The sequence below is a fragment of the Streptomyces sp. NPDC050161 genome (genome assembly GCF_044460025.1).
GTDB lineage: Bacteria > Actinomycetota > Actinomycetes > Streptomycetales > Streptomycetaceae > Streptomyces.
In genome coordinates, this window is record NZ_JBITJM010000016.1 from 57,899 (window position 1) to 115,569 (window position 57,671).

At 72.1% G+C, this 57,671-nt stretch carries 38 protein-coding genes (1 of these 38 cut by a window edge); 17 read left to right on the forward strand and 21 right to left on the reverse strand.

Annotation, left to right across the window (positions count from 1 at the left end):
• Nucleotides 1-329: 329 nt before the first annotated feature.
• Nucleotides 330-1,277: a hypothetical protein gene (locus ACIBK8_RS24520; RefSeq protein ID WP_399044098.1), complete on the forward strand. Its 948-nt coding sequence runs from the start codon at nucleotides 330-332 to the stop codon at nucleotides 1,275-1,277.
• 176 nt (nucleotides 1,278-1,453) lie between these two features.
• On the opposite strand, the gene ACIBK8_RS24525 is transcribed toward ACIBK8_RS24520, so the two are convergent.
• Nucleotides 1,454-1,954 (reverse strand): DUF779 domain-containing protein, encoded by a 501-nt coding sequence (locus ACIBK8_RS24525; RefSeq protein WP_399043993.1) that lies wholly within the window; start codon nucleotides 1,952-1,954, stop codon nucleotides 1,454-1,456.
• Nucleotides 1,955-2,257: 303 nt separating this feature from the next.
• Between ACIBK8_RS24525 and argF the strand changes: the two genes are divergently transcribed.
• From argF to ACIBK8_RS24580, 11 genes are all read left to right on the forward strand, one after another.
• Nucleotides 2,258-3,247: an ornithine carbamoyltransferase gene (gene argF / locus ACIBK8_RS24530; RefSeq protein ID WP_399043994.1), complete on the forward strand. Its 990-nt coding sequence runs from the start codon at nucleotides 2,258-2,260 to the stop codon at nucleotides 3,245-3,247.
• A 268-nt stretch (nucleotides 3,248-3,515) separates the two neighbouring features.
• Nucleotides 3,516-3,800: a phosphopantetheine-binding protein gene (locus ACIBK8_RS24535; protein ID WP_399043995.1), complete on the forward strand. Its 285-nt coding sequence runs from the start codon at nucleotides 3,516-3,518 to the stop codon at nucleotides 3,798-3,800.
• Nucleotides 3,797-7,057, forward strand: a complete 3,261-nt coding sequence (locus tag ACIBK8_RS24540) for an amino acid adenylation domain-containing protein (RefSeq protein WP_399043996.1) — start codon at nucleotides 3,797-3,799, stop codon at nucleotides 7,055-7,057. Before ACIBK8_RS24535 ends, ACIBK8_RS24540 begins: the two co-directional genes overlap by 4 nt.
• A gap of 6 nt (nucleotides 7,058-7,063) precedes the next feature.
• Nucleotides 7,064-9,781 carry a type I polyketide synthase gene (locus ACIBK8_RS24545; RefSeq protein ID WP_399043997.1) on the forward strand — a complete coding sequence of 906 codons (2,718 nt, stop codon included), beginning with the start codon at nucleotides 7,064-7,066 and terminating at the stop codon, nucleotides 9,779-9,781.
• Nucleotides 9,778-13,038 carry an amino acid adenylation domain-containing protein gene (locus tag ACIBK8_RS24550; protein ID WP_399043998.1) on the forward strand — a complete coding sequence of 1,087 codons (3,261 nt, stop codon included), beginning with the start codon at nucleotides 9,778-9,780 and terminating at the stop codon, nucleotides 13,036-13,038. The genes ACIBK8_RS24545 and ACIBK8_RS24550 overlap by 4 nt, the downstream gene beginning before the upstream one ends.
• Nucleotides 13,035-13,844 (forward strand): thioesterase II family protein, encoded by an 810-nt coding sequence (locus ACIBK8_RS24555; protein ID WP_399043999.1) that lies wholly within the window; start codon nucleotides 13,035-13,037, stop codon nucleotides 13,842-13,844. The genes ACIBK8_RS24550 and ACIBK8_RS24555 overlap by 4 nt, the downstream gene beginning before the upstream one ends.
• On the forward strand, nucleotides 13,834-14,022 hold the full coding sequence (locus ACIBK8_RS24560) for an MbtH family protein (RefSeq protein ID WP_399044000.1): 189 nt from the start codon (nucleotides 13,834-13,836) through the stop codon (nucleotides 14,020-14,022). Before ACIBK8_RS24555 ends, ACIBK8_RS24560 begins: the two co-directional genes overlap by 11 nt.
• A 60-nt stretch (nucleotides 14,023-14,082) precedes the next feature.
• On the forward strand, nucleotides 14,083-15,693 hold the full coding sequence (locus ACIBK8_RS24565) for an amino acid adenylation domain-containing protein (RefSeq protein ID WP_399044001.1): 1,611 nt from the start codon (nucleotides 14,083-14,085) through the stop codon (nucleotides 15,691-15,693).
• 48 nt (nucleotides 15,694-15,741) lie between these two features.
• On the forward strand, nucleotides 15,742-18,846 hold the full coding sequence (locus ACIBK8_RS24570; protein WP_399044002.1) for a condensation domain-containing protein: 3,105 nt from the start codon (nucleotides 15,742-15,744) through the stop codon (nucleotides 18,844-18,846).
• The gene (locus ACIBK8_RS24575; RefSeq protein WP_399044003.1) at nucleotides 18,846-19,733 is read left to right on the forward strand and encodes a TIGR03621 family F420-dependent LLM class oxidoreductase; all 888 of its coding nucleotides are present in this window, start codon (nucleotides 18,846-18,848) and stop codon (nucleotides 19,731-19,733) included. Before ACIBK8_RS24570 ends, ACIBK8_RS24575 begins: the two co-directional genes overlap by 1 nt.
• 371 nt (nucleotides 19,734-20,104) lie before the next feature.
• Nucleotides 20,105-20,683 carry a LuxR C-terminal-related transcriptional regulator gene (locus tag ACIBK8_RS24580; RefSeq protein ID WP_399044004.1) on the forward strand — a complete coding sequence of 193 codons (579 nt, stop codon included), beginning with the start codon at nucleotides 20,105-20,107 and terminating at the stop codon, nucleotides 20,681-20,683.
• A 56-nt stretch (nucleotides 20,684-20,739) separates the two neighbouring features.
• On the opposite strand, the gene ACIBK8_RS24585 is transcribed toward ACIBK8_RS24580, so the two are convergent.
• The 4 genes from ACIBK8_RS24585 to ACIBK8_RS24600 form a co-directional block, all read right to left on the reverse strand.
• Nucleotides 20,740-21,900, reverse strand: coding sequence for an XdhC family protein (locus ACIBK8_RS24585; RefSeq protein WP_399044005.1), 1,161 nt, complete (start codon nucleotides 21,898-21,900; stop codon nucleotides 20,740-20,742).
• 79 nt (nucleotides 21,901-21,979) lie between these two features.
• Entirely contained in the window at nucleotides 21,980-24,106 is a 2,127-nt protein-coding gene (locus ACIBK8_RS24590; RefSeq protein WP_399044006.1) for a xanthine dehydrogenase family protein molybdopterin-binding subunit, read from the reverse strand.
• Complete coding sequence (locus tag ACIBK8_RS24595; protein WP_399044007.1) at nucleotides 24,103-25,095, reverse strand: FAD binding domain-containing protein; 993 nt, start codon at nucleotides 25,093-25,095, stop codon at nucleotides 24,103-24,105. Before ACIBK8_RS24595 ends, ACIBK8_RS24590 begins: the two co-directional genes overlap by 4 nt.
• On the reverse strand, nucleotides 25,092-25,685 hold the full coding sequence (locus ACIBK8_RS24600) for a 2Fe-2S iron-sulfur cluster-binding protein (RefSeq protein ID WP_399044008.1): 594 nt from the start codon (nucleotides 25,683-25,685) through the stop codon (nucleotides 25,092-25,094). Before ACIBK8_RS24600 ends, ACIBK8_RS24595 begins: the two co-directional genes overlap by 4 nt.
• A 354-nt stretch (nucleotides 25,686-26,039) precedes the next feature.
• On the opposite strand from ACIBK8_RS24600, the gene ACIBK8_RS24605 reads away from it, so the two are divergent.
• Together ACIBK8_RS24605 and ACIBK8_RS24610 are read left to right on the forward strand one after the other, a co-directional pair.
• Entirely contained in the window at nucleotides 26,040-26,618 is a 579-nt protein-coding gene (locus tag ACIBK8_RS24605) for a TetR/AcrR family transcriptional regulator (RefSeq protein ID WP_399044009.1), read from the forward strand.
• 88 nt (nucleotides 26,619-26,706) lie between these two features.
• Nucleotides 26,707-27,327: an L-threonylcarbamoyladenylate synthase gene (locus ACIBK8_RS24610; RefSeq protein ID WP_393686811.1), complete on the forward strand. Its 621-nt coding sequence runs from the start codon at nucleotides 26,707-26,709 to the stop codon at nucleotides 27,325-27,327.
• Between the two features lie 58 nt (nucleotides 27,328-27,385).
• Here ACIBK8_RS24610 and ACIBK8_RS24615 read toward each other — a convergent pair whose 3' ends face one another.
• From ACIBK8_RS24615 to ACIBK8_RS24660, 10 genes are all read right to left on the reverse strand, one after another.
• On the reverse strand, nucleotides 27,386-28,588 hold the full coding sequence (locus ACIBK8_RS24615; protein ID WP_399044010.1) for a cytochrome P450: 1,203 nt from the start codon (nucleotides 28,586-28,588) through the stop codon (nucleotides 27,386-27,388).
• Nucleotides 28,589-28,677: 89 nt separating this feature from the next.
• On the reverse strand, nucleotides 28,678-29,733 hold the full coding sequence (locus ACIBK8_RS24620) for an MDR family NADP-dependent oxidoreductase (protein WP_399044011.1): 1,056 nt from the start codon (nucleotides 29,731-29,733) through the stop codon (nucleotides 28,678-28,680).
• Complete coding sequence (locus ACIBK8_RS24625) at nucleotides 29,730-31,430, reverse strand: phytoene desaturase family protein (RefSeq protein WP_399044099.1); 1,701 nt, start codon at nucleotides 31,428-31,430, stop codon at nucleotides 29,730-29,732. The genes ACIBK8_RS24620 and ACIBK8_RS24625 overlap by 4 nt, the downstream gene beginning before the upstream one ends.
• Before the next feature lie 50 nt (nucleotides 31,431-31,480).
• Nucleotides 31,481-33,157 (reverse strand): phytoene desaturase family protein, encoded by a 1,677-nt coding sequence (locus ACIBK8_RS24630; protein ID WP_399044012.1) that lies wholly within the window; start codon nucleotides 33,155-33,157, stop codon nucleotides 31,481-31,483.
• Nucleotides 33,147-42,587 (reverse strand): amino acid adenylation domain-containing protein, encoded by a 9,441-nt coding sequence (locus tag ACIBK8_RS24635; RefSeq protein ID WP_399044013.1) that lies wholly within the window; start codon nucleotides 42,585-42,587, stop codon nucleotides 33,147-33,149. Before ACIBK8_RS24635 ends, ACIBK8_RS24630 begins: the two co-directional genes overlap by 11 nt.
• 108 nt (nucleotides 42,588-42,695) lie before the next feature.
• Complete coding sequence (locus ACIBK8_RS24640) at nucleotides 42,696-43,622, reverse strand: sterol desaturase family protein (protein ID WP_399044014.1); 927 nt, start codon at nucleotides 43,620-43,622, stop codon at nucleotides 42,696-42,698.
• Nucleotides 43,623-44,080: 458 nt separating this feature from the next.
• Nucleotides 44,081-45,130: a Rieske 2Fe-2S domain-containing protein gene (locus ACIBK8_RS24645; RefSeq protein WP_399044015.1), complete on the reverse strand. Its 1,050-nt coding sequence runs from the start codon at nucleotides 45,128-45,130 to the stop codon at nucleotides 44,081-44,083.
• Nucleotides 45,131-45,391: 261 nt separating this feature from the next.
• Nucleotides 45,392-46,840: an FG-GAP and VCBS repeat-containing protein gene (locus ACIBK8_RS24650; protein ID WP_399044016.1), complete on the reverse strand. Its 1,449-nt coding sequence runs from the start codon at nucleotides 46,838-46,840 to the stop codon at nucleotides 45,392-45,394.
• 273 nt (nucleotides 46,841-47,113) lie between these two features.
• The gene (locus tag ACIBK8_RS24655) at nucleotides 47,114-47,527 is read right to left on the reverse strand and encodes a cupin domain-containing protein (protein ID WP_399044017.1); all 414 of its coding nucleotides are present in this window, start codon (nucleotides 47,525-47,527) and stop codon (nucleotides 47,114-47,116) included.
• 55 nt (nucleotides 47,528-47,582) lie between these two features.
• Nucleotides 47,583-48,785 carry an MFS transporter gene (locus tag ACIBK8_RS24660; RefSeq protein ID WP_399044018.1) on the reverse strand — a complete coding sequence of 401 codons (1,203 nt, stop codon included), beginning with the start codon at nucleotides 48,783-48,785 and terminating at the stop codon, nucleotides 47,583-47,585.
• A gap of 211 nt (nucleotides 48,786-48,996) precedes the next feature.
• On the opposite strand from ACIBK8_RS24660, the gene ACIBK8_RS24665 reads away from it, so the two are divergent.
• Nucleotides 48,997-49,884 carry a helix-turn-helix transcriptional regulator gene (locus ACIBK8_RS24665; RefSeq protein WP_399044019.1) on the forward strand — a complete coding sequence of 296 codons (888 nt, stop codon included), beginning with the start codon at nucleotides 48,997-48,999 and terminating at the stop codon, nucleotides 49,882-49,884.
• Nucleotides 49,885-49,891: 7 nt separating this feature from the next.
• Here the strand turns inward: ACIBK8_RS24665 and ACIBK8_RS24670 are convergent, their stop codons facing one another.
• Nucleotides 49,892-50,320 (reverse strand): VOC family protein, encoded by a 429-nt coding sequence (locus tag ACIBK8_RS24670; RefSeq protein WP_399044020.1) that lies wholly within the window; start codon nucleotides 50,318-50,320, stop codon nucleotides 49,892-49,894.
• Between the two features lie 245 nt (nucleotides 50,321-50,565).
• Here ACIBK8_RS24670 and ACIBK8_RS24675 point away from each other — a divergent pair, with 245 nt between their 5' ends.
• Entirely contained in the window at nucleotides 50,566-51,066 is a 501-nt protein-coding gene (locus ACIBK8_RS24675; protein ID WP_399044021.1) for a response regulator transcription factor, read from the forward strand.
• A 38-nt stretch (nucleotides 51,067-51,104) separates the two neighbouring features.
• Here the strand turns inward: ACIBK8_RS24675 and ACIBK8_RS24680 are convergent, their stop codons facing one another.
• The 5 genes from ACIBK8_RS24680 to ACIBK8_RS24700 all read right to left on the reverse strand — a co-directional run bounded on the left by ACIBK8_RS24680 (nucleotide 51,105) and on the right by ACIBK8_RS24700 (nucleotide 57,422).
• Entirely contained in the window at nucleotides 51,105-51,755 is a 651-nt protein-coding gene (locus ACIBK8_RS24680) for a GntR family transcriptional regulator (protein ID WP_399044022.1), read from the reverse strand.
• A gap of 89 nt (nucleotides 51,756-51,844) precedes the next feature.
• Nucleotides 51,845-52,753, reverse strand: coding sequence for a transcriptional regulator CynR (cynR, locus tag ACIBK8_RS24685; protein ID WP_399044023.1), 909 nt, complete (start codon nucleotides 52,751-52,753; stop codon nucleotides 51,845-51,847).
• A 117-nt stretch (nucleotides 52,754-52,870) separates the two neighbouring features.
• On the reverse strand, nucleotides 52,871-54,175 hold the full coding sequence (locus tag ACIBK8_RS24690) for an amidohydrolase (RefSeq protein ID WP_399044024.1): 1,305 nt from the start codon (nucleotides 54,173-54,175) through the stop codon (nucleotides 52,871-52,873).
• Between the two features lie 51 nt (nucleotides 54,176-54,226).
• On the reverse strand, nucleotides 54,227-55,498 hold the full coding sequence (locus ACIBK8_RS24695) for an amidohydrolase family protein (protein ID WP_399044025.1): 1,272 nt from the start codon (nucleotides 55,496-55,498) through the stop codon (nucleotides 54,227-54,229).
• Nucleotides 55,499-56,108: 610 nt separating this feature from the next.
• Nucleotides 56,109-57,422: a phytase gene (locus ACIBK8_RS24700; RefSeq protein WP_399044026.1), complete on the reverse strand. Its 1,314-nt coding sequence runs from the start codon at nucleotides 57,420-57,422 to the stop codon at nucleotides 56,109-56,111.
• Nucleotides 57,423-57,629: 207 nt separating this feature from the next.
• Here ACIBK8_RS24700 and ACIBK8_RS24705 point away from each other — a divergent pair, with 207 nt between their 5' ends.
• Nucleotides 57,630-57,671, forward strand: the 5' portion of a protein-coding gene (locus ACIBK8_RS24705; protein ID WP_399044027.1) for a hypothetical protein. 309 nt of this gene lie beyond the right edge of the window; only the first 42 of its 351 coding nucleotides appear in the window; its start codon is at nucleotides 57,630-57,632; its stop codon lies beyond the right edge, outside the window.

A 57,671-nucleotide genomic window follows, 5' to 3' on the forward strand; every position in this document is an offset into this window, starting at 1 on the left:
GGGGTGGTGGGCCGGGGCCGGGGGGGGCGGCCGGGGGGGGGGGGGGGGCGGGGCCGGGGGCGGGGGGGGGCGGCGCGGGGGGCGGGGGCCCCCCCCCCCACGTCCCGTGACCCCGCCGCCCCTCCGAACGGCGGGACGCGCGGCGGCCCGGCCCCCTCCGTCCCCGGAGCAGCCCCGTGTGCTCCGTCCCGCCCCGCCGCCCCGGTCCGGCCTCCGTGCCGGGGCGGCGGGGCGCGGTGCCGCCCGCCGGAGCGTGCCGGAACCGACCGGCGTACCCGATACGATCGGCCTTCGTGGCCGTCGTTCGTGGCCGTCGCCGGGAGGAAGAGATGGGCCTGTTCCGCCGAGGACCGAAGCGGGATCCACGCGCGCTCGCACGCGACGAGGAGTTCGCGTTCTTCTCCGACAGAGAAGGCGGCGTCTTCCGGTCCCAGGTGCGGCAGGCATTCGCCGAACGGGGCCTGGAGGTCACCGTGTACGCGGGCACGGTCACCGACTCCGGGGGCCGCCAGTTCGGCCTGGGCAACCTCGCGGCCGTCTGCCACCACGACCGGCGCGGCGAGCGCTGCTGGCCGGTCCTCATCCGCGACCACGTCGGCAAGGTCCTGCGCACGATGGACGGCCCGCAGCCCCTGGAAATCCTCTCCGAAGACGAGATCAGGGCCTGCCTCTACCCCCGCGTCGTCGCCGAGGACACCCTCCCCGCTTCGGACGCCTTCCGCTACGGCAGGGAACCCGCAACCGGGCTGCGCGAGGTGCTGGCCCTCGACCTGCCCGACGCGGTGCAGATGCTCAGCGAGGACTCCCTGCTGGACGTCGGCGACATCGCCGAACTGCGGATCCGGGCGATGAACAACCTGCGCGCGCTGCCCGTCGAAGGGCACGAGACGGTACGCCGCGGCGACGGCGCCGCCTTCGAGGTGCTGCTCGGCGACTCCTTCTTCACCGCCAGCCGGGTCCTGGTGCTCGACGAACTCGTCGAGCGGATCATGGGCACAGGACTGACCGGGAACGGAGCGCTGGTCGCCATGCCGTTCCGCCACCAGCTCGCCTTCCACCCCATCCACGACGCCCAGGTCATCCCGGCGCTCCAGGCCATGGCCCAGTTCGCCGCCGCCGGGCACGAGGACGCCGCCGGAGCCATCAGCCCCAACGTGTTCTGGTGGCGCCACGGCCGCCTGACGCCGCTGAGCGAGCCGGACGGCGGAGGGCTGCGGGTGGTCGTGAACGGCGACTTCCAGAACATGCTGGAGCGCCTGGTCGACGACGACGTCTGACCCCTGCGGCCCGGCGGGCGGGCCCGCGCCCCAGGGCTTGCCGTCCGGGCCGCGCACGCCTCGGACAAAAATTTCTCGCAGAATCTCCACGGAGGCGGAACCCCCGGGGGCTTTTGAGCGTTCTAGAGAGTGAGGCCCCGCGTCATCCCCCGTGCGTGGGGCCTCACCACGTCTTCTCAGCCCTCACGGCCGTCGCTCCGACCGCCGCGACCGGCCCCGCCCGGCTCATCGAGCCGGGCCCGCTCCGTCTCGCTCAGCAGCCGCGAGCGGATCAGGAACCGCACCCCTTCCGGCGCCTCCAGCGAGAATCCGCTGCCGCGTCCCGGGACGACGTCCACGGTCAGGTGCGTGTGCCGCCAGCGGGCGAACTGGTCGGCTGACATCCAGAAACCGATCGGCTCCGCCACCCCGTCCACGACGAGGCGCGCCAGCAGCACGTCCGACGCCCCGGTACGGAACTCGCCCTCCGGGAAGCACATCGGTGCGCTCCCGTCGCAGCAGCCTCCCGACTGGTGGAACATCAGCGGGCCGTGCAGCTCCCGCAGCGTGCGCAGCAGCGCGGCAGCCGCGTCGGTGAGCGCGATCCGGGAAGCGTCGTCCGGTCCGGGTGCCCCGCCGTCCGAGGCACCCGGACCGTCCCCCGCCGCCGCGGCGGCCGGGCCCTTCGCGCCGTCCATCAGAAGCGCCCCGGCTTCCGGAACGGGCGCTGCGTCTGCGGTCGGAACCTGCCGGACAGGTACACGCGTGCGTCCCTTCGTCGAGCGGCCACCGCGGACACCGGCGCCCGGCGGCCGGTGCAGGCCACCGCCGGGCCGCCGTCACGGCTCATGGCCCCAGTCAACGCCCCGCAAGGTTGCGCAAGGGTTGCACGGCACCGGATGCCGGCCGGTTCACCTGTCCGCGCCGCCCGGCGCGCCCCGGAGCCCGCCGGGCGGCACGCTGGCTTCGGACCGAAGAGCCGGCGAGCCAGGAGCGTGCCCATGACCCTGCCACGAACGGACGCCGTGGACCGGCCCGCCGACGCGGGCACCGCGGGCCGGCCCCCGGCGCATCTGCTGCGGGTCAGCGACTTCGACCCGATGGCGCTGGCCGCCGTCCTGGACCTCGCCGCCCGCATGAAGCGGGAGCCGCTGGCCTGGCAGCACAGTCTGCGCGGCGCGGCGGTGGGATGCAGCTTCGAGAAGCCGTCGACCCGTACCCGCGTCTCGCTCGCGGTGGCGGCCCACCGGCTGGGCATGACCACCGTCATGCTGAACAAGGAGGAGATGCAGCTGGGGCACGGCGAGACCTGGGGGGACACCGTGCGCGTCCTCTCCTCCTACCTCGACGCTCTCACGCTGCGCACCTTCGAGCACGGCACGGTCGAGCAACTGGCGGGCATCGCGACGGTTCCCGTCGTCAACACCCTGTCCAATGACCACCATCCGTGCCAGTCACTGGCCGATCTGCTGGCGCTGACCGAGCACTTCGGGACGCCGGTCGGCCTCCGGGCCGCGTTCATCGGGGACGGCCGGAGCAATACCTGCAACTCGTTCCTGGAAGCCTGCGCGGGGGTGGGCATGCACCTCACCATCGCCGCGCCGCCCGGCTACGAAACCGACCGTGACCTGGTCGCCGCGGCCCGCAGGACGATGCAGCGGACCGGCGGTTCCGTGGAGTTCACCACCGATCCGGTGGCGGCGGTCCGGCAGGCCGACGCCGTCTACGCGGAGGTCTGGGTGCCGATGGACCGGCCGCAGGAGCGGGCGGAACGCGTCCGCCGCTTCGCGGACTACCGGGTCGACGGCGCACTCCTGGCCGAGGCGGGCCCGGACACCGTCGTCCTGCACTGCCTGCCCGCCGTACGCGGCGAGGAAATCACGTCGGACGTGCTCGACGGCCCGCAGTCGCTGGTCTGGCGCCAGGCGGCGAACCGGCTGCCCACGGCCCAGGCCGTCCTGCACACCCTGATCGCGGGAGGGGCCGGCTGACCGCCGGGACACCGCGCTCCGCAGAACACGACGAAGCCCCCGCCGAACCGATTCGGCGGGGGCTTCGTCGTGTTCCGGACCGGCGGGGGAAGGAGGAGGGCGCAGGCGGACGGGGTGGGCTGCCCGACAGTGCAGAGATCGTTTCCCCTTTGGGCGCGGCAGTTGGAGCTTGCCAGGCCGCCGTACATCGTGTGGTCAGGGCAGAGGTTTCGCGCGGTACGCCGGGAAACCCCCCATATCCTCCAGAGCCGGAAGGGGGCTTGTGGCCATGGTTTCCCAGGCCGAGCCAACGCAGCAGATCTCACGCGAGAGTGTGCGGACCGCGATCAGCCAGATCTGGCAAGAGGTCCTCCGCATCGACGTGCTGAGCGGCGACGACAACTTCTTCGAGCTGGGCGGCCATTCGCTGACGGCCTCGCAGGTCATCGCCCGTATCACCAGGACACTCCAGGTCGAGGTCCCGATGGCGGACTTCTTCGAAGGGCCCACCGTCGACGAACTGGCCGAGCTCGTGGTGCGGCGGCGCGGCCCCGAGGGGGGTACGCCGGAATGAGCGACGACGCGGTATCCCCGCTGTCGTCGGCCCAGCAACGCCTCTGGTTCCTGTGGCAGTTGAGGCCCGACGGCAATGAGTACAACGTGCCCAGGGCCACCCGCCTGCGCGGACCGCTCGACACGGACGCACTCCAGCGGGCCATCGACCGGCTGGTGGCCAGGCACGACGCGCTGCGCGCCACCTTCCCGACGGTGGACGGCACCCCCGTCCAGCGGATCGCCCCCAAGACAGCGGTGCCGCTCCGCCTGACCGACCTCGCCGGATCACCCGAGGCGACGCGCGAGACGGAACTGGCCGCAGCGGTGCACCGCGCCGCCCTGGCACCGTTCGACCTGGCCGAAGGCCCGGTGTTCCGCGCCGACTTGATACGTCTCGCCGACGACGACCACGCGCTGGTCCTCACCTTCCACCACATCGTGGTCGACGGCTGGTCCATGGGCATCATCGACCAGGAACTGTCCCTCCAGTACGAGGCCCTGCGCACCGGCGGCCCCGATCCGCTGCCCGAACCGGCCCACTCGTACCGGGAGTACGTCGCCGCCGAACGCCGGCTGCTGGCCGGACCGCGGCGCCGCGAGGCGCTGGACCACTGGCGGGCCGAACTCGCCGGCGCCCCGCTGCGCCTGCCGCTGCCGACCGACCGGCCGCACCCCCCGACGCAGTGCTTCGACGGCGACAGCCACCCCGTCACCTTCCCGCCGCAGCTCGGGGCGCAGCTCGACACCGTCGCCTCCCGCTACCGCGTCACCCGCTTCATCACCCTCCTCGGCGCCTACGCGGTGCTGCTCTCCCGGATGTCGGCCGCACCCGACCTGGTCATCGGCGTACCGGTCAGCGGCCGTACGACGCTGGAGGTCGAGGGCACCGTCGGGCTGTTCGTGAACATGCTGCCGCTGCGCATCCGTTGCGCGCCGGACGCCACCTTCGCCACCCTCCTGCACCAGGTCCGCGACGCCTTCCTCGCCGGGCACGAATACCAGGACCTGCCCTTCCAACTCCTGGTCGAGGAGGTGCAACCGGACCGCTCGACCGCGCGCCACCCGCTCTTCCAGACCGTGGTCACCTACGAGGACCTGCCCGCCCCGGGCGCCGCACTCCTCCCCGGCCTGGAATGCTCGCCCCTGCCGCTGCCCACCACCACCGCCAAGTACGAACTGGCCCTGCACCTGGCAGGCAACCGGCAGGGCACCGAGGGCTGGGTGGGCTACCAGACGGGCCTCTTCGACGGCCGGACCGCCGGGCTCATCGGCGACCGCTACACCCGCCTGCTGTCCGCCGCACTCGCCGCTCCCGACACCCCGGTGGGCGACCTGCCCGTGCTCGGCGTCGACGAGGAACAGGCACTGCACGACTGGTCAGGTACGTCAGGGCGTCCGGCCGTACCGGAACCCGAGCGCATCGACCGGCTCTTCGCACGCCGGGCCCACGACCGGCCGGACGCCCCCGCGGTGCGGACCGGCGAAGGCAGCCTGACGTACGCGGCACTCGACCGCGCGGCCGACCGGCTCGCGGCGGGACTGCGCGCGGCGGGCGCGGGGCCAGGCACGCTCGTGGCGACCTGCCTGCCCCGCGGCGCTGACCTGGTGACCGCGCAGCTCGGCGTGCTCAAGAGCGGCGCCGCCTACGTCTCCCTCGACCCCGCGCACCCCGCGTCCCGGCTGAACGCCATCATCGCCGAGGCGCGCCCGCTGCTGGTCGTCACCGGCCAGGAACCCGCCGCGGGGCTCGCGGCGGACCGCGTGCACACCGTCGGCGCCCTCCAGGACCTGGGGGACCGGGAGGCGGACGGGAAGCCGGGCACCGTGCCGGACGCCGGGCCCGACGACCTCGCCTACGTCATGTACACCTCCGGGTCCACCGGCACACCCAAGGGCGTCATGGTCGAACACCACGCGCTCGCCAACCTGGTGGCCTGGCACCGCACCGCGTTCGGCCTGGAACCCGGCGACCGCAGCACCCTGATCGCGGCACCCGGATTCGACGCGTCCGTCTGGGAGATCTGGTCGGCGCTGACCGCCGGCGCCTGCCTGGAAGTACCCGACGCCGAAACCGTCCTGTCGCCGTCCGAACTCCGCGCCTGGCTGACCGAACGGCAGGTCACCACCGCATTCCTGCCCACCCCCCTCCTGGAGCGGATGACCGCCACGCCGTGGCCCGCCGGCTCCGTGCTGCGGTCCGTGCTGACCGGCGGCGACCGGCTGCACGGCACCGGCGGACACCCGCTGCCCTTCCGCCTGGTCAACAACTACGGCCCGACCGAGAACACGGTCGTCGCCACCTCGGGAGAGGTCACCGCGCAGGACGCGGCGGACCAGGCGCTGCCCGGCATCGGCCGCCCCATCGCGGGCACCGAGGCGTACGTACTCGACGCGGAGCTGCGGCAGGTCCCGGTGGGCGTGCCGGGCGAGCTGTACCTGGGCGGGGCCGGTCTGGCCCGCGGCTACCTGGGCCAACCCACCCTGACCGCCGACCGGTTCGTCCCGCACCCCTACGCCACGTCACCCGGCGCGCGGCTCTACCGCACGGGCGACCTCGTACGCTGGCGGGCCGACGGCAGCCTGGACTTCCTCGGCCGCAACGACCACCAGGTCAAGGTCCGCGGCATCCGCATCGAGCCGGGCGAGATCGAGAACGTGCTGCGCGCCCACCCCGGCATACGGGAAGCGGTCGTGGTGGCCACCGGCGACGGCGGCGCGGGAACCGAACTCGCCGCCTACCTGGTGCCCGCCGACGGATCCACCCCCGACCTCGCCGGGCTCCACGACCACACCGCCAGGCACCTGCCGCGCCACATGCACCCGCGCCGCTACCTCCTGCTGACGTCGGTGCCGCTGACCGCCAACGGCAAGGTCGACCGCACCGCGCTGCCCGCCGACGCCCCGGAAATCGCCGCGCCGCCCGAAGCCGCCCGCCGGTCGGCGAAGGCGCCACTGGAGCGCCTGATCAGCGGTGTCTGGGCGCAGGCGCTCGGCCACGACTCCTTCGGGACCGACGACAACTTCTTCGACGTGGGCGGCCATTCGCTGCTCCTGGCGTCGGTCCGCGACCGGCTCGCCGGCGAACTGGGCACCCCCGTACGGATCGCCGACCTCTACGCGTACCCGACCATCGCCACCCTCGCCCGGCAGCTGACCGGCGCCGAAGGCCACACCCCCGGCCGCACCGGCGTCGATGACGGCGCCGTCGAGCGCCGCCGCCGCGGCGCGGCCCGGCTGACGGCGATGCGGACGCGTACCCACTCACGGAAGGGCTGAACGACAGTGACCGCCGAGCACAGCAACGAGAACCCCCACTCCTACGACGACGGCCTCGCGTACGGCGACGAGGACGAGGACACCCACCTCGCCGTCGTCGGCATGGCCTGCCGCTTCCCCGGCGCCACCACCCCGGAGGAGTTCTGGGACAACGTGGTGTCGGGCACCGACGGCGTACGGACCCTGACCGCCGATGAACTGCGGGAGTGGGGCGACGACCCGGAGCGGCTCACGGACCCGCGCTACGTACGCCGCCACGGCGTCGTGGAGAACATCGGGGACTTCGACCCCGCGTTCTTCGGCGTCTCGGGACGTGACGCGGAGCTGCTCAACCCGCAGCACCGGATCTTCCTGGAGTGCGCCTGGGAAGCGCTGGAGCGGGCCGGATACGACCCGCGCGCCGTCCCGGGCACCACGGGCCTGTACGCGGGCGCGGGCCGCAACGGCTACGCCACGGTGATACGGAACAGGACCGACCGCTTCTCCGGTGTGGACGACCTCACCCTCAGCCTCGCCAACGACCCCGAGCACCTGTGCACCCGGGTCTCGTACACGCTGGGCCTGACCGGACCCAGCGTCGCCGTCATGACCGCCTGCTCGACCTCCCTGGTCGCGGTCCACGAAGCGAGCCGTGCCCTGCTCGCGGGCGAGTGCGACACCGCGCTGGCCGGCGGCGTCACCCTGCGCGCGCCGCTGTCCGGCTACTGGCACCGCGAGGGCGGCACCATGTCGGCCGACGGGTACTGCCGCACCTTCTCCCAGGACGCCCGCGGCATCGTCGCAGGTGACGGCGCCGGAGTCGTCGTGCTGCGCCGCCTGCGCGACGCGCTCGACGACGGCGACCACATCCACGCCGTGATCCGCGGCTCGGCCGTGAACAACGACGGACACGACCGCGCGGGCTACACCGCCCCCGGCGTGCGCGGCCAGTCCGAAGTCATCCGCCGCGCCCACCTCGCCGCCGGAGTCTCGCCCGACGACATCTCCTACATCGAGGCGCACGGCACCGGCACACCCGTCGGCGACCCCATCGAAGTCACCGCGCTGACCGAGGCGTTCGGCGGCGCCGCGCACGGCGGCGAGGGCACCGTCGCACTGGGCTCGGTGAAGACGAACATCGGCCACACCGACACCGCGGCCGGCATCGCGGGCCTCATCAAGACCGTGCTCGCCCTGGAGGACGGCACGCTCCCCGCCACCTTGCACTTCACCGGACCCAACCCCCGCATCGACTTCGCGGCCACCCCCTTCCAGGTCGTCACCCAGGCCCGCAAATGGGAGACAGGACGGCTCCCGCGCCGGGCCGGCGTCAGCTCCTTCGGCATCGGCGGCACCAACGCGCACGTCGTCCTGGAAGAGGCGCCGCTGCCCGCCCCCGCCGCGGCCACGCCCGCCCCCGCCGAGCAGCTGCTCGTCCTGTCGGCCCGCACCCCCACGGCCCTGGACGCCATGGCCGAGCGGCTGTCGCAGCACCTGAGCCGGCACCCGGAACTGCCGCTTGACGCCGTCGCCAGGACCCTCCAACTGGGACGCCACACCTTCGCCCACCGCCGCCACGTCGTCTGCGCCGACCACGCCCAGGCACGCGCGGCGCTCGCGGCACCGGCCGCGGCGGCGCACACCGGCGAACGCCCCGTCACCTTCTCCCTCCCGGGCCGCGGCGCCCGGCACGCCGCGGCCGTCGGCTCCCTGTACGCGACCGTCCCGGCCTTCCGCACCGCGGTCGACGCCTGCCTCCAGGCCCTGCCCGCCGCCACCGCCCGCGACATCAGCGGGCTGCTCGGCACGGACGACACCGGGCGGCCCGGCACCGCACCGGACGCCGCGCCCGCTCCGGTGGCCGCGGCGGTGCACCTCACCGTCGAATACGCGCTGGCCCGCACGCTCATGGACTGGGGCGTGACCCCCGCGAACGTCACGGGCCACGGGCACGGCGCACCGACCGCCGCGAGCATCGCCGGAGCACTGCCCATCGCCGACGCGCTGGCCATCGCCCTCGCGGCACCCCGGGGCGCGGACGCCCTGCGGGACGCGGTCGGCGCGGCCACCTGGCGCACCCCCGATGTGCCCTGGACCAACCCCGCGACCGGCGCCCCGGTGACGGCCGGTGAGGCGGCCGACCCCGCCTTCTGGACGGCGCTCCTGGAAACCGGCACCCAGCGGCCCGACGACGGCCCGCTGCCTGACACCGCAGGCCGCCTCCACCTGGAGATCGGCACCGACCCGCAGGGCGGCGGCCCGCTCACCGCCCTCCTCGACGCAGTCGGCCGCGCCTGGCAGAACGGCGCGACCGTCGACTGGAGCCGCCTGCACACCGGCACCGACCGGCGCCGGGTGCCGCTGCCCACCTACCCGTTCGAGCGGCAGCACCACCTGGTGCGCCCCGAGCCCCGCCCCGCGGCCACCGCGGCCCCGGACACATCCGACGCGGCACCCGCGGCGCAGGACGCGGGCGACACCACCCTGCTCGGCCTCTTCCAGCAGGTGCTCGGCACCGCCGACGACGTCACCGACCCGGACTTCTTCGAGCACGGCGGCGACTCCCTCGCGGCCGTCGAACTCGTCGCCCTCATCGAGGAGCGGTTCGCGGTGGCGATGTCCCTGGAGGACGTCTTCGAGCACCCGACGGCCAGCGGCCTCGCCCGCGTCGTCGATGGCCTCCGGGCCGCCGCCGGCACCGCGCCCGAGGCCGGCCACCACCACGACGCGCGGGGGGAATCATGACGGACCTGACCGCTCTGCTCACCGAATCCGCCGACGCGGCGGGCGAGGACGGCGCGAGCAGGAACCTGCCCGCCTCCTTCGCCCAGCGGCGGCTGTGGTTCCTCGACCAGCTCGACCCCGGCAACAGCGCCTACAACCTCGTGGCCGCCCTGCGGCTGCGCGGCACACTCGACCAGACCGCGCTGCACCGGTCCCTGAACCGCATCGTGGCCCGGCACGAGGCGCTGCGCACCGTCTTCACGGCCGACGCGGCGGGGGAGCCCCGCCAGCACGTGACGCCCCGCCTCGACCTCGGCCTCCCCGTCACCGACCTGACGCGAGGGCCCGCCGCCGACCGCGCCGAACAGGCCAGGGCCTTCGTCGAGTCGGAGACCGAGCGCGCCTTCGACCTCGCCGAAGGACCCCTCATCAGGACCCACCTGGTGCGCCTCGACGACCAGGACCACGTCCTCGCCGTCATCTGCCACCACACCGTGTGCGACGGCTGGTCCATGGACCGCCTCTTCACGGAACTCGCCGAGCTGTACGCGGCGCAGACGGCCGGCCGCGCACCCGAACTCGCGCCGCTTCCCCTCCAGTTCGGCGACTACGCGGCCCGCCAGCACCGGGACCTCACGGACACCAGGTCGCAGGACGTGCTCGCCCACTGGCGCACCAGGCTGGACGGCGCACCGGCGCTCCTCGAACTCCCCACCAGCGCCCCACGCCCCGCCGTCCAGGGCTTCGACGGCGCGTCCCACACCGTGACGATCAGCGCGGAGACCTGGCAGGCGGTACGGGCCGCGGCCCAGGCGCACAAGGCCACCCCCTTCATGCTGCTCCTGTCGGCGTTCGCCCTCCAGCTCTCCCGCATCTCGGGCGCGGAAGACCTGGTCATCGGCAGCCCCAGCGCCGGCCGCGCCAGGCCCGAACTCGCCCCGCTGATCGGCATGTTCGTCAACACCCTGCCGCTGCGCATCGACCTGACGGGCGACCCCTCGTTCGACGAGCTGCTGCGACGGGTCCGGCGCAGCGCCCTCGACGCCTTCCCGCGCCAGGACGTCCCCCTGGAGCGGATCGTCACCGAACTCGGGCCGGAACGCGCCCGCAGCCACGACCCGCTGTTCCAGGCGATGTTCGCGCTCCAGCAGCCGCTGACCCCGCCCGGCCTGCCCGGACTGGCCACCGAACTCTTCCCGGTGAGCCCGCGGACGACCTTCACGGACCTGTGGCTGGAGATCAGGCCGCACCAGGACGGCGCCGACTGCTCCTTCCGCTACCGGACGGAACTGTTCGACGAACCGGCCGTCGCCCGCCTGGCACGGCAGTTCCGCCAGGTGCTGCACACCGCCCTGGACGCACCCGGCACCCCCTGCTCCGGCTTCTCCCTGACGGACGAGGAGGAGACCGCACGGCTGCTGCACGGCTGGAGCAGCACCGCGCCCGCACACCCGTGGGAAGGCCCGGTGCACGAGGCCGTCACCCGGCAGGCCCGCCTGACCCCCGACGCCACCGCCGTGGTCTTCGAAGACCGGCAGATCAGCTACGCCGAACTCGACGCGCGGGCGGGCGCTTTGGCCGCGCACCTGGCCGGGCGGGGCGTCACCCCCGATGCGCCGGTAGCGGTCTGCCTGCCGCGCGGCAGTGACCTGGTCACCGCGGTCCTGGGTGTGATGGCGGGCGGCGGGGCCCACCTCCCGCTGTCGCCCGACGACCCGCCGGCCCGCCTGGTGGACATGCTCCGCGCCGCCGGCGCCGCCCACATCCTCACCACCCGGGCACTGGCCCCCGTACTCGCCGTCGCCGGGGTACCCGTCACGGCCGTCGACACCTTCCCCTGGGACGCGGCCCCGCACCACGGCCCGGCCCCCGCACCCGTCGGCCCCGACCACCTCGCGTACGTCATCCACACCTCGGGCTCCACCGGCGCCCCCAAGGCGGTGGGTGTCCCGCACCGTGGCCTGGCCAACCGGGTCCGTACGCTCCAGGACACCCACGGCCTGGACGCGTCGGACCGGGTGCTGCACAAGACCCCCGCCACCTTCGACGTGTCGGTCGAGGAACTGCTGTGGCCGCTGACCACGGGGGCCACCCTCGTGGTGGCCGTCCCGGGCGGGCACCGTGACCCCACCTATCTCGTCGAGCTGATCGAGCGGGAGCGGGTGACCACCGTGCACTTCGTGCCGCCGCTGCTCGCCGCGTTCCTCGAAGAGCCAGGGCTGGACCGCTGCACCTCGCTGCGGCGGGTCCTGTGCAGCGGCCAGGAACTGCCCCCCGCCTCCCGCGACCGCTGCCTGGAGCGGCTGCCCGTCCGGCTGTTCAACGCCTACGGGCCGACCGAGGCGTCGATCGAGGTCACCGAAGGGGAGTGCACGGCGGGGGACACCGACGGGGACACCGGCGATCCGCGGGTGTCCATCGGGCGCCCGGTCGCGGGCGCCGAGGTGTACGTGCTCGACGGCGAGCTGCGGCCGGTACCCGTGGGCGTGCCGGGCGAGCTGTACCTCGGCGGCACCGGGCTCGCCCGTGGCTACCTGGGCCAGCCCGCCCTGACCGCCGACCGGTTCGTCCCGCACCCCTACAGCCGGGTGCCGGGCGCCCGCCTGTACCGCACCGGCGACCTGGTGCGCTGGCGGCCCGACGCGGGACTCGACTTCCTGGGCCGTAACGACCACCAGGTCAAGATCCGCGGCGTACGGATCGAACCCGGCGAGATCGAGAACGTGATCCGCACCCACCCCGACGTACGCGAGGCGACCGTGATCGCCGCCCGCCCCGACGGCGCCGCATCGCCCGAACTCCACGCCTACCTCGTACGGAACGAGGCGGCCCAGACGGCGGATCACCCCGACGACGACGCCTTCGCCGCCGCGCTGCGCGGCCATCTGCGCGACCGCCTGCCCGGCTTCATGGTCCCGGCGCGGTTCCTCGTCCTGCCCCGCCTGCCGCTCAACGCCAGCGGCAAGGTCGACCGCGCGGCCCTGCCGGACGCGGGCCCCGCCGCCCCGCCGGCCACCGCCGAAGAACCGGCGGAGCCCGCGGACGACGTCGAGGCGACGCTCGTACGCATCTGGTCGCAGGTGCTGGGCCGCCCGCACACCGGGGTCACCGAGGACTTCTTCGCCATCGGCGGGGACTCGCTCAAGAGCATCCAACTGGTGCACAGGGCACGGGAGGCCGGTCTCTCGCTGCGGGTCGGCGACATCTTCCACCACCCCACCGTCCAGGACCTCGCGGCCCACATCAAGCGGGCCGCCGCACCCGCGGAGGCCCCGTGAAAAGCCCTTGGCTGCTGCGCTTCCCGCCGCGCCCCGACGCCCGGATACGCCTGGTCTGCCTGCCGGGAGCGGGCTGCTCGGCGGCCATGTACCACCCGTGGTCGGCACAGTTCCCCGATGACGTCGAGGTCTGCGCCGTCCAGCTGCCGGGGCGCGGCGGGCGGCTGCGCGAAGACCCCTTCCGCCGGATGGAACCGCTCGCCGACGCGCTGGCCGAGGAACTGCACGCCACATCCGACCGCCCCATGGTCCTCTTCGGCCACAGCCTCGGCGCGCTGATCGCGTACGAAGTGGCCGCCCGCATCCGGCAGTTGCCTGGCAACACGCTGACCGGGCTGATCGTGGCCGCGCACAAGGCACCCCACCTGGGAAGCGCCGAGGTCGCCTGCCACGACCTGCCGGATGACGAACTGCTCGGCTTCCTCGACCGCATCGGCGGCACCCCGCCGGGCGTGCTGGCGAGGCCGGAGATCCGGCAGCTGGCACTCCCCTCCCTGCGCGCCGACTTCGAACTGGACTTCACCTACGCCTACCGCGAGCGGCCCCCGCTCGACATCCCCCTGAGCGCGTTCGGCGGCACCACCGATGCCCTGGTCTCCGGGCCCGAACTCGCCGCCTGGGAACGCCATACGGCACGGGAATTCCTCATCAGGCAGCTGACCGGCGGACATTTCTTCCTCACCGGACCCGAGGGCGCCGACATGCTGTCGCTGATCCGCGCCGAACTGCTCGCCCCCGCCCGGCCAGGCCGGCCGGCACATCCCGCACCCCGCACCGGAGAGGACCGCGTCACCCATGTTCGATGACGACGACCGCCAGTACACCGTGGTCCGCAACCACGAGGACCAGTACTCGATCTGGCCGGCGGACCGGCCCGCGCCCGACGGCTGGGACACCCTGCCGGTGACCGGCGCCAAGGCCGCGTGCCTGTCCCACATCGCCACCGCATGGACCGACCTGCGGCCCAAGAGCCTGCGTTCCTGACCCGACCGCCGACCGGGGCGGCACCCGTCCGCCCAGCCCTCACGAGGAGGAGAGCAGCACGTGCTGTCACAGCTCTGTCTTCACCGGATCTTCGAAGAACAGGCGGCGCGCACCCCTGACGCGCCCGCCGTGTCGGACGGCCGGGAGACCCTGACCTACGCCCAACTCAACGACCGCGCCGCCCGGCTGGCGTCCGCCATTCTGCGGCACGCGCCCGCACCCGGCTCCCGCATCGGCCTGTACCTGCGGCGCGGGAACGACGTGGTGGCCGCGGTGATCGCGGTGATGAAGGCCGGGTGCTCCTACGTACCGCTGGACCCCTCCTACCCGGCCGACCGGGTGCGGTACATGGCGCAGGACGCCTCCCTCGACCTGGTCCTGGCCGACCAGGACACCGCCGACGCGCTGCCCGACGCCACCGTCGTCACCGTCGGCGAAGCGGTGCGCGCCCACCCGCCCCTCGAACCGGGCCGGGTGCAGGTCACCCCCGACATGCCGGCCTACGTCATCTACACCTCCGGATCGAGCGGCAACCCCAAGGGCGTCGAGGTCTCCCACCGGAACGTCACGGCGCTGCTGGCCGCCTGCGACCAGGTCTTCGAGCTGCGCGGCGACGACGTGTGGACGCTCTTCCACTCGCCCTGCTTCGACTTCTCCGTCTGGGAGATGTGGGGCGCGCTGTCGCACGGTGCCCGCCTTGTCGTGGTGCCCGCCGATGTCGCCCGCTCGCCCGAAGCCTTCCTCGACCTCGTCGTGGCCGAGCGCGTCACCGTACTCAACCAGGTGCCCTCGGTGTTCCGTTACCTGTCCCGCTCGGCGGTGGCCCGCGAACCTGCGGCCGGCGGGGGAGCGGACCTGCCGCTGCGGTACGTCATCTTCGGCGGCGAGCCCGTCGACCTCGAAGCGGTGCGTGGCTGGCGCGAGGTCCACGGCAGGCGGGCCGAGTTCTTCAACATGTACGGCATCACCGAGACCACGGTGTTCGCCACCTACCGGCGGCTGCCCGAGTCCGAGACCGACGCGCCGTCCGCCGGCGCCCGCGCAGCACTCGCCCCGGCCGACCCGGCCGCGCCGCCCCGCGCGAGCGCCGACCCGGAACTCAACATCGGCCGCCCGCTCGACGGCCTCGACGTGGAACTGCTCGACGAGTGGGGCGGCCGGACCCCTCCCGGGCGCATCGGCGAACTCTGCCTCGCCGGTGACCAGTTGGCCATCGGCTACCTCGGCCGTCCGGAGCTGACCGACGAGCGCTACCCGCTGCTCGACGTGGCGGGCACCGGCACCGCACGGCGCTACTACCGCAGCGGTGACCTGGCGCTGGCACTCCCGGACGGCTCGTGGGAGTTCGCCGGCCGCGCCGACGACCAGGTGAAGATCAACGGCTACCGCATCGAGACCAGCGAGATCGAGGCCGCGCTGCGCACCACCGAAGGCGTCAAGGACCTCGTGGTCGTGCCGGTCACCAGCCGCATCGGCGAACGCATGCTGACCGCCTTCTACGCACCGGTGGCCGACGCGTCCGGGGACGACCTGGCCGAACGCCTCGCGGCCCGCGCCCGCGCCGCGCTGCCCGCCTACATGGTGCCCCGCCGCTTCGTTTCCGTGCCCGAACTGCCGCTGAGCCCCTCGGGGAAGACCGACAAGCGCGCCCTCGCCGAGCAGCTGTCATGACCCGCGCCCCGAGCCCCCGCACCCCGAGAGACCACGCCTGGAGGACCCGTGGCTGAGCCTGGACAAGCCGTGGCAGGCCCGAGCGGCGACCGGCCGGCCCCGCGCCGCACCGGCTGGGCCGCGCCCGGCGACGCACTGCCGCTCTCCGCCGTGCAGGAGGCCATGTGGATCTCCTGGGAGCGCGACCCCGACCAGCGGGAACACCTCATCCCGCTGGCCATGGACGTCACCGGCGACCTCGACACCGAGCGCCTGCGGACCGCCGTCGCGGAGCTGGCCGGGCGGCACCCGCTGCTGCGCGCCCGCGTCGACCGCGCCCCCACCGGTACCCGCCTGACCTGGGCGGGTACGGACCCCGTACCGTTCGCCGTCCGCACCGTCGACGGCGACCGCGACGCGGCCGTCGCGGCGGCCTGCACCCCCTTCGACCTGCACCGCGGGCCGCTGGCGCGGGCGGAGGTGCTGCACGGCCCGGACTTCACCGTGTTCCTGCTGACCGTCCACCACCTGGTCCTGGACGGCACGTCGATCCCCTTCCTCTGCGAAGAGCTGCGCCGCGCCTACGCCGGGCATCCCCTCGAAGGGCCGGACGACCCGCGTCCCGTCATCGCCCACGCCCGGCGCTCCTGGGAACTGGCACTCGGGGACGGCGGCGCACCGCACCGGGAGTACTGGCGCACGGCGCTGGCGGACCCGCCGCCGGCCCGCCCGCTGCCGGTGCGGTCGGACCAGGGCGGCTACCAGCGGGTGCCGAGCCCCATCGACCCGGAACTCGTCGGGCAGGTACGGAAGTTGGCCGCCGAGCTGGGCGTCACCTACTTCACCGTCATGTTCGCGGCCCTCTTCGTGACGCTGCACCGCCACACCGCCGCCGACGACCTCATCGTCTCGGCGCCTTACCACGGACGGTCCGACCCCGCACTCGCCCGCCGGATCGGCTTCTTCGTCAACGTCCTGCCGTTCCGGGAGCGGCTCCCCGGCGACCGGACCTACGCCGACCTGCTGACCGGCCTGCGCGCCCAGGTGCGGGAAGGCACCGCACACGGCGACCTGCCGCAGCCGGCGATCCTGCGCGCGGCGGGCCTGTCGGCACCGGACGACCAGGCCCGCACCCACCAAGTCGTCTTCCAGTACCTCCAGTTCGGGCACCACACGGGTGACACCGAGCGAGAGGGCGCCGACGTGACCCGGATGGAGTTCGCGGGCGGCGACGCGCACGCCGAGCTGAGCCTGCGGGACTTGACCGACGTGGCGGACCACCGGCTGACGGTCCTGCTCGCCGAGGACGGCAGGGGCAGCCGGATGCTGTGGAAGGACCCGCACGGCACCGTCGCCCCCGACCTGCTCGCGTCGCTGGCACGCGACCACCTGGCCGTCGTCGCCGACATGGTCGCCGCCCCGTACGGCACCCTCGCCGAGGGCCTGGCGCGGCTGCCCGAGGTCAGCACACCGACCCCGGACGAGACGGCCGCCGCAGGCCGGGGGCCGCGCGCCGTCGCCCCGGCAACGGAGCCCGGCGCGCCCCTCCCGCAGGCCCCCGCGCCCTCGCCCCTCACCTCGCCCACCGCCGTCGCGCTCGCCGAGATCTGGCACCAGGTACTGGGCGTACCGGTGACGTCGGCCGATGACTCCTTCTTCGAAATGGGCGGCCATTCGCTGCTCGCCACCACGCTGCTGACCCGCATCGGCCGCCGCTTCGGCACCGAGCCTTCGCTGCGCGAACTCTTCTCGCACCCCGGCTTCGGCGAGCTGGTGCGCCTCATCGACGGTGGCCGGGCCCCCGCACCCGAGGTCCAGGACGACACGCCCGCGGCCCGCCCCGAACCCGGCGGCCCGCTCCCGGCATCCGGCTTCCAGGAGAGCATCTGGCTGGCGCAGCGCCTGGACCCCGTCCACGCGACGTACCACGTGCCGCTGTCCTGGGAGGTGGCCGGCGAGCTGGACCCGGCGAGGCTGCGCCGCGCGCTGGCGCTGCTGGTCTCCCGGCACGAGATCCTGCGCACCCGCTTCGTCGACCGCGACGGCCGCCTCTACCAGGACGTGGCCGCGCCGTGGACCCCGGAGGCGGACCACACGGACCTCACCGGGATGACCGCAGCCGACCGGGACCAGCGGCTTCGGCACTGGGCCGACGAGGTGGCCGGCGACCTGGTGCCGGCCGAAGGGCAGCTGCTGCGCGCCGCGCTGTTCACCACGGCTCCGGGCCGCCAGGTGCTCTCCCTGTGCGTCCACCACCTCGTGCTCGACGGCGAGTCGGTGCCGCATCTCGTACGGGAGCTGGAGCGCTGCTACGCGGCGGCGGACGCGGGGGAGGCGCTGCCACCGGCGCCCCGCCACCAGTACCGCGACCTGGTGGCGGCCGAGCAACGGGAGTCCAGGGCCGCCGCCGACCTGGCGTACTGGTGCGACCGGCTGGCGGGCGCCCCCAGTTCGCTCGGCCTGTCCGCGCCCCGCTCTCCCGAGCCGGCGGGCAACATCGGGCTGCGGATCCCGGACGGGGCGGCGCAGGAACTGCTCGCCGTCCAGCGCGCCGAGCGGGCATCGGCCTTCATGATCCAGGCGACCGCGGTCGCCGCGGCCCTGCACCGGTGGACCGGGCGCACCGACCTCACCTTCGGCATCCCGGTCGCGAACCGCGGCGGCTCCGCGTTCGACGACGTCATCGGACCGTGTCTGAACACCCTGGTGCTGCGCTCCCGTTGCGCCCGTGACACGACGCTCGGCGGGCTGCTGCGGACCCTGCGGGAAGAGATCATCGGCGCCTTCGAGCACCGCGCGGCCTCCTTCGACGACGTGGTGCGCGGCCTGCGTCCCGCGAGGTCGCCGGGGCACACGCCGTACGCCGATGTGCTGCTGAACAGCGTCAGCCTGACGCACTGGGCGGGGACGCTCGGCGACGCCGTGCTGACACCGGTGGATTTCGTCGCGCAGCGCACCGAAACCAGTAAGTTCCCGCTCACCGTCACGTTCGCGGAAAGCGGATCGGCGGTGCGGGGATCGCTGGCCTACCGCGGCGACCGTATCCGCGCCGCCGACGCCGGGGAGCTGGCCGGTGATCTCGCCGCGGTACTCCACCGATTCGGGGCCCTGCTACCGGATCAGGTATTCACCATGGCGCCTTGTGAATCGCCGCGAAGGAACGGAGTGAACTGATGAGGAAATTTCGGTTCGGGGTAAACCTGAATTCCGCGACGGGGCATCAGGAATGGACGGAAAAGTGCCGGGCCGCGGAATCGCTCGGATACGACGTCCTGACGGTTCCCGACCACCTCGGCGTGCAGGCCCCGTTCCCCGCGCTGGTCGCGGCGGCGGCGGTGACCGAGCACATACGGGTGGCTACTTTTGTCCTCAACAGTGCGTTCTGGAACCCGGTTCTGCTGGCCCGTGAGGTCAGGACGACGGACCGGCTCACCGATCGGCGCCTCGAAGTGGGGCTCGGGACCGGCTATGTGCGTTCAGAGTTCGACAAAGCCGGCGTGAGCTGGGGCACGGCCGGAACCCGGGTGGACCGGCTGGAAGAGACCGTCACCGAAGTGACCCGACTCCTGGACAATCCCCGCGAACTGGGCGATACCCAACCGCCTTCCCGGCCGCCCCTGGTCATCGGCGGCAACGGCAACCGCGTCCTGGGCCTCGCCGCGCGCCACGCCGATGTCGTCGCGTTCACCGGCGCCGTGCTCAAACGCGGCGCCACGCGGGGCACGTTGGAGCTGCTGGACGGCGAGACGGTCGCGGAACGGGTCGCCCACTTCGCGTCAGCCGCGGGCGAACGCGGGGCGCAGATCGAGCGGAACATCCTGGTCCAGGCCGTGTCGGTGACCCCGCGCCGGGACGAGGCGGTGGAGGCGCTGCGCCGCCGGATGCCGCACCTGACGGCCGCCCAGATAGCCGACACGCCGACGGTGCTGCTCGGCTCTGTGAAGGAGATCACGGACCAACTGCGCGAACGGCGTGATCGCTACGGTTTTTCCTACATTAGCGTGCATGAATCAGCCATGACGGAATTCGCACAGGTGGTCGAATCTCTCGCCGGGGAGTGATCACCGAGGAGGCGGTGCCGGGGGCGCGGCGCGTCAACCCCCCGGCACCGCACCCGGCAGGGACTGGCTGAAAATAGATTGCCTGAACTGCCGTCCGGCGGGGGAGACTTATGTCGCTTTCCAAGTAATGCGGGAATCCATCGGGTTACATTGAGCGCGACCACATGATCCGTGCATGCCCGGGGAGTGCAGGGGTAATGTCCATACGCGCCGTTATCCCTGTGTGGCATCGCACAGCTCTGTGTAAGGGACCGTTCTCCCATTGGGGTGGACGGCCCCATTGCGCAGGGTGCCCAAAAGGGGATTCCTTGAGAAAGCCGATTACCGTAGCCGTGCTCGCAGATGACCCCATAACCGAGGAGGGGGCCATCATGCGCTTAACCTCATACGAAGAGATCGCCCCGCTCTCCCTGGATTCGCGCGACCCCGCCGACGTACTGCTGGTACTCGCCAACGAAGTGACCGCGAACATGCTGACGCGGGTGGAGCGCGTGCACCGCGAGAACGGCGGCGACGGACGCAGGCTGCCCGTCATCCTCGTCGCCAACGAGTTCCCGGAGCATTCCATGCTGCGCGCGATCAGCCTCGGACTGGTCAGCCTCCTGTACCGGCGCAAGAGCAGCTTCAACGCCATCGTGCGCGCCGTCGTGACCGCCGTACGCGGTCGCGCGAAAGCGGGAGACGGCATCCAGCAGCGCCTCATCAGCCAGATCGAGGCGATCAGGGACCACGCGCTCATCCCGCACGGACTCAACGTCGCGGGGCTGGGAGCCAGAGAGGTCGAAGTGCTCAGGCTGCTCGCCGACGGTCTCAACACGAAAGAGGTGGCGAGCAAGATCGGCTGCTCGGAGCGCACCATCAAGAACGTCATCCACCAACTCGTGGCCCGCCACAACCTCCGCAACCGCACCCACGCGGTCGCCTTCGCACTCCGCACCGGAGTGCTGTAGAAAACGGCGAAGGGCCCCGCACACAGGGGCCCTTCAGCCCACCCGACCACGCCGCCTCACGCCGCCGCGTGCGCCCCGCCCGCGCCGGGCCGCCCCCGCCCGTGCACATCGGGGTGGATCGGCGTCCGCGACCCGGTCAGCGGAGCACCGGTACCGCCCTGCCGGGCCGCGATGATCTCGGCCGCGATGGACAGGGCGGTCTCCTCCGGCGTACGGGCGCCGAGATCGAGACCGATCGGCGAGCGCAGCCCGGCCAGTTCGTCGGCGGTGACCCCCGCGTCGGCGAGCAGCCTGACCCGGTCCTCGTGCGTGCGGCGCGACCCCATCGCGCCGACGAAAGCGACCGGCATCCGCAGCGCCGCCGTCAGCAACGGAATGTCGAACTTGGCGTCGTGGGTGAGCACACACAGCACCGTGCGGGAGTCCGTATCGGTGCGCTGGAGATAGCGGTGCGGCCAGTCGACCACGACCTCGTCGGCCTCGGGGAAACGGGCCCGGGTGGCGAACACGGGCCGCGCGTCGCACACCGTCACGCGGTAGCCGAGGAACACGCCGGTGCGCACCAGCGCCGCCGTGAAGTCGACCGCACCGAAAACGATCATGCGGGGCGGCGGCACGCTCGACTCGACGAACAGCGTCAGCGCCACCCCGCAGCGCGTCCCGCTCTCCGACAGGGCACACGTACCGGTGCGCCCCGCCGCCAGCAGCGCCCGGCTCTCACCCGCCGCCGCCAGATCCAGCTCCGGATCCCCGCCGAAACCGCCCTCGTACGAGCCGTCGGCACGCACGAGCAGGGCACGGCCGAGCAGTTCGGCCGGCCCCTCGGTCACCCGGGCCAGGGCCGCCGCCTCCCCGCGGGCGGCGGCCGGCAGCGCCGCGGCCAGCACCTGTCTCACCGGTGCCTGCGCACCCACCGGCGTGACCAGGATGTCGATGACCCCGCCGCAGGTGAGGCCCACAGCGAAGGCGTCCTCGTCGCTGTAGCCGAACCGCTCGACGACCGTCCCGCCGTCCTCCAGGGCCTGGACGCACAGGTCGTACACCGCCCCCTCCACACAGCCGCCGGAGACCGAGCCGATGACCGTGCCCTCACCGTCGACGGCGAGGGCGGCACCGGGGCTGCGCGGCGCACTGCCGCCGACGGCCACCACGGTGGCGACGGCGAAGTCCCGGCCCTGTGCCACCCACCGGGCCAACTCATCGGCGATGTCCAGCATTTCGGTCTCCTCCTGCTTCACGGCCCGGTGCGGGCGGGTGTACGGCGGACGAGGGCGGCGGAACCCCGGGTGCCCGTGCTCAGCCGGCCCCGTGGGCCGCGGCACCCGCCTCAAGGATGCGGTCGGGCCGGATCGGCAGATTCCGGTGGCGCACACCGGTCGCATGCCAGACCGCGTTGGCGATCGCCGCCGCCGCCCCGACGATCCCGACCTCACCGACACCCTTGATCCCGACCGGGTCGTCCGGATCCAGGTCGTCCACCCAGTCCGCCTCGACGGGCGGCACATCGGCGTTCGCGGCGAAGTGATACCCCGCGAGGTCCGCGCCGACATGCCCGCCCGACGCCTGGTCGCGGACCGCCTCCTCGTGCAAGGCCATGGAAAGTCCCCAGATCATGCCGCCGATGAGCTGGCTGCGCGCGGTCAGCGGATTGACGATACGGCCGGCCGCGAAGATGCCGAGCATCCGCCGCACGCGTACCTCACCGCTGGTGACATCCACCGCGACCTCGGCGAACTGCGCCCCGAAGGAGTGCCGCTCCTTCTGCGCCAGCGCCTGGACGGCCTCGGCGGTGTCGGACCTGGCCGTGATGCCCTGCGGCGGAATGCCGCCGCCCAGGGCCAGTTGCTCCCGCAGGTCGGCCGCCGCGGTGGCCACCGCCCAGCCCCAGGAACGGGTGCCCATCGAGCCGCCGGCCACCCACGCGGGACCGAAATCGCTGTCCGCGATCTTCATGCGGATGCGTTCCGGAGCCACCTCCAGGGCGTCCGCGGCGATCAGGGACAGCGCCGTCCGCGCCCCGGTCCCGACGTCAGCCGCGGTGACCCGCACCGTGAAGTCGCCGTCCGCCTCCGCCGTCACGGACGCCGTGGACGGAGCGACCCCCGACGGGAACGTCGCGGCGGCCGTCCCGGTGCCGAGCAGCCAGCGCCCCTCGCGGCGGATACCGGGACGCGGATCCCGCTGCGCCCAGCCGAACCTGGCGGCCCCCTTCTCGAAGCAGGCGAGCAGATTGCGGCTGCTGAACGGCAGCCCTGACACCGGCCCCGCGGCCGGTTCGTTGCGGGCGCGCAGCGCGATCGGATCGATGCCGCACTTCTCGGCGAGTTCGTCCAGCGCCGACTCCAGCGCGAACGAACCTGGCGCCTCACCAGGCGCCCGCATGAAGGTCGGCGTCGGCACATCGATCCGCACCACGCGGTTGGCGGTGTGGTGCGCGTCGGCGTCGTACATCACCCGCCCCGGATCGGCGCTCCGCTCAAGGAACTCGTGCACCGTCGACGTGACGCTCAGAGCCTGGTGGTCGAGGGCGCGCAGCCGCCCGTCGGCGTCGGCGCCGAGCCTGACCCGCTGCGCGGTGGGGCTGCGGTAGCCGACCAGCGAGAACGTCTGACGTCGCGTCAGGACGACGCGGACCGGGCGGTGCAGGACGGTCGCCGCCATCACCGCGCACACCTGGTGCGGCCGGATCCCCTTCGCCCCGAAAGCGCCGCCGACGTGCTCGGAACGCACCCGGACCGAGCCCGGATCGAGGGAGAACAGCTTCGCCAGCTCGTCCGACACCCACCCGCTGCCCTGGTTCGAGTCGACGACTTCGAGGCGCCCGCTGTCCCAGCGAGCCATCGCCGCGTGCGGCTCCATCGCGCTGTGGTGCTCCTCGGGCGTGGTGTACTCCTCGTCCACGACCGCGGCGGACGCGGCGAGTTCGGCCTCCAGGTCCCCCTTATCCGTCTCCGGGTCCGGCGTGTACGTGCCGGGCCGCCCGGCGGCGAACGCCACGTCGTGCGGCTCCTCGTCGTACTGCACGACCAGCGCTTCGGCGGCCTCCCGCGCCTGCTCGGACGTCTCCGCCACCACCAGCGCCACCGGCCAGCCCGCGTACGGCACCCGGTCGTGCTGGAAGACCTGGACGACCGGGTCGGGCCGTCCCAGCAGGCCCGTGTAGTCCCCGTCGACGCGCGGCGCGTTCCCGTGATGCAGGACGGTCAGGACGCCGGGCATCTCCAGGACGGGCGCGGTCTCCACGGAGCGGATCCGCCCGCGGGCGATGGTGGACAGCACCAGCCAGCCGTGGGCGAGTTCGGCGAACGGGACCTCGCCCGCGTAGCGCGCGGCGCCGGTGACCTTGTCCCGGCCCTCCAGGCGGGTGCGCGCGGCGCCGACGGCCCCCGCGGCGCCGGTGGTTGCGGTCGTCACCGTGGTCATCGGGCGTCCTCCTCGGCGAGTTCGGTCAGTACGGTCACCACGAGATTTCGCATCAGCGTGACCTTGTATCCGTTGTGGGGGAGCGTCGCGGCAGCCGCCAGCTCCGCGTCGGCGGCGGCACCGAACGCATCGGCGGTCGCCGGACCGCCGGTCAGCGCCCGCTCGGCCTGCCGGGCCCGCCACGGCCGGGACGCGACCGCCCCGAAGGCGAGGCGCACCTCGTGCACGACACCGTCCCGCACGTCCAGAGCCGCGGCGATCGAGCCGATGGCGAAGGCGTACGACGCCCGTTCGCGCACCTTGCGGTAGCGGGAGACGGCGGCGACCGGGGCCGGCGGCAGGGTGAGCCCGGTGATCAGCGCGCCGGGCGGCAGCGCGGTCTCCAGGTGCGGGGTCGCCCCCACCGGAAGGTAGAACTCCGCAAGTGCCGACTCGCCGGGCCCGTCCGCCGTCTCGTACTGCACGACGGCGTCGAAGGCGGCGAGCGCCACCCCCATGTCCGAGGGGTGAACGGCCACGCAGTGCGCCGATGCCCCGAGGATCGCGTGGTTGTGGTGCTCGCCATCGATGGCCGGGCAACCGCTGCCGGGGGAGCGCTTGTTGCACGGCTGGGCCACGTCGGTGAAGTAGCCGCAGCGGGTGCGCTGGAGCAGATTCCCGCCGATGGTGGCCATGTTGCGCAGCTGGCCCGACGCCCCGGCCAGCACCGCCTGCGCCAACGCCGGGTAGCGGCGCCGCACTTCGGGGTGGGCGGCGAGATCGCTGTTGGTGACGGTCGCGCCGATGCGCAGACCGCCGTCCGCCGTCTCCTCGATCCGGTCGAGCGGCAGCTCCCGGATGTCGACGAGCTGCGCGGGCCGCTCCACCCCGGTCTTCATCAGGTCGACGAGGTTGGTGCCACCGCCCAGGGCACGCGCGTCGGGGTCGGCGCCGAGCAGGGCGACGGCACCGGGTACGTCGGACGCGCGCTGGTAGCCGAACTCCCTCATGCCGACACCGCCGCGTCCGCCGCGTGCGAAGTGCCGCCGGAATCCGGTGCGTTGGCGTCCTGCGTGGCGGCTGCCGCCCGCGCCACCGCCTGCACGATCGACACGTAGGCCCCGCAGCGGCACAGGTTGCCGCTCATCCGCTCGCGGATCTCCTCCGCGGTCAGCTCCGGCGGCCCCGCCTCCGGCGACACGTCGGCGGTCACCGCGCTCGGCCAGCCCGCCGCGTGCTCCTCGATCACCGCGAGAGCCGAACAGACCTGCCCCGGCGTGCAGTAGCCGCACTGATAGCCGTCGAGGTCGAGGAACGCTTCCTGCACCGGGTGCAGCCGGTCGCCGTCCGCCACGCCCTCGATGGTGGTGACCGCCCGCCCTTCGGCGGCCACCGCGAGCTGGAGGCAGGAGACGGCCCGGCGCCCGTCGAGCAGCACCGTGCAGGCGCCGCACTGGCCGTGGTCGCAGCCCTTCTTGGTACCCGTCAGGTCGAGGCGCTCGCGCAGTGCGTCGAGCAGGGTGGTGCGGTGGTCGACCGGCAGCGAGTGCTTCTCGCCGTTGATGTGCAAGGTGATGGCGCTGGACGTCGATAGGGCCATGATCAGCCTTCTTTCGCGTATATGAGGCGCGGTGCGGGTCGGAGCCTGAGCCCTGTCGCCGACGTGGTCAACCGGGAAGCCGCACGTTCTGTGGCGTCGGAGCGCGGGAGTGCGGAAGTGCTGATTCCGGCAGACGTTTCGGGGGAGCGGGCGCTGTGCGGGACGGCGGAAGCCTCGGTTCCGACGGTGTGGGCCGATCCGGGCGATCGGTCGCCGGGCCGTCCGCACCGTCCGCTTCTGCCATTATGGTGGATCCAAGCGGATAGCTGTCCGTTAGTGTGAAACTTACTGGACAGGTGTCCGGTTAGCAAGATCGATCCATCCGTGGATTCCCGGATCCCGGAAGGAGGACGAGTGCCACCGAGGAAAGACGCACCGCTGCGCTCGGACGCCCAGCGCAACCGCGAGCGCATCCTGGAGGCGGCGCTCGCGGAACTGACCCGCTCGGCCGACGTCCCCCTCAGCACCATCGCGAAGCGGGCAGGCGTCGGACAGGCCACGTTCTACCGCAACTTCCCCCACCGCGAGGCCCTCGTCCTGGAGGTCTACCGCTACGAAGTCCAGCAGGTGGCCGACGCCGCATCCCAACTGCTGGCGACCCGGACACCCGACCAGGCCCTGCGGGAGTGGATGGACCGCCTCGCCCGGTACGCCATGGCCAAGGCCGGCCTGGCCGACGCGATGCGCCGGGCCACCAGCGCACACGGCTGCCTGGCCGCACTCGGCCACGGCCCGGTGACCGCCGCCATCACCCTCCTCCTCCAGGCGAACGAGGAGGCCGGCACCATCAGGCCAGGAGTGACCCCCGACGACTTCCTGCTCGCCATCGCGGGACTGTGGCAGATCGACCCGCACGGCCCGTGGCAGCACCGCGCCGGACGCCTCATCACCCTCGTCATGGACGGCCTGCGCACCGGCGCACCCGGCCCCTGACCCCACCCCGCAGGGAACACGGCGCACGGCCCCGCCGACGGCGCCCGCGCGGCCCGTGTGCCGGGCGCCCATCACGTAGGGTCGACGGATGGCGAAGTATTTCGACGTGCACCCCGAGAACCCTCAGCGGCGCACCATCAGCACTGTGGCGGACAGCATCCGTTCCGGCGCGCTCGTCGCGTATCCCACGGACTCCTGCTTCGCGCTGGGATGCCGGCTGGGCAGCCGCGACGGCATCGACCGGATCCGCTCGATCCGCAACCTCGACGATCGCCACCACTTCACCCTGGTGTGCCAGAACTTCGCGCAGCTCGGCCAGTTCGTGCACGTCGACAACGACGTGTTCCGCGCCATCAAGGCGGCGACACCCGGCAGTTACACCTTCATCCTGCCCGCGACGAAGGAGGTGCCGCGCAAGCTGCTGCACCCCAAGAAGAAGACGGTCGGCGTCCGGATCCCGGACCACGTCGTCGCCCAGGCCCTGCTCGCTGAACTCGGCGAGCCGCTGCTCTCCAGCACCCTGCTGCTGCCCGACGAGGACGAGCCGCTGACGCAGGGCTGGGAGATCAAGGAACGGCTTGAGCACGTCGTGGACGCCGTGGTCGACTCGGGCGACTGCGGCACCGAGCCGACCACCGTCATCGACTTCTCCGGCGACGAGGCCGAGATCGTACGCCGGGGAGCGGGCGACACCTCGCGGTTCGAGTAACCGCCCTCTTCCGGGGCGCCGCCCGGACACACCGTCCGCGCGGCGCCCCGGGACGGGCCTACCAGGTCACCATCAGCCGCAACGGACTGCGCGAGGTGGCGCCAAGACGCCACTCGACACCCTCGACGGGCTCCGCGAGCCGCAGCCCGGGGAAGCGGGCGGCGAGTCCGTGCAGCGCGAGCTGCAACTCCAGCCGGGCCAGCCAGGCACCCAGGCAGTAGTGCGGCCCGGCCCCGAACGCGATGTTGGCCCCCTCCAGCGGGGCGAACAGGTCGTCGAACGGCCGGGCCGGGAAGACGGCGGGATCCCGGTTGGCCGTGCCGCAGTCGGCGACCACCACCGATCCGGCCGGAATGACCACGCCCCCGACCTCGGCGTCTTCGGACGCATGGCGGATGCTGCCCCGGTCGTCGCCCAGCGGGATCAGGTGCAGCAGCCGCTCGGCCGCCAACTCGGCCGCCTTCTCGTCCGATCCCAGACGCGGCCAGCACTCCGGCCGCTCACCGAGCAGGTAGAGCAGGCAGTTGCCGAGCATCGTCATCGTGCTGTCATGGCCGCCCACCGCCAGGCCGCACACCAGGCTGACGAGCTGCGCCTCGGGAATGCCGCCCTCCGCGTCCCCGGCCTGGACCAGGCTGCTGACGAGGTCGTCACCGGGGTTGCGCCGCCGCTCGCCGATCAGTTCGGCGGCGAACGCGGCGAACTCCTCCAGCGCGGCGCCGATCTCGTCAGGGGAGTGCGAACCGTCCGAGAAGGCGTACTTGGTCCAGTGCCGCAACCGGCCCTGCGCCCGCGCGTCGAGGCCCATCAGCTCACTGATCACCGAGATCGGCAGCGGCAGGGTGAAACCGGCGACCAGATCCACCGGCGGTTCACTGCGGGCCAGTTCGTCCAGGCAGCCGTCCACCATGGCGGCGATCCAGGGACGCCAGCGCGCGACGGCCCGCGGGGTGAACGCCCGGCGGAAGGTGCGGCGCAGCCGGATGTGGTCGGGCCCGTCCTGGTTGAACAGCAGGTCGGGATTGTTGACGAGGTTGGGCACGTCCGAGACGGGCGGGGCGTCGGGCCCGTAGAGCTGGGCCCGGCCGAACCGCGCGTCGCTGAGTACCTGCTGCACGTCGTGGTGCCGGGTCACCAGCCAGGCCGGGCTGCCGTCGGGCAGAGTGGTGGGCTGCGGCGGGCCTGACTCGCCGAAATCCACGCGGTGCAGCGGGAGCAGCGGCTGTTCGACCGTTTCCGTGGTGGGGTCTGCGGCGGACACGGTACCTCCTTGTCCGTGGCGGTAGGGCGGTGTGGAGGAAGGCGACAAGGCGCCAACTCCGTTGTTGCACAGCGGAGTTGGCGCCCTCTTCACAGCTTGACAAGGACCTTGCCCCGGCTGGCCGCCCGGTCCCGGTACAGGCTCCCGTAAGCCGCCGGGATGTTGTCGAAGCCGTGGTGGACGGTGTGCTCGCAGGTGACCTCGCCGCGGCGGACCATGCCGCCCAACTCGGTGTGGAGCGCCGCCCAGTTCTCGTCCGTGAACCATTCGAGCGAGAAGATGCCGCGGATGGTGGTCCGCGGGAACATGATGTAGGGCAGCAGCCGCGGCCCGACACCCTCCCGGCCGACCTGCGTCGCCCACTGCCAGCAGACCGCCACCTGGCTGCCGACGTTGAGCAGCGAGAACACCGTGTCGGTCACGGTGCCGCCCAGATTGTCGAAGTACTTGTCGACCCCGTCGGGCGCGGCCTTCCTGAGCGCCTGGCGCACCGTGTCGGCGTCGTCACCGTGCCGGTAGGTGATGACCTCGTCGAAGCCGAGCCGGGTCAGACGCTCCGCCTTCTCCGGGGTGGACGTGGAGCCCACCACCCGCGCCCCGGCGCGCTTGGCCAACTGGCCGACCAGCGACCCCACGGCGCCCGACGCCCCACTGATCACGAGGGTGTCGTCGGGGCGGATCGTCATGAACTTGCTCAGCGTCCCCCAGGCCGTCATACCGGGGCCGCCCATCACGCTCAGCGCCGTCTCCAGGGGCAGCGCCGCGTCGAACCACTGCGGATCCAGCCGGCGGTAGGCGGGGAAGACCATCGGGAACGTCCCGGTCTGCCACAGCCGCGGTTCGCCGTTGCTGACGAGGTACTCGCGCCAGCCACCGAACCCCTGCACCAGGTCACCGACCCGGTGGGCCGCCTGCGGGCCGGCGTCGATCACCTCCATGACCGAGTCGGCCCCCATGTGCATACCGAGCGGGGTGTCCATCGCGATGCCCTGCAAATACGGGTCGACCGACACATACAGGGTCTTCAGCAGCATCTCGTCGGGCGCGAGATTCCCGCCCACGTCCTCGGTGACCTGCTCGTAGACCCGGCCGATATCGGGCACACCCTCGACGTGCTCGCGGACCACCCATTTTTTGCTCTTCATGTCGCGTCCTTTTCTGTGGTGACGGCTGTCCTGACCGCTTCGCGGGCGGGCGGGGGCACGCGCACCCCGACCGGAATGACCCGGTGCGTCGGCAGCGGCCCGGTCTCGTCGACGGAGGCGGTGAAGGGCCGCCCGTCGTCGCGGCAGATGAACTGCATGACGTGCCGGCCGGCGGCGGCGGCCCGGATCAGGCCGCCCGTCGTCGCCCAGACACCGGACTGGTAGAAGTTCGCCAACCCTGGCAGTCCTGGCCCGTGCTTCTTGATCAGCTCTTCCAGCGTCTCGCCGCTCTCCACGAACGGCTGCCAGCCGAGCACGGTCCCGTTGTAGTTGCCCGTGTAGCGCACCTGCGTCAGCGGGCTGGACACGTCACGCACCGCGATGGCGTCCTCGATGCCCGGGTACCGCTCCTCCAGGAACCGCACCAGCGCCATGCGCGCCCGCCGCTTCGCCGCGTAGTAACCACGCCCGTGGCGCACCGGCAAGGTGTGCACCTCCTGGCCCCCACGGGTGCGGCTGATCTGCTCCGCCCCCTCGTCCAGGGCGCGCCAGGGCGCGATGTCACAGAAATAGGTGGCGTAGACGACGGTCGTCTCCTCGGGGGAGAGTTCCGGGTAATGCCGGTTGCGGAACTGGACGTTGATGCTCGGGTGGCGGATTCCGGTCAGCTCGGCGGCCATGTCCTCGTCGAGCAGGTACGTCGTGCAGGGTTCCCCTTCGGGGAAGGGGCGCCGCAGGCCGAGGAAGAGCGTGAAGTAGCCGGGGAAGACCATGCCGGGCTCGTGGATGGTCTCGGTGTAGAGATGGCGGTAGGTCTCGTTGAGATAGCGGCCCTTGAGGAACTTCATCGTCGTGGTGTATCCGTCGCAGGCCGAGACCACGATGTCGGCGTACACCTCCTGCCCGTCGCTGAGGCGTACCCCGATCGCACGGTCGTCCTCGACCAGGATCTCCTCGACCTTGGCGTTGTACGTCACCTCGCCGCCGAGCCGCCGGTAACGCTGCTCGATCGACTCGGCGAGCCCGAGGGAGCCGCCCTCGGGGACGCCGGCCGACAGGTTCGCGTGCGAGGCCAGCTGGAAGAGGAACGGCAGCACCGGGAACGCCGGGTGCTTCTCGTACAGGATGAAGTTGAACGCCTCGCGCAGCAGCGGGTCCTGGAACTTCGACGAGAAGTCCGTCATCAGCTCGGTGATCGACGTGCGGATGGTGTTGAAGTACGGGATGAACGACGCCAGCATCCGCCAGCGTTCGACCGTCCCCATCAGCCCGACCGGCTTGAGGAACGGGTACACCTCCAGGCACTTGCGGAACTTGCGCAGCGACTGGCAGAACCGCCTGATCAGCTTGGCGTCGACCGGTGAGATGGCGGTCAGATGCGCTTCCAGCCGGTCCGGGTCGGAGTAGAAGTGGACGGCCCTGCCGTCCTGGCCGCGCACGATGTTGAACACGTCGAAGTGGCGCACCTCCTTGCCCTGCAGCGCGCCCAGTTCGAGCCAGATCTGGTGCATCTCGTTCCCCGGACCGCTGCCGAGCAGCCAGCTGATGCAGCAGTCGAGGGTGAAGTCGCCCCGCTCCCAGGCCGTGCAGCAGCCGCCGGGGATCTCGTGCATCTCCAGGATCCGGGTCCGGTAGCCGTTCATCTGCGCGTAGCAGCCGGTGGACAGGCCGCCGAGGCCCGCACCGATGATGATCATCGTCTCTCTGCCGTGCTCCGGCCGCGCCGTGCCCGGCGCCTCCCCGCCGCTCACGCGCCTGCCTTCCCACGCGCGGACCACCGGTCGAGCTGCGGCAGATGCCCCAGCTTCCCCGGATGCCACGGTTCGTTGCCGGTGCTCTCCCACGCCCTGAACTCCAGGCCCATCTCCTCGCACAGGTACTGGGCCGCGAACCTGCCGGTCGACGCGGCGCGGATCAGACCGCCGAGGCCCACCCACTGCCCGGCCATGGAGAACCCGCTCAGCCCCGGCAGCCGCATCCGGTCCTTGGCCACCAACTTGGCCGCCACGTCGTCGGCTTCGGAGAACGCCTTCCAGGCCAGGATGCTGCCGTTGAAGTTGCCCGTGTAGCGCTTGGTGGTGGCCGGCGACGCCACGTCGACCACGTCGATCCGTTCACCGGTGCCGGGCCACTTGCGCTCCAGGAAGCTCCGCACGAAGTCGGCCACCCTGCGCTTCTGCGCCCAGTACTCCTTGCGGTTGCTGCCGCGCAGGTTCTTCCAGTAGGAGAAGTCGCTGAAGTAGGTGCAGTGCACCACCGACTTCCCCTCCGGGGCGAAGCCGTCCGAGTAGCGCGAACGCAACTGCACCACCAGGCTCTTCTGGAGCGCCCCCGGCAGTTCGGCGGCCTCCTCGTCGGTCAGCAGATACGTGGTGCTGTGCGCGTCACCGGCCGGGAGGTCGCCCTTGATGCCGACGAAGGCCGAGACGACGGCGGGGAAGAGGGCCCCGGGACGGTCCAGGACCTCCTCGTAGAGCTTGTCGATCCGCGGCCCCGTGTACCGGCCGTCGAGCAGCCCGTAGATGGCGGTGTGCCCGTCGCAGGCCGCCACCACGTGGTCGGCGTAGAACCGCTTGCCGTTGCGGAGTTCGATGCCGACCGCGCGGTCGTCCTCCACCAGGATCCGCTCGACCCGCGCACGGTAGGTGATCTCACCGCCCAACGACGTGTACCGCTCCTCGATCGACCGGGCCAGGCCCAGCGAACCGCCTTGCGGGAAACCGGCGTTGTGGTGGTAGGCGCTGGCCATGTTGAACAGGTAGGGCAGCAGCGGGAAGCCCTCCGGGTCCTGGAAGAAGATGTTCCGGAACGCCCGGCGCAGCAGCGGGTCCTGGAACCGGTCGGCGAAGGTGTGCATCGGCAGCGCCGCGGTACGCCAGAACAGACGGAACGCCGGCAGCACGGTCCGCAGCAGGGCCGCCTTCTCCCGCACGCTCCGCAGCGGGGGCGGCGTCAGGAAGGGATACAGCTCGATGTCCAGGAACCGCCGCAGATCCCGGCAGAACGCGCGGATCGGCCGCGCGTCGGCGGGCGACAGATCCAGCAGGTGCCGCTCCAGCCGGTCCGGGTCGTTGTAGAACGTCACCGAACGGCCGCTCTCGTCGGTGACCTGGTTGAACAGGTCGAAATTGGTGATCGACTTGCCGTCGAGCGCCCCCAGCTCCCGCCACACCTGATGCGCCTCGTTGCCGGCGGCCGTACCGATCAGCCACTCGATGCAGTAGTCGAAGATGTAGCCGTCGCGTGACCACGCCGTGCAGCAGCCTCCGGGCAGTACGTGCTTCTCGAAGATGCGGGTCCGCATCCCGCTCATCTGCGCGTAGCTGCCGGTGGACATGCCGCCGACTCCCGCGCCGATGACGATGACCCGGGGCCTGCCGCCCGAGCCGCGCTCGCTCCAGTCAGGCTCGCGGTCATCCGGCATGGATCTCGCCCCCCGCCAGGATGCCGAGCACCAGGTTCACGTTGTGGGTGAGGTGCTTGGGGTCGAGCATGTCGGCGTGCGTGCCGGAGCCGCGCAGCACCGCGGTGCCGCCGGTCGAGCTGCCGTGCCAGGTGCCGCGCTCGTCGGACGCGTAGAGCGCGGTCTTCTCCTCGTCGGTGATCACGCTGACCGCCGCGGCCACCGTCCCGAGGTTCGGGGTGCGCCCGCAGAAGGCCAGGTACTCCGCCGCGTGATCGAGCACGTCCTGCGCGACGACCTCCGAGCCGGTGTGCTTGAGCAGGTGCTCGCCCAGTTCGGCCTCGAATGCCTCGATGTGCTCGGGGCCGGCGACGTAGGGCTCCACGATGCGCAGCGAGTCCAGGATCACCACGTGTGCCACCCGGCGCCCGCGGCTCTCCAGCTCCTTGGCCGTCTCGAACGCGAGGTTGCCGCCGAGGGAGTAGCCGAGCAGCAGGCACGGGCCCTCCGGCTGGAGCGACTCGACCAGGTCCGCGTAGCGCCTCACCTTGTCGTCACCCGGCACGTAGTTGAAGGCGATGAGCCGGTGCTGCGGCAGCCGCGCCGCGAACTCGCGGTAGACAAGGCCGTGGCCGCCCGCGGGCGGGAAGCAGAAGACCGTGGTCCCCGGGCCGTTGAAACTCAGATACGGCAGTTCGTCGGCGGCCTCGCTGTGCAGGAGTTGCTCCACGGTCTGTGCCATGCCGTGCAGGGTCGTGACCTGGTACAGGCGGCTGACGGGGATGCTGACGCCGAACTCCGTCCGCAGGTGGTGGATCAGCTCGATCAGCTTGATCGAACTGCCGCCCACCTCGAAGAAGTCCTGCTCAAGGCCGACCCGCTCCAACCCGAGCAGCTTCTGCCACTGCCGGGCCATGCTCACTTCGTACCGCGTCACCGGCTCCTCGTGGGGCTCCTCGCCCCCGTCGAACCGTGGCGCGGGCAACGCGGCGACGTCCACCTTGCCGCTCTGCGTCAGCGGCAGTTGGGGCAGCTCCACGAAGTACGAAGGGATCATGTACGTCGGCAGATACCCGGCGAGGTAGCGGCGCAGCTCGCGCCGGTCCAGGGCCGTGCCGTTGGCCGGCACGCAGTAGGCACACAGTGCGGCCTCGCCGCCGGTGTCCGTGCGTACCGCGACCACCGCCCGCGCAAGACCCGGCCACTGCGCCAGCTGCGCCTCGATCTCACCGATCTCGATGCGGTGGCCCCGCAGCTTGACCTGGTTGTCGATCCGCCCGAGCACATGCACCCGGCCCTCCGCGTCCCACCGCGCGACATCGCCGCTGCGGTACAGCCGCTCCGGCTCGCGCCCCAGGGCGCGGGTCACGAACCGCTCCGCGGTCTGTTCCGGATCCCCGGCGTACCCGATCGCGACGCCGTGCCCGCCGATCCACAGTTCACCCGGTACACCGGGCGGCACCGGCTCGCCGCGCTCGTCGAGGATGTGCAGCGTGCTGTTCGGCAGGGGCCGCCCGATCGGCACCATCCGGCCGGGCTCCAGGTCGTCGACGGGCCCCTCGAAGTACGCACTGTCGATGGTCGCCTCGGTGACGCCGTACGAATTGACCACGCGGGTCCGCGGGCCGCACAGGTCGCCGAGCCGCCGGTACTCCGCGACCTTCCAGGCGTCCGAGCCGACGACCAGCAGCCGCATGAAGTCGAGGCACAGCCCCTCCCGCTCGCAGTGGTCCATCAGGCCGCGCACCACGGCGGGCACGAACTCGCCGCAGTCCACCTGCTCCTGACGCATCGTCCGGTACAGGCGGGCGGTGTCGAACAGCAGGTCACGGTCGGCCAGCACCAGGCTGCCGCCGGAGCACAGCGCCCGCACCAGGTCACCGGTGAAGACGTCGAACGACGGCGCGGCCATCTGGAGATGCACCCGCACGTCGCTCTCCAGGCGGTACTCCTGGAGCCACGCGCCGTACGCCGATGCAAGGTTGCGGTGGCTGACCTGTACCGCCTTGGGGCGCCCGGTGGAACCCGAGGTGTGGATGACGTACGCCGGGGCGTCCATGTCGACCGGATCCGCCGGAACGTCACCGGACGCCTCCGTGTCCGCGTCCAGCAGCCCGCCCAGGCTCACCACATCGGCGGGCAGCCCGCTCGCCGCCGCCAGGACGTCACCGTCACCGACGACCACGAGCGAGACCCCGGCGGTGTGCACCATCCGGGCGATGCGGTCCGCCGGATGGCCGGGTTCGAGCGGCAGATAGGCGCCGCCCGTCTTGAGGACCGCCAGCAGCGCGACGATCAGCTCGGGCGACTTGTCCAGGCGCAGCGCGACCACCGAGCCCGCCCCGACGCCACGCGCCCGCAGCAGGCGGGCCAACCGGCCTGCCCTGGCCTCCAGTTCCCGGTAGGTCAGCCGCCGGGTCGCGCCGTCGAGGGAGGGCGCCGAGACGGCCACCGCATCGGGGTGCGCGGCGGCTGCCCTGGCGATCAGGGCGTGCACCGGCAGGTCCGTTTCAGTGCCGGGCTCCGACTCGCGGTCCGTGCCGCCGGGCGGCAGCGCCAGCCGGCCGGCACCGCTCCAGTCGTCGATCAGCCGCGCACGCTCCGGTGCGTCCAGCATGTCGAGGCCGGTGGTGGGCCGCTCGCCCGGCGCCCGGGTCATCGCGTCCAGCAGGTTGACGTAGTGCGACGCCATCCGCCGCATCGTCTCCGGCAGGAACAGGTCGGTGTTGTACTTGAACACGCAGTGGAAACGCCGCTCCGCCTCGTCCTCGTACGCCGACAGCGTCAGGTCGAACTGGCCCTCCTCCTCGGGCAGTTCGATGTACTCCAGCCGGTAGCCGTACTTCTCCGTGGCGACCTTGTGGGTGAGGAGGATGAACATCGCCTGGAAGACCGCGGAGCGGCTCGGATCGTGCTGCAGGCCCAGCTTCTCGACCAGCAGGACGAACGGGTACTCCTGGTTGTCGAGGCCGTTCAGCACGGTCGTGCGGACCTGCTCCAGCAGCTCGGCGACCGAAGGGCCGCCCGACAGGTCGGCGTGCAGCGGCAGCGGGTTGACGAAGTACCCGTAGACGGGGCTGAATTCCTGCTGGGTGCGGCCGGTCACCGGGCTGCCGACGATGAGGTTGTCCTGCCCGGAGTAGCGGTGCAGCAGGACGTAGTACGCGCTGAGCAGCACCATGAACGGGGTCACGTGGTGCTCGCGCGCCAGGGTGTGGACGCGGGCGCTGAGTTCCGTGTCGAGCACGAAGAACTCGGAGGCGCCGTTGTGCGTCTGCACGGCCGGGCGTGGCTTGTCGACGGGCAGGTCGAGCAGCGGGACCTGGTCCGGCAGATGCGAGCGCCAGTAGTCGAGCATCCCGTTGGCCTCGCGGCCGGCCAGGAAGCGGTTCTGCTGGTTGAGGAAGTCGAGGTAGCGGGCCTGCAGCGGGGGCAGCGTGGGCTCCTGCCCGTGGCGCAACCCCTCGTAGAGCGCGAGCAGTTCCTCGATGAAGGTGAACGTCGAGATCGCGTCCGAGACGATGTGGTGGACGGCCTTCATGATCACCCACCGGTCCTCGCCGCGCTTGAACAGGCGGAAGCGGACCAGCGGATCGCGTTCGAGGTCGTAGGGCTTGCGGTACTCCTCGACGATCACCCGGTGGATGTCGTCCCACTCCTGCCCCTGCACGTCGAACAGGGCGACGTCCGCGGTGGCATCGGGCGACACCCGCTGCACCGGCTGCCCTTCGTCCAGCAGGAAGTTGGTGCGCAGTGCCGGATGGCGGGCGATCAGACGGCGGACCGCCTCGAACATCACCTCGGGTTCGAGCGCGACCCGCACCTCCACCGCGCCGCCGATGTTGTAGGCGTAGCCCGTGGGGTTGAGCTGCTTGAGGAACCACAGAGCCTTCTGGTTCTGCGTCAGCGGATACTCCCGCTCGTCCTCGTACAGCTCCAGGGCCCCGGCGTCGCCGCCCCCGTCGTCGGCCGCCATCAGCTCGGCCAGACCGTCGTCGAGCTGCGTCACCAGCTCACCGACCGGGGTGCCGCTCAGCAGCGCGACCACCGGCAGCGCGACCTTGAACTCCGTGTGGACCCTGGCCCGCAGCTCCATCGCCAGCAGCGAGTCGAGCCCCAGGACATTGAGCCCGGCCGACGGATCGACCTGCTCGGGAGCGGCCCGTAGCACCGAGGCGACCAGTGCGGTGAACCGCTCGGCCACCAGCGACCTGCGCTCCTGGGCACCGGCTTCGCGAAGGGTGTCGAGGAATCCGTTGCCCTCCTCACCCGCCGGCCCTTGCGAGGCCGCGGCCAGCTCGGACACCAGCGGTGGTGGCGAGGAGTACCAGGCCAGGAAGACCGGCCAGTCGACGACCGTCGCGACGAGCAATTGCGCACGGTCCTGACCCATGACGCGTTCGAGCACCGCCATGCCCGCCTCGGGCGACAGCGAACTCATGCCGCGGCTGTGCAGGTAGTGCTCGACGAGACCCAGCTCCTCGATCATGCCGGTCGCCCACGGGCCCCAGTCCACGCTCAGCGCCGGCAGGCCCTGCGCGCGGCGGTGGTGGGCCAGCGCGTCCAGGAAGGCGTTGCCCGCCGCGTAGTTGGTCTGCCCCGCCGTCGTCAGCAGCGACGCGATCGAGGCGAACAGGACGAAGTGCTCCAGCGGCTCGTCCCGCAGGTGCCGGTGCAGCAGATACGCGCCGACGGCCTTCGGGTCGTGGACCGCGTCGAAGGTGGACCGGTCCATGTCCGTGATCAGTGTGTCGCGCACCTGGCCCGCCAGGTGGAACACGCCCCGGATGGGCGGCGGGTCGCCGCGCCTGTGGTCCTGGAGCCAGCCGGTCAGCGCGTCCTCGTCGGTCAGGTCGACCGGCGCCAGGACGGGCTGCGCACCGAGCGCCTCCAGCTCCTTGAGGAACGCCACGGCCCGGCCTTCCGGCGTGGCGGGATCGAGCCCCCGCCACTGCTCGCGCTCCGGCAGCCGGCTGCGGCCCATCAGGATCAGACGGCGTGCACCGCGTCTGACCAGCGTGCGGCACAGCAGCCGACCGAGTGCCCCGAAGGCGCCGGTCACCAGGTAACTTCCGTCGGCGCGCAGCCGCAGCGGCAGCGGCCTGGTCAGCTCGTCGGCGGGCCGCAGCCGGCTGGTGAGGCGCCGCTCGCCGCGCAGCGCGATCTCTTCCTCGTCATCGGTCAGCACCTCGCGCAGCAGCTCGGCCGCCGCATCGCGGAGCCCGGCGGCGCCGCGGTCCCCTTCCGGGTCGAGGTCGATCAACTTGCCGCGGTTGCCGGTCAGTTCCTGGTGCCACAGCACCCGGCCGACACCCCACGCGGGCGCGCCCAGCGGCTCCACGGCATCGCCGGGCCGGACGGCCTGCGCACCGCGTGTGACGATGTGCAGCCGGCCGCCGGTCCCGCCGGACAGCAGCGCGCGGGCCAGCGCGATCAGCGAGTAGGAGCCGGCGCTGACGTGCCGCTCGAAGTCGGCCCGCGCGGTGCCGTCGATCGACGGCAGATCGAGGTTCCACAGGTGCACGAGGGCGCCGGGCGGCTCCTCGCCCTGCCTGCGCAGATCGGCGAAGAGCCGCTCCAGGTGCTCGACGGAGCCCGGCACGACCGTGAACTCCCGGCCCTCCTGGCCGTAGGTGTCACCGGGCCGCACCACGTGGCAGCGTTCGCCTCGCGCGCCGACCTGGGCCGCCAGCTCGTCGCCGAGCCCTTCGGCGTCCGCGAAGACCAGCCAGGATCCGGGTCCGGACGGCGTGTCCGTGCCGCTGCCCGCGACCTGGCCGTTCTCCTCTCCGGCCACGGCCGCGTCGAGCGGACGGTCGGTCCAGACGGTCTCGGCCAGCCAGGAGTCGATGGTGCTCCGGCTGACCGTGGTCGACGCCTTCTCCACGTCGGCCGCGCGGAACCCGCCGATCCGGCCGAGCGGTTCGCCGCCTTCGCCGTACACGGTGAGGTCGCCGACCAGCTCCTCCTCGTCGCGACGGGTGACGGTGGCGTGCACCCAGAGCGGCTGGTCGCCGACGGGCCCCGCGCACACCTCGTCGATCGACAGGGGCAGACGGATGCCGGTTGCGCCCTCCTCGTGTGCCTCCAGGAGCTGGGGGGTCAGCAGCGACTGGAAGCAGGCGTCGAGGAGTACGGGATGGAAGTGGTGACGGGCGGAGTCCTCGCCGAGTCCCGCGGTGGGACGCAGCCGGGCAAGGACCTCGTCGGGCCCGAACCACACCTCGTCGATGGCCTGGAAGGCGGGGCCGTAGTGGTACCCGAGTGCGGCAAGCGCCGCGTAGCAGTCATCCCCGTCCAATCGGCGCAGGCTGCGCGCGCGGATCGCGTCGGCGTCCAGCGCGGGGCCGTACGACCGGCGCTGCCCGGCGCGTACCACGCCGTTCGCGTGCACGACCGGTTCGCCGTCCGCGTCCGGCAGCGACGCGATGGTGAACCCGGCGTTCTCCATGCAGAGGGACAGCTGCACCGTCCTGCTGTCCTCGTCGGGCAGGAACAGCGCCTTGCGCAGCTCGATGCCGGACAGCGCGACGTGCGTGCCGCCGGTCACCGCCCGCACCGCCTGCATCGCCATCTCCAGGTAGCCGGCCGCGGGGCACACCACGGTGTCCTGGATCCGGTGGTCGGCGAGGTAGGGCAGGGTCTCGACGTCGAGCCGCGCCTCCCACGTCGGTTCGGCGTGCGCCGTGCGGCGGCCCAGCAGCGGGTGGTCGAGGCGTCCGAGCCTGACCTGTTCGACGGACGCGGGCTCGGTCCAGTAGCGGTCCCGCTTCCACGGGTAGCGCGGCAGGGGGACCGTCCGGCCCGCGGGGTGCAGCACGTCCCAGCGGATGCCGACGCCGAGGTTGTGCAGCATCGCCAACGAGGCGGCGAAGCGCTCCGGTTCGTCCTCCTGACGGCGGATCGACGGCAGCGTGCTGTCCTTGAGGTCCTCGGCGTCCTTGCCGTCGAGGCGCTTGGCTTCGAGGCATTCGCGGATGGAGTGGCCGAGCACCGGGTGCGGGCCGATCTCCAGGAAGAGGCCGTAGCCGTCATCGGCGATGCGGTCGACCGCGGCGCGGAAGCGGACCCGGTCGCGGACGTTCTTCCACCAGTAGCCCGCGTCCAGTTCGGGGCCGCGCGCCACACCGTCGTCACCGGTCAGATACAGCGGCACCTGAGCGGCCTGCGGCGTGAGCCCGGCCAGCGAGGACAGCAGCTCGTCCTTGATCGCCTCCATGGAGGCGCTGTGGTACGGGACGCGCACGGAAAGGAACTTGGCGAAGACCTGCTCGGCGCCCAGCTCGGCCGCCAGCTCCGTCAGCGCGTCCTCGTCCCCGGCGAGGGTGATCGCGGTGGGGCTGTTGACCGCGGCCACCGATACCCGGTCGCCGTACGGCGCGACGTGGCGCTCCGCCTCCGCCTCGGAGAGGCTCACGGCGAGCATGGTGCCGGTGCCGGCCAGCAGTTGCTGGAGGCGGCTGCGGTGCAGGGCGATCCTGACCGCGTCCTCCAGGGTGTAGACCCCCGCCTCGTAGAAGGCCGCGATCTCGCCGGTGCTGTGGCCGACCACGGCGTCGGGGCGCACGCCGTACGCGCGCCACATCGCCGCCAGGCCGATCTGCAGCGCGAAGTTGGCGGGCTGCGCGAGCCAGGTCTCGGCCATCCGCGACGCGCCCTCGTCGGCGTTCATCTCCTCGATCAGCGACCAGCCCGCCTGCCTGCGGATCTCCTCGTCGCAGCGGGTGATCACCTCGCGGTAGACCGGCTCGTTCGCGAACAGCTCGCGGCCCATGCCCCACCACTGGGGCCCCATGCCGGTGAACACCCAGACCAGGCGGCGCTGCGCGGCGTCCCGCTGCTGGCCCTGGAGCACCCGGGGATGGGGCTCGCCGCGCGTGTAGGCGGCGAGCGCCTCGTCCAGGGAATCGCGCGACGAGTGGACGACGGACAGGCGCGCGGCGTGGTGCTGACGGCGGTGGGCGAGGGTGTGGCCGATGTCGGTCAGCGACACCGCGGCCCCGTGGGCACCGGCCAGTTCCTCGCGGATGCCCGCGGCCACCTCGGGGAGGCTGTCCGCGGTCCGCGCGCTCAGCGGCAGGATGGTCCAGTCCCGTTGCTCCGCCGCTGCGGGGCGTTCGGCGGGGCGCTGCGGGGGCGCCGCCTCCAGGAGGACGTGCGCGTTGGTGCCGCCGAAGCCGAACGAGTTCACCCCGGCTCGTGCGGTGCCCTCGTGCGCGGGCCATGCGGTCACCCGGTCGGGGAACTCGTACGGCAGGGCGTCCTGTTCGATGGCGGGGTTGAGGTGCTCCAGGTTGATGTGGGGCGGGATCTGCCGGTGTTCGAGGCACAGGGCGGCCTTGATCAGCCCGGCGATGCCGGCGGCCGACTCGGTGTGCCCGATGTTGGCCTTGACCGAGCCGACGTAGCAGCGGTCACCGGGCCGCCGCCCGAGGGCCAGCGCGCGGCCCAGCGCGTTGGCCTCGATGGGGTCGCCGACCGGCGTCGAGGTGCCGTGCGCCTCCATGTACTGGAGGTCGCCCGGTGTGATGCCGGCCTCGGCGCAGACCCGTTGGATGAGGGTGACCTGGGCGTCCGGGTTCGGCACGGTGATGCCGTTGGTGCGGCCGTCCTGATTGACGCCGCTGCCGCTGATCACCGCGTGGATCGGATCCCCGTCACGCAGGGCGTCCTCCAGCCGCTTGAGCGCGACGATGCCGACCCCTTCGGCCCGTACGTAGCCGTTGGCCGAGGCGTCGAAGGTCCGCGACCGGCCGTCGGGGGAGAGGAATCCGCCCTTGGTCTCGGCGATGGTGTACTGCGGTGCCATGTGCAGCAGGGCCCCGCCGGCCAGCGCGATGCCGGTCTCGCCGCGGTTCAGGCTCTGGCAGGCGAGGTGCACGGCCACCAGCGACGAGCTGCACGCGGAGTCGAGCGAGACGCTCGGGCCGCGGAAGTCGAAGCAGTAGGAGATGCGGTTCGACACCATCGTCATCATGGTGCCGGTCGCCGTGTGCGCGGCCAGCGACTCGAAGCTGAGGTCCGAGAACTGGAGGATCTTGTAGTCGAGCGTGAACGCGCCGACGAACACGCCGACTTCGCCTCCGGCCAGCTCTGCGGGCCGCTGTCCGCCGTCCTCCAGGGCCTCCCAGGCCACCTCCAGCAGCTTGCGCTGCTGCGGGTCCATGTGGTCGGCCTCGCGCGGGCTGATGCCGAAGAAGGCGGGGTCGAACTCGTCGAAGCCGTCGATATATCCGCCGCGGCCACCGACCAGGCGCCCCGGTTTGTCTTTGAACCGGCTGCCGAGCGTGGTGACGTCGTAGCGGTCGGCAGGGGTCGGTGTGATGCAGTCCTTGCCGTCCAGCAGGTTCCGCCAGAACGTGCGGTGGTCGGATGCGCCGCCGGGCAGCCGGCAGCCCATGCCGATGATGGCCACTTTGCCCTGTGCGGCAGCGTCGTGCGCCTCCGTCATGGTCGAACTCCTCACGTCGTGCGCCGCGGCACTGGGGATGGGGGAAGGGATATGGGGATGATGAGTGGTGGTGCGTGCTTCGGGGACGGCCGGCCAGGTGGGCGGCGGTCAGCCCTTCCTTGCACGGCGCCAGGGGTGGAGATGGGCGGCGATGATCTCGCCGGTACCGGGAAACGACCCGGGATCCCGGAGGCCGACCGCGACCGGCCTGATTCCGGGCCGCCAGGTGAAGCTGCCGAAGAGGTGGTCCCAGACCGAGAGGTCGGCCCCGTAGTGGCCGGCTTGCGACAGCGCGGTGCTGTGGTGCAGCCGGTGCTGTTCAGGACTGGCCAGCGCATGGTTGAGCCAGCCGAAGCGGACATCGATGTCGGCGTGGATGAAGTAGCCCTGCGCGACGACGAAGAGGCCCACCACGAACACCGATTCCTGCGAGAACCCGGCCAGCGCCAGGGCCAGTTGGACGCAGCCCTGCTCGACGACGATGTCGAGGACGTGGTTGACGCCGTTGTTGGCGACGTTGACCTTCTGCGGGACGTGGTGCACTCCGTGCAGACGCCACAGCCATGCGTGGGTGTGCGCCAGCCGGTGCACCAGGTACCCCGTCAGCGAACCGCTCAGCAGCGCGCACGGGATCTCCTGCCACAGCGCGAGCGCCGGGTCGGCCGGCGACAGCACACCGACGGCGGTCGTCACCAGCCCCTGCGCCAGCGCTCCGCCGGCCATGGTGAGCAGGAAATAGACGCCGTACCAACGCCATTCCTCGGCATCGGGACGCCAGTCGCGCTCGTAGGGAATCAGGTGTTCGAGAATCACCAGATAGGTGACGACGCCGATCAGGAAAATCGGGCTGACCCGGGCGGGATCCCACTGGTACCGCAGTGCCGTCATCGCCACCGAAAGGGTGGCCAGGAAAAGCACTGGATAAGCGGTCGCGCGCAGCACGGAACCCGGGGAAATATCCGAAATCCGCTTCGTGAACGGCTGGGATGTGGCTGGCTCGATTTCGCTGCTGGCTGACTGTTCGAACTCTTCCATCCGTAGCACCTCTGCGAGCGATGCGATACAGGGAAAAAGGTGACGTCCTCACCGCTGCGGCGATCCGCTTGAGGTGTGGACCGCCACGTCACGGCGCGGTCCACCACCCCCGCCCACCAGGCGCCCGGAGGTTTCGGCGGGCGCTTCATGGCGGTGTGTGATGCTTGGGGGAGCCTGGCCTGAAATCGCGGTTTTCAAGTCCCTGTACGGACTCGCAAAACGCATGGACGAGCGTCGACTGAACCGGGTATGCATTGTTCCTTTTCTTTTCCGGTGGCCTTGAGCAAGGCGTACCGATGTGTCATTCAGGTATCCGCGTCACCGCTCTCCACCTGATGACCATTGAACCGGATGGTCCACACCGGGGGAATATGAAAAGAGCCCCGTGTCATCAATTTGAGCTACTTAATATTACTAGTATGCCAATGGGGTTTCCGGCTCAGCGGGGCGACCGGTCGTCAGACGTCCTCGCGCTCCGTCGGCGGCGGGTAGAACCGCTGGGCCCAGCGCCGGAACGGGCCGATCGGACCGTCGCCGTGCGCGAGACCGGGCGGCTGCTGGTACAGCTTGTGGTGCCAGATCGGGAAGTCGGCTGCGGTGAACTCGCAGCTGGACCGGAAGATCGTGCGGTCCAGCAGCCGGGCGGCGGTCCGGCTCACCACGCGGGCGAGCGGCGCGGGCAGCCGCGCGGGTTCGCTGAAGGCGATGCGGTTCAGCTGCCGGAACTGCATGCGGTTGGGCGCGATGGCCGTCGGCATCACCATCGTGCACATCCGCAGGCCGAGCCGGGGCGTGTACATGTCCGCGTGCAGGCAGCCGAGCCCGTACCCGTCCACCTCCACCTCGACGACGAAGTCGCCCACCAGGGGCGCCGATTCATGGGCCCGCATGGAGACGTGGAACGTCGCGTCGGCGTACGCGACCGGCCCGCCGATCTCGGCCTTGGACCAGCCGTGCAGGGTGGCGAAGTGCCCGAGATCCACCGAGTTCTCGATCACTTCCTGGACGTTGCCTGCCAGTTCCCAGGCCATGTGGCGGGCGGGCCGGTGGCCGATCGTGTGCCAGTTGGGGATGGACCAGTCCGGCGCCCGGCCGTCGTGGTGCCGCCAGACGAAGACAGCGCCGTTCGCCTCCCGTACGGGCAGCGACGCAAGGCGCGACCTGGGCGGCGGGGCGTCGTACGCCGTCCGCGAGCACGTCCCGTCGGGGCGGAAGGCGAAGAAGTGGAACGGGCAGATCAGCTCGTCCCCTTCGACCTTCGCGAGGCCGAGGTGGGCGCCGAGGTGCGGACAGTACGGCCGGATGGCCCGGACCGCCCCCGAGCTCAGCCGGTAGATGACCACGTCCTCGCCGGCCAGCGGCCTGGTGAGGACGGTACCCGGCGTCAGTTCGTCCGAGAACGCCAGCGCGGCCCAGCCGCTCGGGTAGGGCAGGGCCAAGGTTCCCGCCACGTCGGCCGGAGTCGGTCCCTCGCTGATGGCCCGCCCGTATTCGCGTGCTAGTCCCATGCTGCCCCCTTCACATCGGTTCGCCTGGAGAATGCCCACGGCATCCTGAGATCGTCCCGACGCGCCGTATCTCACCCGAATGAGTGCACGTTGGCGAAGCTCGGCAAGAGCGGCGAAGCGCGGTATGAGGGGTATTTCCGGCGGCCGTCGAGGCGGGCCGGAGCGGCCGGAAATCACCGCCGGGCAGGCGAACGGCCCCCGCCGTCATGAGGTCGGGGGCCGCTCGGGCTCCGGCGGGGCGGGCCACCGGCCCGCAGCGGATCAGTCCTCTTCGATGCCCCAAAGAGGCGACTCCGTCGAGCCGTTGAAGTTGTCGCCGAACGTGGCCCCGGGCGCGGGCGCCCCCAGGTCACCGGGTGCGAAGGACGTCGCCTTGCCGGTGGCCAGGCCCGACGCGCTGCCGGGAACGGACCAGACGGCGCCGGCGCCGGCGTTCTCACCGGGCGCGGAATCGGCCAGGTCGGCCTTGCCGTCGCCGTTGACGTCCAACATCCGTACATTGCCGCCGAATTCGTCGCCCGCCTCGGCCACGCCCGGCACTCCGGCGGTGTCCTGGCTGAACGCCTGCGCGCCGGTTCCGGTCAGCCCGTCGGCCGAGCCCTTGAGCAGGACGGTCGAACCGGCCTTGTGCTTGCTGCCGATGGACTCGCCCGGCACACCGACGGCCAGCTCGTCGCGGCCGTCGCCGTCGACATCGCCCGCGGCAAGCGAGGCACCGAACACGTCACCCGTCTCGTTCGCGCCCGGCACACCCGCGGTGGCCTGGGTGAAGGTGGTGGTGCGGCTGCCGAGCCCGTCCTTCGTGCCGTAACGCACCTTGACGGTGCCGGAGTCGGTCCACGGGCCCTCGACGACCCCGCCGGGTGCCTCGCGGTAGGCCAGGTCCGCCTTGCCGTCGCCGTTGAAGTCGCCGAGGGTGGCGGGCAGCGCCTCGGGCCCCTTGCCGGTCTGCTTGGTCAGCCCGTTCCTGCCGCCCAGGAGCACGGCGCCGGGACGTGCCGACTCCTCCATGGCCCGGCTCACGAACACGTCGTCGGCGCCGTCGCCGTTGATGTCCCCGGCGGTGAGCCCGAGCGCCTCGTCGTCGGATTCGGTCACCGAGAGCGTCTGCACCTTGGCGGGTTTGCCGTCGCGGGTGAAGGGGCCCTGGAGCAGGGTGGCCTTGTTCTCCTTCATGTACTCGGTGACGAACAGGTCCTGCTTGCCGTCCCCGTTGAAGTCACCGGCGGCCATCCGCTGGGCGTCGTGGAGCCGGACGGCCCTCTGGGCGCTCAGCCCCTTGCCCTTGGCGCCCCACAGTGCGATCAGGCGGTCCCCGGACCCGCCCGCGGCCTGCACGGCGAGGTCCGTCACGCCGTCGCCGTCCAGATCCCTGGCGGCGAGCTTGTCGGCGAACCGGCCTTCGATGTCCGGAATCCCGAGCATCTTGGCGTCGATGACGGTGCGGGTGGCGGGGTCAAGACCGTGGGCCGAACCGTAGACGACGGCCAGGTAGCCCGACCCGCCCGATGCGCCGGGGGCCCCGACGGCCAGGTCGTTGTAGCCGTCGCCGTTGAAGTCCTCCTTCACCGCGGACTTCTTGACCGCGGCCTCCGGGTCCTTGGCGGGTCCTGACGAGCCCGACGTGACGGCCCCGGCGGTGACGGCGAGCGCCCCCGCGGCGACGACACCGATGCCTGCTGCTATCGCGCCCCTGGTGCGATTACGCACACGACCTCCTGGAAGGTGAGTTGAGTGGGAGTGAGTGGGAGTTGAGTGGTGGGGATGGGTTGTGGGGAAGTGGGGTGAAAGGGAACAAGTGGGTTGGGGATGTGGTGAGTTGGGTGTGTGGGCGGAATGCCCTCACGGCGCATGACACCGTGTCGCGCCCCGGCGGTTGCACCTGTGCGCGCCGCTTTTCCGCGGGGCCGGTGATGGCGGGGTACGCGCGGGCCGGTCTGCGACGGTCCGACCCGGCGCAGGCGTATTTCAGCAGGAAGATCCCTACTGGTTGCGGGTGCGGGGGCCGCTGTACTGCTGGTCGGTGACCGGCTCGGCCCAGGTCGTTTCAGGGGTGCCGTCTCCTCGGCCTTCCCACATGGCGAGGTGTGCCATGAACCGGTCGGGCGCGGCGCCGTGCCAGTGTTCCTCGTGGGGCGGGCAGGCGACGGTCTCGCCCGGGTGGGCTTCCAGGACGGTGCCGTCCCGGGTGCCGATCAGGGCGATGCCCGAGGTGACGTGCAGGGTCTGGCCCAGGACGTGGGAGTGCCAGTTGGTGCGAGCGCCCGGCGAGAAGCGGACCAGGTTCGCCCGCATCCGGGACGGCTCCTGCCCGGCGACGATGACGTCCCACCACACGTCACCGGTGAACCAGTCGGCCGGGGCCTTGCTGCTGGGCTGCTGCGCGATGAATTCCATGATGTCTCTCCACTTTCTTGGTGCGTGGGGTGCTTGGTGCGTGCGTCGGGTCTGATCACTGGGCGACCACGGTCCGCGCCCGGCGGGGCTTACGGCTGAGCGCGAGAGCGATGAGCGGCAGCAGGGTCAGGGCGGCGGAGACCGTGCCGACCAGGGCCGGTCCGGTCAGGCCCAGGGAGGAGTCCAGGGCCCGGCCTGCGATGGCCGACCCGGCGGCGATGCCGGTGTTGTAGGCGGAGGTCGTCAGCGCCGAGGTAAGGGTGGGGGAGTCGCCCGCGAACCGGACGGCGAGGGAGGTGACGACCGGATTGACGGTGAACCCGGTCAGGGCCATGACGAAGACCAGCACGACGGCAGCGACCGGGCTGTTCGACAGCGGGACCAGCAGGAACAGCGTCAGGGCGGTGGCCGTGGCGGCGGTGATGGTCGTGGCCATGGGACGGCGATCCCCCATGCGTCCGCCGATGGCGGTGCCGCCCAGCGCGCCGGCACCGAAGGCGATCAGGACCAGCGGCACGGCACCTTCCGCAAGGCCGGCGCGGGCGGTCAGCAGCGGGGCGATGTAGGTGTAGGTCGCCAGGACGCCTCCCATGATCAGCACGGCGGCGGTGAGCGCCAGCCACAGCCGACCCTGCCGCAGAGCGCGGACCTCGGCCCGCACCGACACCTCGGCGCGCTGCTCGACGCCGGGGACGAAGCGGCCGACGAACGCGGCGGCCAGGGCGGAGAGGACGGCCAGCGCCCAGAAAGGGCCGCGCCAGCCGGTGAACTGGCCGGCCAAGGAGCCGATCGGTACGCCGACGACGTTGGCCAGGGTCAGGCCGCCCATCATGACGCCGACCGCCCTGGTGGAGTTGCCGGGGCCCGCCGCGGCGGTGGCGATGACGAACCCGACGGCCCAGAACGCTCCGGTGGCCAGGGCGGTGACGACGCGCGCGATGAGGACGATCGTGAAGGAGCCGCTCAGCGCGGCGACGGCGTGCCCGATGGCGAAGACGGCCAGGGCCTGGATCAGGGTCCGGCGCTGGGGCATGCGCAGGGTGGCCATGGCCATGGCCGGTCCGCCGACGATCATTCCGACCGCGAAAGCGGTGATCAGCAGGCCGGCGTGGGAGACGCTGACACCGAGGTCACCGGCCATCTCCGGCAGCAGGCCGGCGATGACGAACTCGGTGGTCCCCATCAGGAACGTGCCGGCGGCGAGCACCTTGACAACGAAAGGCAGCTTGCCGGAGGCGGTCCCGGCAGTGGAGGGCATATGTGTGCTTCTTCTTCCTTGCGGGGGGGGCTGGTGGGTCAGGGCGTGCGGAGGGCCTTGACGGCGCGGAGCCTTCGCCTGCCGCTGTGGCGGCGGGGCGGAAGTGCCAGGTCATCCAGGTAACCGGCTTTTCGCGCGGGCAGCGAGGCATCATCGAAGGGTGTACCGGCAGTACACCCCTGCCGCGGCGTGTGGGACGTACGGTCGAGGTGTGGACAACCGTGAAGAGGTCCGCGAGTTCCTCACCTCGCGGCGAGCAAAGATCACCCCTGACCGTGCCGGGCTGCCCGCCGGGCCCCGGCGCCGCGTTCCCGGCCTGCGCCGCAGCGAGGTCGCAGCCCTGGCCGACGTCAGCGTCGAGTACTACGCGAAACTCGAACGCGGCAACCTCGCCGGTGTCTCACCGGCCGTTCTCGAAACCATCGCCCGCGCCCTCCAGCTCGATGACGCCGAACGCGCCCACCTTCTCCACCTGGCCAGGGCCGCCGACGGCTCCGACGCCCTCACCAGGCCCAGGCGCCGATGCGCCAAGGGGCAGTGGGCACCGCGCCGCAGCCTGCAATGGACCCTGGACGCGATCACCGCAGGGCCCGCCTTCGTCCGCAACGGCCGCATGGACCTGCTCGCCGCCAACCAGCTCGCCCGCGCCCTCTACCGCGACGTCTACAGCAGTGCCCAGCAGCCGAACCTCGCCCGCTTCAACTTCCTCGACGACGCCTCCCGCCGCTTCTACCCCGACTGGGACACCTTCGCGGACACCTGCGTCGCCATCCTGCGCACCGAAGCCGGCCGCAATCCCCACGACAAGGACCTCCACGACCTCGTCGGCGAACTGTCCACCCGCAGCGAGGAGTTCCGCACCCGCTGGGGTGCCCACAACGTCCGCCATCACGGCACCGGGGTCAAACGCTTCCACCACACGGTCGTCGGCGAGCTCACCCTCGCCTTCGAAGGACTCGAAATGGCCGCCGAACCCGGCCTCACCCTCACCGTCTACACCGCCGAACCCGGCTCGCCCTCCGAAGAAGGACTGCGCCTGCTCGCCTCCTGGGTCGCCACCCGAGAAGCCGGTTCCCCCACGCAGCAGGCAGCCACCTGACGCCCCGTCAGGGACGCACGTACGGCCGGGTCATGATCTCCATGTTGTGGCCGTCCGGGTCGGCGAAGTACGCGCCCTGACCGCCGAACAGGTTGTTGGTCCGGCCGGGTTCGGTGTGACTGGGATCTGCGCAGTATGTGACCCCGACGGCCTCCAGCCGGGCGATCATGGTGGGGAACTGCGCTTCGGGCACGAGGAACGCGTAGTGCTGCGACTGGATCGGCTCGTCCCGCTTCTCGTAGTAGTCGAGCGTCACGCCGTTGCCGAGATCGACGGGCAGGAAAGGCCCGAACGGAGCGCCGACCTCAAGACCCAGGATCGTGGCGATGAACTCGGCCGACAGGTGCCGGTCACTGGCGTGGACGACGGTGTGGTTCAGCTGGACGGAAGCCGCCGACGGCTCGGGGGCATGGGTGCACTGCTGGTCATGTGACATCAGTGGGGTTCTCCGGGTCTCAGGGATGCGTGGGAGGCGCCGCGCGCGGGCGCCGGGAGCAAAGACACGGAGAAGGGGGCGGGCCTCTCGCCCGCCTCGCGCTCACGCCGAGGCCGGGCGCCTCACTCGTGTATGGCCCATGGCCGACCCGGCAGTCACCCGGCTGATTTTAGTGTTGAACCGGGCGCAGGGACAATGCCGTTTCTGGGCACGGCACGGCCCCGGACGCACGCCGGCTCGCGGCCGTGATGCACATCGCGTTCTTCGTGCTCCTCAGCTCGTCGCTGACCCGCTTCCTGCTGCGCCACCCGGACCACCCGGACACCCCCTGGGCCATCGCCCTCGCCGTCACCCTGGCCCTGCTGTACGTACTCGGTCCGGTCCTCGGCCCGGACGAGAGGACCGCGGCGGGCGCCACCGGATACCTGCTCAAGGCCGAGCGGTCAGGGGGGCTGTTCGCGGCGATCCGCTCCGCAGCCCAGGGCCGTACGACGCTGTCACCGCCGGTCGCAGGCCGGGTGATGGACCGGATGCGCGGCGCCGCCGGGCCGACCCTCACCGACCGGGAGCGGGACATCCTCGGGCAGCTCGCACGCGGTCTCGGCAACCGCGACATCGCCCGCGCGCTCTTCATCAGCGAGGCCACCGTCAAGACCCACCTCGGCCGGATCTACACCAAGCTCGGCGTCGACACCCGCGCGGGCGCCGTCGCCGTCGCGAAGGAACAGTGCCTGCTGCCCGGGTAGGCCGGCCGGAGCGGTGGGGCGGCGGTGCGATCCGGAGGTCAGTCCCTGGGCTTTTCCCGGCGGGCGGCGGCTGCGTTGCGGCCGGTCTCCACGTGCCTTGTGGCCAGCTCCTCGACCCGCGCCACGTCACGGTCGGCGACGGCGGTGTAGAGGTCTTCGTGTTCCTTCGCCATCGCCATGAGGTCGTCGTGCTGTCCCAGGAGCCAGCGCATCCGGCTGCGGAGGGTGCGCTCCAGCTCGTTGAGCAGCTCGTTGTCGGCGAGCGCGGTCACCGTCTCGTGGAAGTCGGCCGCCGCCCGCCGGGCGCGTACGGCGTCTCCCTCGCCGGCCGCGGTCAGCTCGGCGTCGAGGTCCGCGCGCAGCCTGGCGAGTCCGGCGCGGGTACGGCGCTGGGCGGCCAGCCGGAAGGCCAGCGTCTCGAAGGCCGACCGCACCTCGTCGAGGTCGGCGATGTCCGTCGGCGCGAACTCCCGCACGACGGCCCACGTCCGCGGGCGCAGCGTCACCAACCCCTCGGACACCAGCGCCTTCAGGGCATCCCGGATCGGCAGCCGGCTCACCCCCAGTTCGGCGGCGAGTTCCCGTTCGACCAGTTTGCTGCCCGGTGCGCGCACGCCGTCGATGATCTCGTCGCGCAACTGCCGGGTGACCCGCTCGGATTCGGGTTCAAACCCTCCAGACCCTGCCATGTCTTCATTCTCTCATCGGCCCGAGCCGCGTCCGGCCTGCCGTCCGCCGGCCGACGCGGCTGCCGAGCCGCTGTACTGCCGTGCCGCCGTCAGGCCGGGGCGTAGCCGCGGTCGCGGACCACGTGACCGGCGAGCCGGGTGAAGGCGCGGGCGGCGGCGCTCTGGTAGGCGCTGTCACGGCGCAGCAGCGCGGCGACGCGGGTGGGCAGCGGAGGGTCGAGGGGAAGGGGGGTGAGGTGCGGGTGATCGTCGGTGATGGCGTCGGGGAGGACGGTGGCCAGCGCGGGGGTGCGTCGCACGATCTCCGTGAGGGCCTGGATGGTGTTGGCCTCCACCGCGATCGGCGGGCTGACGCGGTGCCGGGCGAAGTAGGCGTCGATGTGGCCGCGGGTGGCGAAGCCCGCGCTGAGCAGGGCGAGTTGCTGCTCGGCGAGCTGCTGCACCGGCATCGGCCGCCGCTCCCGGGCGCCCGGACGGTCCGCGGTGGCGACCAGGCTGAGGGTCTCGGCGAACAGCGCGGTGGCGGCGATGCCGGGCGGGTGGGGTCTTTCGAAGGCGATGCCGAGGTCGAGTTCGTCGGCCAGGAGGCCCGCTTCGATGCGGTCCTGGGCCATCTCGCTCACCTCCAGCGTGACGCCGGGAAAGCCCTCGTGCAGCTCCCGCACGAGAGGACCGAGGAGGTAGGCGGTGAAGGTGGGTGTCATCGCCAGGCGCAGATGCCCCCGGGAGAGGTCGGCGACGTCCAGGACCGCGCGGTCGGCGGCGGCCAGCTCCCGCAGCGCGCGCCGGGCGTAGTGCACGTACGCCTCACCCGCGTCGGTCGGCCGGACACTGCGCCCGCTGCGGTCGATGAGCTGGACGCCGACGGCCCGTTCCAGCTGTTTGATCTGCTGCGACAGCGTCGGCTGGGAGATGCACAGCACCTCGGCGGCGCGGGTGAAGTTGCCTTGCTCGGCCACCGCGATCAGATAGCGGAGGTGACGTAGTTCCGGACCCATACGCCGGACTATAGGCATCGGCGGTCATGGCGCCGCCGCCGAGCCCGACGGCGATGGCGGGGGAGAGGGCGCCGGGCCCCTGCCATGCGCGTCGCGGCGGCAGGGGCCAGGCGCAGATCACCTCAGTTCGCCGTCGCGGGCCACCACCCGGCCGCCGTGCACCACCAGGTCCCGCGCGGGCATGTCCACCACGACCTGTGGCAGGCACTCGCCGCGGACGAGAAGGAAGTCGGCGGGGGAACCGGGGGACAGGTCGGCGCGGGGCAGCCGCAGGACGTCCGAGCCGCCGTGCGAACCCGCCTCGTAACAGGCCGCCAGTTCCGCGTCGAGGCGGACGTCGTCGACCCAGCCGAGCAGGTGCGCGCGGTGCAGCATGTCCGCGTTGCCGAACGGGCTCCACGCGTCGCGCACCCCGTCCGAGCCGAGCCCGACGCGCACTCCGTGCTCCTTCAGCCGGGCGATCGGCAGGACCAGCGACTCGCTGGGCGCCACGGTGGTCAGCGCGATGTCCAGCTCGCCGAGGTCTCCCGCCACCCGCGCCAGCTCGGCGTCGGACAGGCCCGGCAGGCAGAACACATGGCTGACCGTCACCCTGCCCCGCAGGGAAAGGGTCCGGGTGCGGTCGATGATGCCGCGCAGCGCCGTGAGGCCCTTCTCGCCCCGGTCGTGCAGGTGGATGTCCACGCCGACGCCGTACCGGTCCGCGAGGCCGAACACCAGGTCAAGTTGCTCGTCCAGTGCCTGGTCGAAGCCGATCGGGTCGATCCCGCCGATGAAGTCGACGGACCCGCTGCGCGCCGCCTCCTTGAGGAGCGCCGCCGTACCGGGCGCGCGGACGACGCCGTGCTGCGGGAACGCCACGATCTGGACGTCGAGCGCGTGCCGGAGCCGCTCGCGGGCGTGCGCGACGCCTTCCACGCAGGTCAGGCCGTAGGCGGGCGCGATGTCGGCGTGGGCGCGCATGGCCCGGGTGCCGCGCGTCACGGCGTGCGCCATCAGCCCGTACGCCCGCTCGGCGACCGGCCTGCGCTGACCGTGGAACACCTCCACGTCCTGGGCCGCGAGATCGGCGATGCCGTCGGCCGGTTTGCGCGACATCCAGGTGCCGCCCCACGTCGTCTTGTCGGGGTGGATGTGCGCGTCCACCAGCGCAGGCAGCGCGATGCGACCGCCGCCGTCGATCACTTCGGCGTCCTCGGGGGCCCGCTCGTCCGTGATGCGGCCGTCGACGACGGTGAGGTCCACCGGGTGCTTCGCGCCGAAGGGCCGCACGTCACGGAAGACCACCGGGCGACCCGGCCGCGCCCGGGATGCGGCCCGCGCCGACGGGGCGGCAGCGGACAGCACGGTGCCGGAACCCGCGAGCGCGGCGGCCCCCGCGAGGACACCGCGGCGGGAAGGTTCGGAGGGTGAGGGCGGCATGGGACTCCTTCGGTGGGTGGCGGTACGGCAGGGCAGGTGGCGTGAGACGCCTCAGAGCGGCAGTCCGGCGCGGACCACGCGGAGCGGCTTCTTCAGCACGGACACGTCGGCGAGCGGATCGCCGTCGACCACGAGCACGTCTCCCGCGAAGCCGCGCGCCAGCCGCCCCGCCGTCCGCTCCAGGCCGAGGAGCCGGGCGGCACCGGTCGTGGCCGTACGGATCGCGTCCAGCGCGGACAGCCCTGCCGCGCGCATCAACTCCACTTCCCCGCCGATGGGTTCGACCTCACCGCCCGACGAGTCCGTGCCCGCAGCCAGCGGTACGCCCAACTCGTGCGCCGTGCGCACCGCGTCCTTCAGGACCGGCAGGTAGGCGCGCCCGCGCTCGGCGAGCACCGGGTCGGACGCGTCGGCGAGCCCCGCGATCGCGGTCAGCGTCGGCGTGAAGTACGTACCCCTGCGGCGCATGTCGTGCAGGGTCCGCTCGGCGACGAACACCCCGTGCTCCAGGGACCTGATCCCCGCCCGCACCGCGTCGTCGCAGCCCCGCTCGCTGTAGCTGTGGCACAGCACGCCCTTGCCGCCGCGCCGCGCCGCCGCCACGACGTCGGACAGCTGCTCGTACGAGTAGACCTGGGTCAGCGGGTCCTGCTCCGGCAGCCCGGCCCGCTCGTTCACCCGCGTCTTGATCACGTCCGCACCGCGGGCGAGGTTCACCTGGACGACCCGGCGCAGCGCCTCGGCCGAACGCACGCCGTCCTTCAGGCGGGCGAGCGGGGTGAGGTCGGGGTCGGCGAGCACCGTGTCGCCCAGATCGGGGGTGACGAAGACGCCGGCGGCCCGCAGCCTGGGCGCCAGCTCGGGGGCCTGGCGGGCCAACTCCCGTACGGCGATGTCCTGGTAGAAGTTCGTGGAGCCGCTGCGGGCGCTGGTGGCGCCCTTGCGGACGGCGTCGCGCGCCTCGGTGGCGGTGTTGAGGTGGATGTGCGCGTCGATCAGGCCGGGCAGCACCCACCGGCCGTGCGCGTCGAGGCGCGGAACGCCGTCCGGAACCTCGGTCCGCGACTTGGCACCGACGGCGCGGACCACACCGGCACGGATCACGACGACGGCGTCCTCGGTGACATCGCCGGTCGCCGGGTCGAGCAGGGTGCCGCCATCGACGACCAGATCGCCGGTGTGCCCTGCGCCCCGCGCCGGTGCGGCGGCGGCCCGCGGCGCCGCCGAGAGCGCGGCGGCCGTCCCTGCCAGCGCGGCGGCCCCGGCGAGTATGCCGCGACGGGTGACCCGGCTGGACGGGGGCGGAACGGACTCGACACACATGGCGGGCTCCTGGGCGCTCGGCGGGCAACCGGTCAATTGGTATACCAAATGGCGAGTGCGGGACAAGAGCTTCGGACGCGCGAAGATCGCTGTCGGAGACGCGGAGTTCGCCCTGTATGCGGTGCGCCGTTACGGTTCGGCCGCTCACCTTCGGCATTTTGGTATCCCAATATGCGGACGGCCTCGCAGGATGCGCGGATGCCCTTGCAGGCGGGGTGTGCGGCTGCAGGGCAGGCGGCACCGGGTCAACCGATCGGACGCCCCCGGTGTCCGCCCTCCCGCCCGCCGCATGGAGCCGGTACGCCGACGGGGCCGCCGGATTGCGGCCCCAGGATGGATCTCGGAGCAGGACGGCGGTCGGACCCCCGCCCGCCCCGGCCATGCCCCGCCGGAAGGGACGCCGACACTCCGGCCCCTTCCGGCCGTCGGTGCCCCGCACACCCTCTGAGAACCACTGGAGTTCCCATGAAGTACAACAAGCGCGACAAGCACGAGCAGTCCGGCAATCGTGAGGGGCGCGACAAGCAGGTATCGAAGCGCGCCCGTGTCCTCGCCGGGGCCGCCGTCGCCGCCCTCGCCGAGTAGCCGGCGGTGTGATCCGGCTTCCGGGTCAGTCGTCGACGGCGTCGAGCACGTCGCCCGCATCCACGAACTTGAAGTCGGTGGAGGGCCGTTCGGGGTCGCCGGGCGCGTCGTGACCGTCCTGCACGACGAGCAGGCCGTGCGGGTACGCGTCCCCGAGCGGCTCGTTCAGGACCGCGGCGCCGTCGCACTCCTCGGAGCCGTCGAGCGCGCCGGATGCGGCGGCGACGCGGAAGCCGCCCTCGTACGCGTTGTCTTCGGACCGCTCGCGGTCGTACGCGGCGAAGGTGTGGTCGCCCTGGCTGGAGGCCAGCAGATAGCCGTTGCCGCCGTCCTGGCCGAGCAGCGTCAGGCCCTCGACGTCGGCCGTCAGGTGCGTGCCGCCGTAGCCGGGGTCGGCGCCCGCCACGCACTTCTCGGTCGCCTCGTCGTACGTGCCGGGCACCCCGTATTCGCGGACCTTGTCGACCAGTTGGGGCGGTCCGGTCAGGTCGGCGCGCAGCCGCCAGATGCCGACGTCCTCCTGGCCCGCGTACAGCGTGCCGTTCGCCGGGTCCACGACCATGCCCTCGACCTGCGGCAGTTCGCCGGGCTCGGCGCACGGCGACCACGAAGTGCCGTTCGGCAGCTTGAACTTTGCGGGCAGGTCGAGCGTGCGGACCTGCCGGTAGCCGACCGTGCCGCCGGGCTTCGCGGTCAGCTCGACCAGCGCGAGCCGGGTCCGTTCCCGTTGGCTGACGATCGCGTACGAGCGGCCCGTCGACGGGTCCTGCCACGTCGCGAGGCCGTACGCGGTGCGCTGCTCGTTGATCTCCTGCTGGGACGAGGAGAAGACGGGCGGCGCCGACGGGTCGGTGACGTCGGTGAGCGGGCCTTTGGCGCGGTCGCGGTCGATGCGGTAGACGCGCAGCCGGTCGGTGCCGCGGTCGCTGGTCACGGCCAGGTCGGCGCGGCCCGTTCCGACGCGCATGCCGTGCACCAGGTCGACGTTGTTGAAGCGGCCCGGAGCGTCGTCCGGGCCGGGTGCGGCGGGCGCCGGCAGGGACTGCACCTCGCGCGCCCCGAGGTCGTACACGCGCAGCCCGCCCTGCTTGGCGGTGGCGATGACCAGGCTGCGGTCCGGGTCGGCCGGGTTGCGCCAGATCGCCGGGTCGTCGGCGTCGGCGTTGCCGCCCGCTTCGTCGTCGTGCAGGGCCGGCGTCTCGGCGTGTGGCAGCACGGCGGGCGGCGCGGTGGCCGCCTGGGCGCCGGAGCCGAGTGGCACCGTCGCCGTGAGCGCCGCGAGCGCCGTGACGAGGGCGAGCCGGCCGAGAGCGGGGCGGGCGCTGCGGGGCTTGGCCATGAAGAACGGTCCTTTCGTGTCGCGAACATGACGAGATCACTGTGTGACCGTGCCGTGAAGGCTTTCCGCCGGGTAACGCGACCGGCAGCCGTCCGCGAAGTGAACGGACGGGGCCGGACGCCTCACCTCACGCGGCGCTCCGGCCACTTGCCGGGGGCCCACCACTCCCCGGGAGTTCGGCCGCCCGACCCGGCCTAAAATGGTCCGATGCCGCTCATTGAAGTCACCTACGCGCCAACGGTCGCCGAA

Bases quoted from the DNA above. Each gene is read 5' to 3' on its own strand.
- ACIBK8_RS24520 (WP_399044098.1), top strand. From the start codon at position 330: ATGGGCCTGTTCCGCCGAGGACCGAAGCGGGATCCACGCGCGCTCGCA.
- ACIBK8_RS24525 (WP_399043993.1), bottom strand. From the start codon at position 1,954: ATGGACGGCGCGAAGGGCCCGGCCGCCGCGGCGGCGGGGGACGGTCCG.
- argF (WP_399043994.1), top strand. From the start codon at position 2,258: ATGACCCTGCCACGAACGGACGCCGTGGACCGGCCCGCCGACGCGGGC.
- ACIBK8_RS24535 (WP_399043995.1), top strand. From the start codon at position 3,516: ATGGTTTCCCAGGCCGAGCCAACGCAGCAGATCTCACGCGAGAGTGTG.
- ACIBK8_RS24540 (WP_399043996.1), top strand. From the start codon at position 3,797: ATGAGCGACGACGCGGTATCCCCGCTGTCGTCGGCCCAGCAACGCCTC.
- ACIBK8_RS24550 (WP_399043998.1), top strand. From the start codon at position 9,778: ATGACGGACCTGACCGCTCTGCTCACCGAATCCGCCGACGCGGCGGGC.
- ACIBK8_RS24560 (WP_399044000.1), top strand. From the start codon at position 13,834: ATGTTCGATGACGACGACCGCCAGTACACCGTGGTCCGCAACCACGAG.
- ACIBK8_RS24575 (WP_399044003.1), top strand. From the start codon at position 18,846: ATGAGGAAATTTCGGTTCGGGGTAAACCTGAATTCCGCGACGGGGCAT.
- ACIBK8_RS24580 (WP_399044004.1), top strand. From the start codon at position 20,105: ATGCGCTTAACCTCATACGAAGAGATCGCCCCGCTCTCCCTGGATTCG.
- ACIBK8_RS24585 (WP_399044005.1), bottom strand. From the start codon at position 21,900: ATGCTGGACATCGCCGATGAGTTGGCCCGGTGGGTGGCACAGGGCCGG.
- ACIBK8_RS24590 (WP_399044006.1), bottom strand. From the start codon at position 24,106: ATGACCACGGTGACGACCGCAACCACCGGCGCCGCGGGGGCCGTCGGC.
- ACIBK8_RS24595 (WP_399044007.1), bottom strand. From the start codon at position 25,095: ATGAGGGAGTTCGGCTACCAGCGCGCGTCCGACGTACCCGGTGCCGTC.
- ACIBK8_RS24600 (WP_399044008.1), bottom strand. From the start codon at position 25,685: ATGGCCCTATCGACGTCCAGCGCCATCACCTTGCACATCAACGGCGAG.
- ACIBK8_RS24610 (WP_393686811.1), top strand. From the start codon at position 26,707: ATGGCGAAGTATTTCGACGTGCACCCCGAGAACCCTCAGCGGCGCACC.
- ACIBK8_RS24620 (WP_399044011.1), bottom strand. From the start codon at position 29,733: ATGAAGAGCAAAAAATGGGTGGTCCGCGAGCACGTCGAGGGTGTGCCC.
- ACIBK8_RS24625 (WP_399044099.1), bottom strand. From the start codon at position 31,430: ATGATCATCATCGGTGCGGGCCTCGGCGGCCTGTCCACCGGCTGCTAC.
- ACIBK8_RS24630 (WP_399044012.1), bottom strand. From the start codon at position 33,157: ATGCCGGATGACCGCGAGCCTGACTGGAGCGAGCGCGGCTCGGGCGGC.
- ACIBK8_RS24635 (WP_399044013.1), bottom strand. From the start codon at position 42,587: ATGACGGAGGCGCACGACGCTGCCGCACAGGGCAAAGTGGCCATCATC.
- ACIBK8_RS24640 (WP_399044014.1), bottom strand. From the start codon at position 43,622: ATGGAAGAGTTCGAACAGTCAGCCAGCAGCGAAATCGAGCCAGCCACA.
- ACIBK8_RS24645 (WP_399044015.1), bottom strand. From the start codon at position 45,130: ATGGGACTAGCACGCGAATACGGGCGGGCCATCAGCGAGGGACCGACT.
- ACIBK8_RS24655 (WP_399044017.1), bottom strand. From the start codon at position 47,527: ATGGAATTCATCGCGCAGCAGCCCAGCAGCAAGGCCCCGGCCGACTGG.
- ACIBK8_RS24660 (WP_399044018.1), bottom strand. From the start codon at position 48,785: ATGCCCTCCACTGCCGGGACCGCCTCCGGCAAGCTGCCTTTCGTTGTC.
- ACIBK8_RS24670 (WP_399044020.1), bottom strand. From the start codon at position 50,320: ATGTCACATGACCAGCAGTGCACCCATGCCCCCGAGCCGTCGGCGGCT.
- ACIBK8_RS24680 (WP_399044022.1), bottom strand. From the start codon at position 51,755: ATGGCAGGGTCTGGAGGGTTTGAACCCGAATCCGAGCGGGTCACCCGG.
- cynR (WP_399044023.1), bottom strand. From the start codon at position 52,753: ATGGGTCCGGAACTACGTCACCTCCGCTATCTGATCGCGGTGGCCGAG.
- ACIBK8_RS24690 (WP_399044024.1), bottom strand. From the start codon at position 54,175: ATGCCGCCCTCACCCTCCGAACCTTCCCGCCGCGGTGTCCTCGCGGGG.
- ACIBK8_RS24695 (WP_399044025.1), bottom strand. From the start codon at position 55,498: ATGTGTGTCGAGTCCGTTCCGCCCCCGTCCAGCCGGGTCACCCGTCGC.
- ACIBK8_RS24700 (WP_399044026.1), bottom strand. From the start codon at position 57,422: ATGGCCAAGCCCCGCAGCGCCCGCCCCGCTCTCGGCCGGCTCGCCCTC.